The organism is Rhodoferax sp. EU05-FHT12H12 (assembly GCF_058791215.1).
Genome location: NZ_JBYTDI010000004.1, coordinates 113,264 through 169,551, shown reverse-complemented (window position 1 = coordinate 169,551; position 56,288 = coordinate 113,264). Strand labels below are relative to the sequence as shown.

Here is a 56,288-nt window from a genome sequence, read left to right as displayed (position 1 = left end):
GGCAATCGCAGCCGCCATTTCGGCGTACGCAAACGACATGCTGCAGGTCACCCGCAGTTGCCCGCGCAGCGCACCGTCGTGGCGGCTGGTTTCTTCTTCCACGTTGTCCACCAACGCCAGCATCTGCTGGCTGCGGCGCAGGCAGCTCTCGCCGGCGTCGGTCAGGGTCACGCTGCGGGTGGTGCGCTGCAAGAGCCGTGCGCCCAGCCACTGCTCCAGCGCGCCCACATACCGCGTCACCATGGCGCGGGACATGTCCAGCTTGTCGGCCGTGGCACTGAAGCTGCCACTCTGCGCAACCTCCACAAACACCTGCATGGCGGTCAGTCGGTCCATGATTTGCTCAATTTATGAAACAGTTTTGCGCGAATTATCGGGTTTATCTGCTCGATTATTGAAATTAAAGTTCACTCCAACGCTGATGAGACGTCCTCAAAGCGTCCAACAACCTTTAGGAGTTCCCCATGATCCGCACGACCGTACTCGCCGCAACACTGGCCATCACTTTCGGGGCAGCCCACGCCCAACAGCCGCTCACCGTCAAGGTCTACAACGCTGACGGCAACAGCTTCAACGTCAACTCCACCCTGGTCTATGGCCAGAAAGACGCCATCGTCATCGACGCCGGTTTCACCCGTGCGGACGCCTTGCGCATTGCGGCCAACGTGCTCGACAGTGGCAAGCAGCTCACCACCATCTACGTGAGCCAGGCCGACCCCGACTACTACTTCGGTGTGGAAGCCCTGAAAGAAGTGTTCCCCCAAGCCGACGTGGTGACCACACCCGCGGTGCTGGGCAAGCTGGCCCCCAAGCTCGCGGGCAAGGTCGCGTTCTGGGGTCCCAAGATGGGCGCCAACGCTCCCCGCAAGCCCGTGGTGCCCCGCGCCCTGGAAGGCAACACGCTGACGCTGGAAGGCCAAACGATCGAGATCCGCGGCACCCAAGGCCTGCTGGCACACCGCCCCTACGCCTGGATCCCGTCCATCAAGGCGGTGGTGGGCAACATCGGCGTGTTCGGCAATATGCACGTCTGGACCGCGGACACCCAAACCGCCGCCGAGCGCGCCGCCTGGGTGGCCCAGCTGGACGACATGGCCGCCCTGAAGCCCGAGCTGGTGATTCCCGGCCACATGAAGGCGGGCACCAAGGTAGACGCCAGCGCGATTGCCTTTACCAAGGACTACCTGCAGACTTTCGAGAAGAACCTGGCCGCCAACAAAACCAGCGCCACCCTGATCCCCGCCATGAAACAGGCCTACCCTGCCCTGACGGACGGAGCCCTGTCGCTGGACATCGGAGCCAAGGTCAACACCGGCGAGATGAAGTGGTAAGTCCCCTATGACCGCGCTTCACCAAGTTTTGCAAGACCTGCACGCCGGGCGCTGGCACGCCGCGCACGACTTGGTGCAGAAGGACGACTCCATGCTGGCCGCCTGGTTGCACGGCATCCTGCATTTGCAGGAAGGCGATCTGGAAGACGCAGAGAACTGGTACAACCGCGCCGCCCGGCACTTCCGCAGCCGCGGCAGCCTGCAAGAAGAGATTGCCCTGTTTGAGCAGGCGCTTGCAGCTGCCACCCAAAACAACGATTGAAAGCCTCCCATGTCCACCACTGTGACCTATTTGTTCGACCCCCTGTGCGGCTGGTGCTACGGCGCTTCCCCTGCCCTCCAGCAGCTGGCGCAAGACCCATCGGTCGCGCTGACGCTGGCTCCCACCGGCCTGTTTTCTGGCGGCGGGCGCACCATGGATGCTGCGTTTGCCGACTACGCCTGGTCCAACGATGTACGCATTGCCAAGCTCACCGGCCAGCGCTTCACCGAGGCCTACCGTGCCAACGTGCTGGGCAAGCCGGGCAGCGCATTTGATTCGACCACCACCACGCTGGCGCTCTGCGCCGTCGCGCTGACCGAGCCCGCCCGCGAGCTGGAGGCGCTCAAGTTGTTGCAAGAAGCGCGGTATGTGCAGGGCCTGGACACGGCGGATGCGGGTGTGGTGGCGCAGCAGCTACGTACCCTGGGCCTGACCGCAGCGGCCGAGCGCCTGCTGAGCCCCGATGCCGCCTTGCGCGAAGCCCACGCCATGCGCGTGCAGGCCGCGCAGCGCCTGATGCGCCAGCACCACGCGCAAGGCGTGCCAGCGCTGGTGGTGCACGGTGCAACCGGCGACCGGCTGCTGCAGGGCAATGCCCTGTACGGCAGTGTTGAGAATTTGCGGGCGAGCCTGGCGCAGGCCTAAACCACCGCAGCGCCGCGCATCAAGCGGGCTTGGGCGCCACAAAGTCCGCCCGCGCCTGCAAGGCACGCTCGCGCGCATGGCAGCCTTCCAGGTGGTCGTTCACCAAGCCCATGGCCTGCATAAACGCGTACATGGTGGTGGGGCCGACAAAGCTCCAGCCGCGCTTGCGCAGATCCTTTGACAAGGCAATCGACTCGGGTGAGGTGGTGATGCCACTCAGGGTTTGCCGGGTGATCTGGCTGGGGCGGGTCGTGGCCGCGGGCTCGAAGCGCCAAAAGTAGGCGGCCAGCGACCCGAACTCCTTGCGAAGTTCCATCGCTTTTTTTGCGTTGTTGATGGTGGATTCAATCTTGCCGCGGTGGCGCACGATGCCGGCGTCCAGCACCAGGCGCTTCACATCGGCATCGTCAAACGCGGCCACCTTGTCCATGTCAAAACCGGCAAAGGCGGCGCGGAATGATTCACGCTTGTTCAGGATGGTGAGCCAGCTCAGGCCGGCCTGAAAGCCTTCCAGGCAGATCTTCTCGAACAGGCGGGTGTCGCTGTCCACCGGGTAGCCCCACTCGTGGTCGTGGTAGTGCTGGTAGTGGGGCGTGGCACGGCACCACACGCAGCGGGTGACCTGGGTGTCGTCGGCAAACAAGCCGGTGGGCGCAGTGGTGTCGTCAAGCATGGCGGGGCTCCCTGTTCAAAATACAAATACTGTTTTTAAGAACAGTATATGACAGCCCATGGAAGCCCCGTATGCGCCTGCCCAGCTGGGGCTTACATGGATTTGTAGAGGATGTAGTCGGCCTGGTACTGCACGATTTGCTTGGCACCTTCGTTGGCCTGGGCGCACGCGGCCTTGGGCGCAATGCCGCCTACGGTTGCCACGCGCTGGATGTAGGTCACACCTTGCATGGCGCCCATGCCCATGGCGGGGTTGGCCTTCACCAGTTGCAACGGGATGTTGGCGTCGCCATGGGGGGCCACGGCCACTTGCGTGGCGGTGACCTTGGAGCCATCGGTGCTCTCCCAGGTGGCGGGGGGGCCAAAGTAGCGACCAACCACCTTGCCGCTGCGGTCCTTCAGGCCCGCATCCGGCCCCACAAACACCCATTCAAACTGGCCGGCCATGTCTTTCTTGGCACGGCACTGGTAGGTGATGTCGCCCGCAGCGGCGGTTTCCATGGCCACGCGGTGGCCTGCGGGCACCTTGACTGCGGCGGGCAAGCTGTCCTGGCTGAACGGTGTGCGCATGGGCTGGTTGGCGCAGGCTGCCAGGCCGGCAACGAGCACGAGGGACAAGGCGGTACGTGTTTTCATGGTTTTGCTTTCTGAGAGTAAGGATGGGTGTTGGAAGCGGGTGGGGACACGGAGGCCAGGTAGGCCACGACGTCGTCGCGGTCCTGGGCGATGTCCAGGCGGTAGTTCATGTCCTGCCCGGGCACCACGGTTTCGGGGTTGGTGAGCCAGGCCTTGAGCTGGGGCACATCCCATACCTGGGTGGCCGCAGCCATGGCTTCGGAATAAAAATAGTCTTTGGCCTTGCCTGCCGTGCGGCCCACCACGCCGCGCAGGGCGGGCCCCACGCGGTTGGCGTCCAGGCTGTGGCAGGCCACGCAGCGGCTCTCGAACAGCGCCTGCCCGCGCGCCACCGACTGGGCCTGGGCCCCCGCAGAGAGGCCCAGCAGACCCAAGAGCAACACACAGGACCAACGCATACCGATTACGCGCCGAAGGACAAGGCGCCTGCGGGCAGCGGACGGCCCAGCGCGTTTTGCAGCAGCGTGTAGTGCATGGTCTCGTCCGCAGCCAGGCGGCCGGCCACCTTGGCCAGGTCCTTGTTGCCAAACGCGGGGATCACGCCCAGGTAGGCGTTGATGGCGCCCAGCTCCAGGCGCGCGGCCAGGTCCAGCACATCGCCCTGGTTGCGCAGGGTGTCGGCCTTCAGCGCGCGGGCGTAGTCCTCCAGCTTCTTTTCCATCACCGGTGTGCCACCCAGCTTCTGGATGGTGGCGATCAGCGCATCGCGGTGGGCCTTGTGGTCGGCCTGAAAACGCACGGCGACATCGAGCACGGGCTTTTGCAGCAAGCCACTGCCGGCACCCAGTTGGTAGGCGTTGATAGCTTCGTGCTCCAGGCCCAGCGCCACATTGAGGATGCCCACGTCCTTGGATGTGTCACCGGCCATGCCTTGCGCCAGCGCATCTTTGCCAGCCAGCAGGGCTACCGCTACGGCAGACAGCGTGCCGGTGCGGCCCATGAAGGCGCGGCGGGAAGGGAGGGATGAACCAGCAGTGAGGGTGTGAATCAGGGATGTCATGTTCTTGTCCTTAGGGTTGATGAGGGCGCAAATCCAGTGAGGGTCCTGCGGAACGAGAAATGCCGTCCCACGCTCTCAATACGCAGCCCACCCCCACACTGGATTCAGATTGCCCCCGCGCCACGGTCGGGCATTCCCTGGCTGAATCCGGCGGCGCCCGCATTGCGTACCCAGTACAAGCCCTGTTGGCTTGCAACCCTGGTAATTCAGCATGTTTTTGCCCTCTAGCCCCCGTGCAACCAGCGCGAGCAGCTCCTCTTTTCATAGCAAGCTACGCAGCTTTGTGCGCAAGCCGCAGCGCCCCACTGCGGTACCACGCATGCCAGACAATGGCAGCATGACCACCGACAACCACGACGCCCTGCTCATCGTCCTGCTCGACCGCATTGCCCACCAGGACGAGGCTGCGCTGAAAGCCCTGTACGACCAATGCGCCAGCAAACTCTATGGCCTGGCCCTGCGTGTGGTGCCCCAGCGCGAACTGGCCGAAGACGTGCTGCAGGAGGCGTTTTTGACTGTGTGGCGCTCTGCTGCCGACTACCGCGCATCGCTGAGCCCGCCCATGGCCTGGCTGGGCCTGATCGTGCGTAGCCGCGGCCTGGACCTGCTGCGCCGCCGTGCCGCCGAGCGCAGCCACCTGACCGACGAGTTGGACGAGGTGTTGGCCGACACCCTGCCCGGCGACGGCCCTACCCCCATGGACACGGCGCAAGCCAGCGAACAGGCCTGGGCCCTGCACCAGTGCCTGGGCAAGCTGGAGAGCAAACAGCGCGAGGTGGTCAGCCTGGCCTATGTGCGCGACCTGAGCCACAGCGAGCTGGCCCAGCAACTCAGCCTGCCGCTAGGCACCGTCAAAACCTGGATCCGCCGGGGGCTGGACCAACTGCGCCTGTGCATGGCGCGCTTTGCCTAAGGAGCCCGGCATGAACCTGATGCAACACCCCGAACTGCTGGACCGCCTGGCCAGCAGCTACGCCCTGGGCACCCTGCGCGGTGGCGCCCGCCGCCGCTTTGAAGCCCTGGCCCGCGAGCAAGCCCCCGTGCGCGCCGCTGCCCTCATCTGGCAAAGCCGCCTGGCCAGCCTCAACGAACTGCAACCCCAGGCCCAACCCAGCAGCGCGGTGTGGACGCGCATTGACAACCTGGTGCAGGGCGAGAGAACCAGCGCCGCGCAGCAAGCAGTGCGTGCGCATGCTGCTGCGGCTGCGGCAGAACCAGCGGGCCTCACGGGCTGGCTGCGCAGCCTGACCGTGTGGCGCACCGCCACCGCAGCAGGAGCCTTCGCCACCATCGCCGCCGTGTCAGTGGGCATCGGCATGCGCGAGGAACTGGGGGGCGAGATTGCCCGCCTGCAGACGCAACTGCAAAGCGCGCCGCAAATCGAATACGTGGCCGTACTGGCCGACGACAAGTCGGCTGCGTCCATGTTGGTCACCTTTGACCCCAAGGCCAAAAAGCTCACCCTGCAACGCGTGGGCGCCTACCAGGAGGCGGGTGACCGCTCCCTGCAACTCTGGGCCCTGCCCCCTTCCGGTGGGCCCAAGTCCTTGGGCGTGTTGGGCAGCGACAAACTGCTGCGCCTGACCGCGGGCGAGAACGATGTACGCGAAGTGCCCACCCTCGCCATCAGCCTGGAGCCCAAGGGCGGCGTGCCGAGCGAGACGGGGCCGACTGGGCCGGTGCTGTTCAAGGGGGCGTTGATTCAGAAGATGTTGTGAGGGGGTGGCCGGGGTGCAATGCTCCGGCTGAATTTATACGAAATTGGCCTCTAGCGCCCGCGGATATTGCGCGAGCAGCTACTGAATTGATAGCTGTTTTATGCCTATTGTTTCTATCGGGAGGTGTGGGCGCGCAGAGCCGGGGCTATGGCCCCCCGCCTCATACTGTCAAATGCCCAGAAATCGGCGGGAGCCCATAGCCCCAACTCTGCGAGTGCGGTTGATGGATGCCAACAAAGACAATGGGACAAAAAAACTTGCAAAGCCAAACAGCATGAAACACCTCCTCTGGATTGACTGCATCGCCGGTGCGCTTGCCGGTGTCGCCATGTTGTTACTGCTGGACTGGCTGGCCGCGCTGTACGGCATGCCCACAGAGCTCTTGGTGTTTATTGGGGTGGCGAACGTGCTCTACGCGAGCTACTCGTTGTCACTCGCCATCCGCCACACACGCACCCCATTCCTGCTCAACGTATTGATCATCGCCAACGGTGTGTGGGCGTTGGTGTGCGTAGGGCTGGCTGTGCGCTGGGCTGGCACGGCCACGATGTTTGGCATGGCGCATCTGCTGGCCGAGGCGCTGTTTGTGGGCAGGCTGGCCAGCCTGGAGTGGAAGTGGCGCGGGCTGCTTTTGGCACCTGGCCGCTAAACACCACGCACCACTCCTTGCAAGATCAGCTGCGCCGGCGCGGCGCCACGTCCAGCTGAAAGGTCACCTTCCCCGGTGCTGCCAATACATTCACCTGCAGCGGCGTTTTCTCTACCAGCTGTGCGGCGTGCCAGACCTTGATGCTGGCGCTGCCCTCGGGCACATCCTCCAACACCGCCACGCCATCAGCATTCGTCTTCACCGTCCAGGGTGACTCCGCCACGTAGATGGCGCCGCCCATGCGGCTGTGAATGAAGCAACCCAACAGGGCTGCGCCCATGGCGCCGGGTTTGTCCATGGTGAAGACGGCAGCGCTGGCGGGTTTGCCGTCTTGCTTGCCTTCCAGCAAGGCAGATTGCCCGTCTGACGCGCCCACCGCAGCACCAGCAGCACCCACGCGCACGTGGTGGTTCCAGGGGTCGCTGTTGATGAAACGCACGCGGGCGCCAACGGCCACCACGGTGACAGCGGGCACAAACTGCTGTTTCTCCTGGTTCACCACGGCGCTGTTGGGCAGCGGTGTTTTGGGCTGGCCTTTGGCGCTGGGGGTGACGATCACCACGGCATCGGGCGTGGGTTTGCCATCGCGGTCCAGCACCAGCACCTCCAGGGTACCGGCTGCAGCCCCGCTGGCGGCCAGGGCCCAGGCCGCGCAGGTGGCGGCCATGCTCAAAGTTAAACGCATGGTGTGGTGCTCACTTTGCGGTGATGACATCGCGGTGCATGGGCGCCAGGCGCGCCAGCAGCTGGTTTTGCGTGGCAAACGGGATATTGCGCATGTCCATGGCCACCTGCAGCACTTCCACCAGCGCGTTGAACTGCGCCTTGTTGATTTCCATGCCCGCGTGGGCGGACTTCATGTCCGCGCCCTGGTACTTGCAGGGGCCGCCGCTCACCACGCAAAACTGGTCCACCAGCTGCTCTTGCAGGTAGGACGACTTGGTGTCTTTGAACTGCGCACCAATACGCGGGTCGGCCTTGAGGCCCGCCACAAAGACTTCCATCAGTGCTTCGAGGCCGGGCTTGGCGCCCAAGGCTTGGTACAGCGCGTCGTTTTGCATGGGGGCGGTGCTTTGTGCCATGGCGGGGGTGGTAGCCAAGCCCAGGGCGGCAATCGTGAGTGAGATGAGGAGGTGTTTCATGTCAGTTCCTTGCTGTGTTTCAAATCAAAACGCCACTTGGGCCGAGAGGTAGTAGCCGGACTGGCTGCGGTTGGCAGTGACGCCGGGCAACACGCGGCCCAGATCCACATAGGCCAGGGTGATGGAGGTGTGTTTGTTGGGCGCCCAGGCCACGAAGAGGTCTTTCCAGGCGTCTTCCTGCAGGCCTTCGCCCAGGCCGGCAGACTGGCCCAGCGCGCGCAGGTTGTTGGGTTTGGCGCGGTATTCGGCGCCAATGGCCACGTTTCTACTCAGCAGGTAGGCCACCGACACCTCGGGCACCCAGCTGCCTTCATTCGTGCCCGGCGCTTTGCTGCCAAAGCCTACCAGGCCGTTCTGGTTGGCATTGGTGTAGCGCAGCGTGCCGTTCACCAGCAGGCTTTGGCCCAAAAACAGCTTGGTGGCGCTCACGTAAAAGTCGGTGCCCGTGGTCTTGGCACCCAAAAAGTCCAGCACCGGCTTGATGGAGCCCGCATCCACCGACTTCTGCTGCACGCCCACGGCGATTTGCGGCATCCAGCTGTCGCTGTCCAGCACGGCGTCGCCGGCCACTTTCACCTTCACGCCCAGCACGTCCATCTTCACGCGCTGGCCGTTTTGCACCGCAAAGCCCAGGCCGTTCAGCGCGGTGACGGGCGAGGCGTCAAAGTCTTGCCGCGCCAGCGAGATTTCCAGCCGGTCGTTAAAGGCGAAGGCCACGCCCATGGTGTTGAGGCTGTAGTCCTGCGTGGTGGCGCGGCTCACATGGGCGGACACGCCCAGCTCGCCCTCGGTGGCGTTGGTGCCGATCACGGCCCAGGGCGTCAGGCCCCCGCCGGCAGCGCCGTCGATGGAGCTGACGCCCCCGGTGAGCAGGAGTTTGCCGGTGTCGGCACAGGCCAGGCCGCTGCAAAGGCTGGCGGCGCTGACGAGCAATGCGGTGCGAAGGTGGTTCATGGGGCGTCCAATCGATCGAAGTTAGGGGTGGGCACGCAGGCAAACGCGTTGCGGCTTGTTACAGGTACGCAGCCCAAGGCCGACTGGATTCAATTGGTTTCAATTTTTTTCGGCTACCCTCCAAGCTGCTTTTCGGGAGCCCGCGTGAAAACATCAAAAATCATCATCGCCTGCGGCCTGGCCGCGACCTCTTGGGCCGCGCTGGCCCTGCAAATCACCAGCTTGTCGCCCCAAGGCGAAATTGCCCAAGTGCGCCAGGTGGTGGCCAAGTTTGACGAAAGTGCAGTCAACTTTGGCGATCCCAAGGCCGAAGCGCCCCTGTCCTTGAGCTGCAGCGACGCCCAGGTCACCAAGGGCAACGGCCGCTGGGTGAATGACCGGGTGTGGGCGTTTGAGTTTGAGAACGACTTGCCGCCTGGCATCAGCTGCACGGTGCAGGCCAAAGCAGGCTTCCAATCGCCCAAGGGCGCAGTGCTGGCGGGCGCCACCAGCTACAAATTTAATAGCGGCGGTCCGTTTGTGCAAAGCATCCGCCCCTACTCCGGCAACCGCATTGACGAGGAACAGTTCTTCACCCTGCGCCTCAATGGCGCGGCCACGCTGGAGAGCGTGCAGGCCCATGTGTGGTGCGCAGTAGAAGGCCTGGGCGAACGCGTGGCGGTACGCTTGATCAGCGGCAAAGAGCGCGAGGGCCTGCTGCAGGCCCAGGGCATGGAGTCGGAGGCCAAGGCCAACCCGCTCTCCATCGTCACGCTGGCCTGCAACCGCAAGTTGTCGTCGTCGGCCAAGGTGCAAATTGTGTTTGGCAAGGGCGTAACCACGCCTGCGCGCGGCGGCGCGGCTGCGGGCGTGCCCAACAGCGTGGAAAAGCGCTTTAACTTCCAGGTGCGTGAGCCCTTTGCCGCCACCTTCAGTTGCGAACGCGAAAACGCGCAGAGCGCCTGCCTGCCGATTCGCCCCATGACGCTGAACTTCAACGCGCCCGTGCCCGTGAAGCTGCTGCAAGGCATTCGCCTGGTGGGCGGCAAAGAAAGCTTCAAACCCAACCTGGGGGAGAACGAGGACGAGGATGGCGTGGTCAACGGCATCAGCTTTGAGGCACCACTGCCCGAGCAAACCACGTTCACCGTCGAGCTGCCCAAGAACTTCAAAGACGCCTCGGGTCGCACGCTGCGCAATGCGGACAGCTTTCCGCTGAAGACGGCCACCGCCGCCAGGCCGCCGCTGGCCAAGTTTGCGGCGTCACCCTTTGGCATCGTCGAGCGTTTTGCCGAGCCCAATGGCGTAGCCCTACTGCCAGTGACGCTGCGCAATGTGGAGGCCGCACTGAATGTGAAAGGCCTGAACGCCGAACAGGCCAAAACCGCCGCGCCCAAGGCGCCCGCTGGCAAAGTCAGTACCTTCCAGCCCGGCAGTGACGCCGACATCATCGCCTGGTGGCGCAAGGTGCAGCGCTATGACAGCTACAGCGTGTCGCGCAAACAGGCTGCAGCCGATGTGCAGGGCCCGCTGCCCAAGATCGTGAGTGACGCCGACACCCACTATGTGCAAACGCGCATGGTGTCGCTCTTGCAGGGCCGCCCCCAAGTAAAAACGCTGGACCTGCCCAAGCCGGAGAACAAGGACCCGCGCCCGTTTGAGGTGGTGGGCATTCCGCTGCCCCCCGGTTTCCATGTGGTGGAGATTGCCTCGCAAAAGCTGGGCACCAGCCTGCTGGACGAACGCCATGGCGATGGCCGCACGATGTACGTGCGCACCTCGGCACTGGTGACCAACCTGGGCGTGCACTTCAAGCTGGGGCGTGAGAACGCGCTGGCCTGGGTGACCTCCTTGGACAAGGGCATGCCTGTGGCGGGTGCCACCGTGCGCGTGTCTGACTGCAGGGGCAAAGAGCTGGCCACCGGCGTGACCAACGCGCAAGGCGTGGCCAACTTTGAAGGCCTCTCGCCCCAGCCTCCGCGCTGCAGCGGTGACGATGGGTATGGCCAAGCCTATTTTGTGAGCGCACGCGCCACCCAGCCTGCGGGCGACGGCAAGGGCACGGTGCAAGACCTGGCCTTTACTTGGAGCGACTGGAACCGCGGCATTGAGCCCTGGCGCTTTAACGTGCCCACCAGCCGCAACGTGGTGCCAGATGAACGCGCCCACACCATCTTTGACCGCACGCTCTTGCGCGCGGGCGAAACCGTTTCGATGAAGCACCTGCTGCGCACCGAAACATCCAAAGGCTTTGGCCTGCCCGCGCAGCAGCCCGACACCCTGCTGATCACCCACGTGGGCAGTGGCCAGCAGTACGAGCTGGACCTGACGTGGCGCAAAACGGCGACCGGCGGCCTGAGTGCAGAAAACAGCTTCTCGATCCCACCCGCCGCCAAGCTGGGCGTGTACCAGGTGCAGCTGTCGGGCAGCCGGCAAGAGCAGGACTTTTATACCGGCCAGTTCCGCGTGGAGGAGTTTCGCCTGCCGGTGCTGGAAGGCCGCGTAACGCCGGCAGAGAAAAAGGCGCTGGTGAACGTGGACAAGGTGCCCGTGGATGTGCAGATCAACTATGTGTCGGGCGGCGGCGCGGTGAACCTGCCAGTACGCGTGTCCGCCCTGGTGCGCGCCAAGTACCTCAACTTTGCGGATTTCAGCGAGTTCAACTTCTCGGCACCGCGTGGCAACCAACAGGCCAGCAGTGGCGAAGGCGAGGAAGACGCCAACGCCAGTGCGGACAACCGCGTGATTGCCGACAAGCTGCCGCTCACGCTGGACAAAAACGGCACGGGCAAGCTCACACTGGAGCAAGTGCCCAAGAGCCGCCAGCCGCAAGACCTGCTGCTGGAAGCCACCTACTCTGACCCCAATGGCGAGGTGCAAACCATCCGCAGCACACAAACGCTGTGGCCTGCGGCCGTGGTGGCCGGCATCAAGACCGAAGGCTGGGTGTCGAGCAGCCAAAAAATCAAATTCCAAGCCCTGGCGCTGGACCTGACGGGCAAGCCCCAAGCTGGCGTGGCGCTGGAAGTGAAAGCCACCGCCCGCATCACCACCACCACACGCAAGCGCATGGTGGGCGGCTTCTACACCTACGACAACAAAACCAGCACCAAGGAAATGGGTAGCGTCTGCAGCGGCAAGAGCGATTCGCGCGGCCTGCTGCTGTGCGAAACGGCGCTGAACGAAGCCGGCGAAGTGGAACTGGTGGTAACGGCCAAAGACAGCAGTGGCAACAGCATTCAGGCGGCCAGCAGCGTGTATGTCACCAAGCAGGGCGAGCTGTGGTTTGGTGGCGAGAACACCGACCGCATCGACCTGCTGCCCGAAAAGAAGAGCTACCAACCGGGTGATACTGCCAAGTTCCAGGTGCGCATGCCCTTCCGCTTTGCCACCGCACTGGTGGCGGTGGAGCGCGAAGGCATTGTGCAGACCGAAGTGGTGCAGCTCAACGGCCAAGACCCGACCATCAGCCTGAAGATTCAGGAAGGCTGGGGGCCCAATGTGTATGTGAGCGCGCTGGTGCTGCGCGGCCGCCTGCGCGAGGTGCCGTGGTACAGCTTCTTCACCTGGGGCTACAAGGCCCCGCGCGAGTGGTGGACCAGCTTCTGGTACGAGGGGCGCGAATACGTGGCGCCCACCGCACTGGTGGATTTGAGCAAGCCCGCCTTCCGTTTGGGTGTGGCCGAAATCCGCGTGGGCACCAAGGCGCATGAGCTGGCAGTGAGCGTGAAGGCCGACAAGGAAAGTTATGCCGTGCGCAGCCAGGCCAAGGTCACCATCACCGTGAAGCTGCCCAACGGCCAGCCCGCTGCCAACGCCGAGGTGGCCCTGGCCGCCGTGGACCAGGCGCTGCTGGAGCTGATGCCCAACAGCAGCTGGAACCTGCTGGATGCCATGTTGCAGCGCCGAAGCTGGGGCGTGGAAACATCCACCGCGCAAATGGAAATCATTGGCCGGCGCCACTATGGCCGTAAGGCCGTGGCGCCCGGCGGCGGCGGCGGCCACAGCGGTGCACGTGAGCTGCTGGAGACCCTGCTGCTTTGGAACCCCAGCGTGAAGCTGGATGCCAACGGCCAGGCTGTGGTGACCGTGCCGCTGAACGATGCACTCACCACCTTCAAGATCGTGGCCGTGGCCGATGCCTTCACCGGCATGTTTGGCACCGGCAGCACCAGCATCCGCGCCACGCAAGATTTGCAGATCATCAGCGGCCTGCCGCCGCTGGTGCGCGAGGACGACCAGTACCGCGCCCAACTGACCCTGCGCAACACCACCAAGCAGGCCATGAAGGTGCTGGTGACGCCGCGCGCCACGCTGCTGACCCTGGAGCCGCAAACGGTGGACATCCCTGCCGGTGACGCACGCGAAGTGGCCTGGAATGTGACGGCACCTGCGCAGCTGGCGCTCACGCGCAACGAGGCCATCCTGTGGGAGATCGAAGCCAAGGACACGATCAGCGGCGCGCGTGATGCGCTGAAGGCGCGCCAGCGCATCGTGCCCGCCGTGCCACTCACCGTGCAGCAGGCTACTTTGGTTCAAGTGGATGGGCCTTTCACCCTGGACGTGAATGCCCCCGCCGATGCCCTGCCCGGCCGCGGCGGCCTGAAGATGGCGCTGCAACCCAAGCTGGCCGAAGGCCTGCCGGGTGTGAAAGACTGGTTTGCGCTCTACCCCTTTGCCTGCCTGGAACAAAAGACCAGCAAGAGTGTGGGCCTGCGCGACGGCAAGCTGTGGCAGACGGTGGCTACGCAAATCCCGAGCTACCTGGACAGCGACGGCCTGGCCAACTACTTCCCGCCGCGCGATGGCGAGGCCAACCGCGGCAGCGACACGCTGACCGCCTACCTGCTGGCAGCCACGCATGAGGCCTCTGGCATCAACCCGGCGTTTGCGCTCAGCGACGAGATCCGCGCGCCCATGGAGCGCGGCCTGATCGCATTTGTGGAAGGCCGCATCCAGCGCGACTTCTGGAGCCCGCGCAAGGACCTGGACATGCGCAAGCTGGCCGCGATCGAGGCACTGTCGCGCTACGGCAAGGCGCAGGGCCGCATGGTCCACAGCATCACCATTGCGCCCAACCAGTGGCCCACCCATGCGGTGCTTGATTGGCTCAACATCCTCAAGCGCGTGAACGATGTGCCCGAGCGCGACAAGCGCATGGCCGAGGCCAACCAGATCCTGCGCAGCCGCATCAGCTACCAGGGCACCAAGATGATCTTCTCCAGCGAGAAGGACGACTACTGGTGGTGGCTGATGCAAAACGGCGACGTGAACACCGCGCGCCTGATCCTCAGCGTGCTGGACGACCCGGCCTGGAAGGACGACATGGGTCGCCTGGCCAATGGCTTCATCAGCCGCCAGCAAAACGGTGCCTGGCACACCACCACGGCCAACCTGTGGGGTGGCCTGGCGCTAGAGAAATTCAGCGCCAAGTTTGAAGCGGTACCGGTGGCGGGTAGCACCAAGGCCAGCATGAGCACGGGCAGTGCGAGCGTGGACTGGAGCAAAGTGGAGCGCATCAAGACCACCGAGGCATCAGGCGCTGCGCACCAGACCACGTTCTTTGGCGCGCCCGCATCGCCAGGCAACCTGAAGAACAACACCATGTTCCTGCCCTGGGGTAACACTGCGGCCAAAGACACACTGAACGTCACCCACCAGGGCGCAGGCAAGCCCTGGCTCACGCTGCAGTCGGTGGCGGCGGTGCAGCTGAAGGCACCCTTCTTCGCGGGCTACCAGATCAAGAAAACGGTGACCCCCGTGGAGCAGGCCAACAAGAGCCTGCCCGCCGGCAGCTACACGCGTGGTGACGTGCTGCGCATCAGCATCGAGGTGAACGCCAGCGCCGACATGACCTGGGTCGCCATCACCGACCCGGTGCCCGGCGGCGCGACGATTCTGGGCAGTGGCCTGGGCCGCGACAGCGAGATCGCCACGCAGGGCGAGAAGAAGGAAGGCTACGGCTGGGCCGCGTTCGAAGAACGCAGCTTCGAGTCCTTCCGTAGCTACTACGAGTACCTGCCCAAAGGCGTGATGAAGATGGAATACACCATCCGCCTGAACAACGTCGGTGAGTTCTCGCTGCCCCCCTCACGCGTGGAAGCGATGTATGCGCCGGAGATGTTTGGGGAGGCGCCGAATATGAAGGTGAAGGTGGTAGGGGCGAAGTGATGGCATCTATTAATCAGCACATGAATCAATCAAAACCCGAAGAAATTACGATTCTTAATCGGAGAAACCCGTGGGTTTTCTTCATAGCAACTTTTCAAATTGGTGCAGTTGTTTTTGCCGCTGCCGCTCATGCTTTGGCTCTCGGTGCCGGACTGGCGATTTTCATTGCTCTGCTGGTGGGAATCTGGTGGACAAACAGGGTAGAGAAAGTTGTCGTTTCTTTTAGCAACAAAGAGGCGACTTTTTTCTACTCGCACCTAAATCCGTTTCGAAAATCCAAGACCGTATCTCTTAGAGACTTCACACGGGTGTACGCCAGTCCATTTGTCCGATACATGGGATGGTCACTTCATCTCAGCGGCCCCAGTGGGCAGCACCTGCTGCTTGCCAGATTCCCATCTCCGTTTAAAGCGATTCTTCGAGATGAGGAAGTTCTTGATCTATGCGATTTGATATCCCGTGAGTTGAGCGTTTTCAATGGGGGAGACGGAAAAGGCCCCCGATCACCACGCCAGTAAATCGCAAGTGGTGCAGACACTCCCTCACAATCACCATCCCCGCATAAAACTCCGGCGCGGTAGGCAAAACCTCCTGTCCGCTGGGGCAGCCTTGACTGACGATGGCGATGCGGTTGAAGAGGTCTTCCACCTCACCCAGAGTTCTGCAACATTTCATCCGACTTGGCGCCCGGGGGGTATCGCGTTCAGCAGGTGAGAAAAAAACCGTTGAACGCAACAAGTAGACCGAGGAACCACGCGAAAAACATTCCAGCCATGCCAGTGAGCAGAATGAGCGTCTGCGAAAGCCATGTCCGGTTGCGTGAGCGAAGAAAAACGTAGCGCATCAGCATGGAACCCACAACGAACCCCGTAGCGACTACGGCCCAGCCGACGATGAGGACGATGACACTTTTCTCACCGAACTCGGGTGGGCACTGCCTGGTAGCCAATGCGGGCGTTGCGAAGAGGGCAATGAAGATGCCAGTCAGTAGCGAAAGTAAATAGCGCGGAACCGTGGGTCTCATATCGCCGAAAGGAAGTTCAAACAGCTTGTCAGTGCTGAAATGCGTCCACCGCGGCAACGATGGCCTGCACGATGGCATCTTGCTTGGCGTTGTCGGCCACATACTTTTCATCCACCGGATCTACGATGACGCCCACCTCCAACAGCACAGCGGGGACTATGGTTTTTCTCAAAACCAGTAGTTCATCAAATTTGTAAATGCCCAAGTTGGTATCCAGCAGTTCGCGGTTCTCGCCCGCGATGGGCTCTGCGTGGTGCAGCGTGGGCAGTCTACCCAGGGCGTGTATCTCTTGTCCCAATAGTTTGGCAAACCGATAGCTTTGTGAAAACTTGGGGTTGAGCTTGGACACGAAAATGGAGTAGCCGGAAATGGGCTGCTTCGTCTCATAGGCCAACGCGCCATTGACTTCAATTTTGTTCAGATATTTCAGCTGCGCCGAGTCGTGGTGCAGTGCCAAAAACAAATCTGCTTGCTGGGTATTTGCAAGTTCGGCCCGCCCGTCCAAGCTAATTTCTTCGGTGGCTGCGCGCGTGAGCAGCACTTGCACTCCAATGACTTGCAAGGCTGTGGCAAGTTTTTTGCTCAGTGCGTCGTTGTAGGTGACTTCGTGGATACCCCGAGCTCCCAATGCGCCAGGTTGCTTGGGGTTATGGCCTGGATCTATCACGACGACGAATGGCTTGCCTACGGCCTGCAGTACGTCCGTAGATTCACTTGGTTTGGAATAGGCAAAAAAAACGCACAAACACAAAAGTGTCTGTGCGCCACACCTCTTGAAATAACGCAGCAGCATGCACTGCCGCCTAGGTGCTGACGTTACTTATTCCCACGATTTCTTCGAGATGGCAGCATCGTTGCAGTTGCCGGTTTTGCACTCCCGGGCACGGTCACGCAGGTACTCCGTGCGCTCACGGTTGACTTTGTAGTTGCAGCCTACGTCGATCGACCCCGAACTCTCACAAGCCGCATTCCGATATTTAATCCAATCGCGCTGCGTTTCGGTGAGCTGCTGTTTGACATTGTCTTTGAGCGGTTTGCGCAGCTCTGTGTAGACCATGTTCAGCTCATTGTCCGATTCCAAGAACAGCTTGGCAACACAATAGGTTTTGTCGTAGCTGGTTTTGAATTTGTTGCAGCTGTCAGTGATATCGGCATGGGCACCTTGCGCCGATAAGAGCAAACACGCAGCCAATGAGGCTGTTGGCAAAAATTTCATAACTTCTCCGAATGTAGGGAATGAGATTATCAACTACCCCCATCACCCCACCACGCGCGTCAGCCGCTTGGGGCAAGGGCGATACCAGCCCACAGTGACAGTAAATAGCGAAGCACTGTGAGGCGCATGTTGGATGCAAACTTCTATGCCAGCAGCACTTCACCAAACCGCAAATGGTGCAAGCACTCCCGCAGTATCACCATCGCCGCATAAAACTCCGGCGCCGTAGGTAATGCCTCCTGCCCGCTGGGCCGCCCCTGGCTCACCATGGCGATGCGGTTGAAGAGGTCTTCCACCTCATCCAGATTCCATGGCAGCGCGACATCCGGCGCAGCGCCCACACCTTGCAGAATCAACGCTGCGCCTGACCCGCGCAACTGCAATTGCTCTGTGCGCACCAGCTTCGCAGCCAGCGGCATCACCACATCTTCGGTCTGCTCGATGGCGTGTTCGATGTCCAGCGGCGTGGGCGGTGTGTGCCGCATCCACTGGCGGGCCAGCGATGCGGTGCCGAGCCGCAGCTCTTGTTGCAGGACGACGCGGCCGTCGTCGGTGCACAGCACCGTGCTGGTTTCAGCACCAAGCTGCAGTGTGGTCTGTACGGTCATAACGTGTCCTTGTTGCGCAAACCTTCGAGCATGGCCACCAGGCATTGCCGGGTGTCGGCCAGCGCGTCTTGAACGCCTGCTTCATCGTCCGGCAGTGAATCCATGCCGCCATAGAGCGCGCCCAACACGATGCGCGCCAAACGCTCTGCATCGTGCCCAAGAAATATGCCATGCGCCTGGATGGCTGCGATGCTGCCGCGCATGGCGCCAAGGCCCTGCCGCTGGCGGATTTCGCCCCACACCTGCGCGCCCAGCACCGCGGGTGCGTCCACCAGCATCAGGCGGCGCAGCGGTGCATTGGTGCCAGCCTGCAGCACGGTGTCGATGGAGGCCAGAAACGCATCCCAGGCACTGCCGCCGCTGGCGATGACGGCTTGGCGTGCGGCCAGGGCTTGTTGCACCAGCCCCGCATCCACCTGCTCCACCACGGCGGCAAACAGGCCTTTCTTGTCGCCGTAGTGGTGGTACAGCGCGCCCACGGTCACACCGGCATCGGCGCAGATGCTGCCGACCGGCGCTTTCTCGTAGCCCTGCGCGCTAAACCAGCGCAGCGCGGCGCTCTGCAATGCGGCCTGAGTGGCGCTGGCGTTCTCTTTGCGGCCGTCGCGTTTGGTGGGGGTTTCAGCCATGGGTAACGTGGGCGACAAGAGGCTTCTTTACAAACATAACGTGATTATGTATTCTCGGCAGCATTCCATCAACCGAGACTTTCCATGCACATCCTCGCCCTCGTCCTCATCGCACTGGTCTGCCTGATTCACGTGTATATCTTTTTGCTGGAGACAGTGCTGTTCAAGAAACGCGGCGCCAAGGTGTTCGGCATTCCGCAGGCCGAAGTGGCGTCGCGCGCCGTGGCCATGTCCAACCAGGGTTGCTACAACGGCTTTCTGGCAGCCGCCTTGCTGCTGGGCCTGGTCTACCCCGACCCGGCGATTGCCAAAGCCTTTGCCGTGTTTGGCTTGGCTTGCGTGGCTGTGGCGGGTATTTGGGGTGCGGTCACGGTGATGAAGCGCATTCTGTACATCCAGACCGTGCCCGCTGTGTTGGGCTTGGTGGCCGTCTACCTGCTGTGAAGCGCCACGGGCACTAGGCAAGGCCCAAGGACCGCAACCGGGCCTCCAACTCGGCCACGCTGCTCCACGGCAGGATGGGCGAGTTTTTGCGTTCGTCCGGCGGGTTCTGCTCCAGTTGGTCCGACCAACCGCCGCAGCCTGTGAGCGGCAACAGAGGCCGTTTGTGCAGCCAGGCCAGGCACACCTCCGAGATGGTGCCGGCCCGCCCGCCTATGACCAGGCAGGCATCGCCCGCCAGGGCCATCAGCAGATTGCGTGCATCGCCCACCCCCGAGGGGACGACCACGGTGGCGGGCCAATCGGGCGGTGGCATCTCACCCTCGGGAATGATGCTCAGCACCTGCCCGCCCGCCGCCACTGCGCACTCGGCGGCATGGCGGGTGGCTGGGCTGCCGCAACCGCTGACCACCGTGATGCCAAGGCCCGCCATCAGGCGACCGGCTTCGCCTGCGAGTTCATACGCCGCAGAGCCTGGCTCCGCGCTACCCAATACACACACCTGTTTGCGACGATGAGCCTTTTGCATGTGATATCTCCCTGACTGGTTGTACTTACACCAAGCTCGCCAAGGCAGCCGGCGAAAAGTCCGACAACTCGGCCATGCGCCCCTCGCGCACCTTCAGCGCCCAGTCCGGGTCGCTGATCAGCGCGCGGCCCACGGCCACCAGGTCAAAGTCGCCACGGTTGAAGCGGCGCAGCAGTTCGTCCAGCGAGGCGGGTTTGGAGCTCTCGCCACCAAAGGCCGCGATGAACTCGCCGCTCAGGCCCACCGAGCCCACGGTGATGGTGGGGCGGCCCGTGAGTTTCTTGGCCCAGCCCGCAAAGTTCAAATCCGAGCCATCAAACTCGGGCTCCCAGAAGCGGCGCTGCGAGCAATGGAAGATGTCGGCGCCTGCGTCGGCTAACGGTTGCAGCCAGGCGGCCATCTCGTCGGGGTTTTGCGCCATGCGCACGCTGTAGTCCTGCTGCTTCCATTGCGACAGGCGGATGATGACCGGGTAGTCGGGCCCCACCTCCGCGCGCACAGCTTTCAAAATGTCGGCCGCAAAGCGGCCACGCGCCACCAGGTCGCTGCCGCCAAAGCGGTCGTCGCGCTGGTTGGTGCCGTCCCAGAAGAACTGGTCGATCAGGTAACCATGCGCGCCATGCAGCTCGATGCAGTCAAAACCCAGGCGCTTGGCCGCGCCGGCGGCCTTGGCAAAGGCGGCAATGGTGTCGGCAATGTCGGCATCACTCATGGGTGCGCCAAACTGCTTGCCAGGGCGCGACAGGCCGGAGGGTGAATCCACGGGCGGTGGCGCAGTCCAGGTGGTGCGTGCGTTGCGCGCAGCGCCTACGTGCCAGAGCTGCGGCGCCATCACGCCACCGGCGCTGTGCACGGTGTTGATCACGTCTTGCCAGCCGGCCAGCGCGGCATCGCCCCAGAAGTGCGGTACATCGGGGTCATTGGCGGCGGATGGGCGCTGCACCACCGTGCCTTCAGACACGATCAGGCCCACGGCCGAAGCAGCCCGCTTGCGGTAATACTCGGCCACTGCGGGCGTAGGCACCCCACCGGGCGAGAACGAACGTGTCATGGGTGCCATGACAATGCGGTTGGCGAGTTTGAGGCCCTTGAAGGCGAAGGGCTGGAACAGGGGTGCAGCGGAGGACATGGGTTAAAAAGAATCAGCGAGTTGCAAACCGGTTCAGTTTACGGGTACACGCCATGCCCCGCTGTGCGCAAGGTCACCAAGGCTACAGGCACAGAGAAACTCGAATTTTCAACCCGCGCCGCCGCGCAGTTCTCCACACCCCGTGGAGCCTTCAGTCCCTGGACGAGGCCAAGGGTTTGTTGGTGGCCAGGGGAATCCACAGGTGGGCGGTAGTTCCAGAGCCCAATGTGCTGGACAAGGTGACACGGCCTTGGTGCAACTCGGCAACTTCCTTGACCAAGCTCAGGCCCAGCCCGGTCCCGGGTATGTTGCCCGACGCATCCGCCCTGTAGAAGCGCTCAAATGCCCGTTCCAGCTGCTCGGGTGACATGCCTATCCCTTGGTCACTTACCTCGATCACGACAAAGCCGTTGCCCTCGTTGTGCTCAATGCGCGATTGCAGACACACCGTGCCACCATGTGGTGAATATTTGAAGGCATTGCTCAGCAGATTGTTCATTGCGAGCTGCATCTTCTCAGGGTCAATCAACACCAAAACATCCGGCGTGACGCCCACCTGCACCTGGCGCTCCGTGTCGGTACGCATAAGCCCCTTCACACTGTTTTCGACGAGCTCCGTCAATGGATGTGCATCAATCTGCATATCCAGCCCACCACGCGATTCAATGCGCGCCAGATCCAACAGCTCGTTGATCATCTTCACCAGCAAGCCGGACTGGCGATGAATGGTCTGCAACATGTCAGCCTGTCGCTCAGGCGTAAATTTCCGTTTGAGTAGCAACTCTGTAAAGCCAAAGATGCTCACCATGGGGGTACGCAGTTCATGTGCGGCGGCCGCCAGGAATTCACTCTTCATCCGATCCACGGCATCTTCATGCGTGACATCGCGGAAGTACAAAATGGTTTCACTGCGCCCGGCAATATTCCTGCGCGACTGTGCCTGCACAACCCGGGTTTGCGGGCGCGTCAGATGCAATCGCGCTTGCCACGGCTGGTCGTCGGAGGTGTTGGCGCTCAAAGACAATGCCGCCTGATCGTCATCGCAGAGGGCACGCATCATGGTTTCAAAATCATTCATGTGCACAGGCGGAGCGCTTTCGGCCCAACTCCAACCCGTCATTCGCTCGAACGCGGGATTGGCAAACACCATGTAATCGTTGGCATCAAAAAGCACGAATCCATCCGGACTGAGGCTGAAGATTGCATCCAGCTGCGCACGACGCTTCGCGATGGCTTCCTCGGCCAACACCCGCGCAGTCACATCCAAAACAATACCCACGAAGTTGGTGAGCGTTCCCTTGTCTGACCTCACGGGAGAGAGTGACAACTCGACGGTCCGCTTTGTGCCATTCGGCAAGGTCTTGTGCAACGTCACGTTGGCGATGCGCTGCTCAGACATTGCGAGTCGCAATTCTTTGAGCGCCCGCGCATCGGAGTCCATGCTGACCAATTCCTCCATGTTCTTTCCAAGTATCTGGTGCAGCGGGAGTTGCAGCATGGCCTGAAAAGCATCGTTGACATAGACAATGGGCTGATGCTCAAGCTTTGCATTCGTAATAAAAACCGAGTTGTGACTGCAAGCAAGGGCACGCTCGTACAGCTCGGTAAATTCCAGCGCGGCGCGTTCATCAGTTACGTCGCGCATGATGCAGACGTATCGCAAGCCTTCGATGTTTGCCACGGCGCCCAGTGAGATCTCGACGGGGAACAGAGTCCCATCCGCACGCGTCCCGAAAAATTCTTTCCGGACAACGCGATTGACCCCGGAGAGATAGGCACTCGACTGATCGAACATCTCCTCCAAGGCCTGCACGCTGAGCCCCGGCACGCAGCTTTCAACCGACTGGCTCAGCATGCTTTTCTCTGGACGTCCAAAGAAGCTGCTGACGGCGGGATTCAAGGTCGCAATCCTCCCTTGCGAGTCCAGCCCGATGATGGCCTCCGATGCGGTATTGACAATCGCTTGGGTGCGGCCGATGTGCTCTGCAATGCCTCTGCTGGCCTCATTAAGCGCCGTACCGAGTTGTCCGACTTCAATCGTGTTGTGTGAAACCTGAATTTGACTGCCAATGTGCGTGGGCATCTCCTGTGCATAAAGCGACAGTGCCCGAATGGGTTGCAACACACGCGCCGTGATGTATTGGAGGCTGGCGATAACCAGGACCACCAACAACGCAATGCCCAAGCCAGACATGACCCACAGTTGGCGCAATTCAGTGTTTCTTTGGCTGAGGCTGAAATGCACTTGAACCCAGGCGCTGGGGTTCTCATCGTGTATCAAAACAGGGGCCCACGCTTCGTAGTAATTTTCGTACGTAACTCCGGGCACATTTGACGCGCTATTCAAAGGGATCGCCATGCGCGCCTTGCCGCCGACTTCCGATCGAATCTCTTCGTTTTGCTTGAAGGCCACCACCAACTGCCGACCATCCGCCCGGTACACGGCGATCCGGTCGATACCGGGAAGCTCTGCAACTTGCTGCAAATTGGATTCAATGGCGGCCACATCATTGAGAATCACGGCGCTGGCATTGCCGTTGGCCACGAGGTGGGCCATGGATTCAGACCAGTTTTTTGCGTTGGTCCACGTCACCGCTTCCAGCCGGTTGTAAGCAAACGCGGCAAAAACGGAGCCAAGAACCACGATGACGACCGTTGCGCCCGCCATGATGGCTGCACGCAAGCTGTACGGCGGCTCAATCAAGGCTTTAAGTCGCGATACAGCGTCCATAACGTTCACTCCAGGATGACGTACTTGTCGATGTGCAGTTGTTCAAATGGAGCGTAGTCCGTTGCGTAACTGGTAAGGACTGGGTTGGGCATTTGTATCCCTGCCATGTGTGCCTGTGTTTGCGGAGCTGCGGCAAGACCCAGCAGCACTTCCGTAATGGCATTTCTGACAGAGCGAGAAACACGCGGGTGAACCGCCAAGGGGTGCGGAGCCAAAGATGGCGTGGTGTAAATGGTGCGCAATTTCTGCTGCACCTCTGGTGCTTCTTTCTCCAGCGTGGTTTTCACCAAGCCCGCGGCCATGGAGTCGCCGAGGAGGACCTGGCGTAATGTATTGCGATGGTTCTGGGCATAGTGGGCCTCGAACGACAAATGGTGCTTCACATCGAGGACCGACCGGATGTAGAGACTTGCGGCGAACGCATTGGGCGCTGGAAACGATATCCGCTGCCCTTTCAATTGCTCAATCCGCTCGATAGGCCCATCTGCGCTGACCAACAAAACCCCCTCCAAGCCTCGCGCGTCATGCAACAAGGGTTCGTACCGGTGCGCACGGTGCGCCATGACCATGTGGTAGGGGTTCAAGAAGACAAGATCGGCCTTCCCGCTCAGAAACTCGGCTTCAAAACTCGCGATCGATGGATACACCACCAGCTCACAGGGGATGCCACTTTGCCCCAGGGCATCCACTATGGGAGACCAGTACCGGCTCATTTCAATGGCGGTTAGCTGGGGGACCACCGCAAGGCGCAAGGTGCGACGGCCCGTGGTGGGCTGCGGCGTGGCGGCGATGGCCGGCAAGGCCCAATGCGCTGCCAAGCCGATGCCGGCTCCCAGCATGGAACGGCGAATGGAAGAGGGCAGGAGGTGTTTTTTCATGGTTTTGCCAGCAATCTGTCGACGGTATCCAGCAGTTCTATCGGGCTGAATGGTTTCACCAGGTAGGCATCACACCCCACGGCCTCGCCTCTTTCGATGTCCGTTCTTTGGCCCCGGGCCGTCAGCAGGATGACCTTGGTCATGGATTGCAGGGTGGCATCGGTCTTTATTTTTTGGCACACCTGGTACCCGTCCAGTGCCCCAGGCATCATCACATCGAGGAGCACGATGGCGGGGCGCAGGTTCTGCGCAATGCGCCAGGCGTCTTCTCCGTTGTCGGCTTCATGGAGGTCGAAATCCTCGGACTCCATGGTCACAAGCAAAAGACTCCTGATATCGACCTGATCGTCAACAATCAAGGCACTGCGTTTCATGCTGCCTCCTTTTTACGGCGTGACATAAGTTGGGCCAGATCCGCGGCATAGCGCTGCGCCTGGGCAATATCGAGCTGTGCTTGCCCGCGCAAAGGGGCCCCTGTGGGGAACTCCATCATGACCCGCGTCTCGTCATCCCCCATGGCCGCAACACGGATGTTGCCCCCATGCAGCCCCACGATGCGGCTCACCAGCGGCAAGCCCAATCTGCCTTTGGTGTCATTGGCTGGGAGGTGGGGCGATTTCGTGAATACATCACGGGTTTCCACACCCCGCTCCTCTTCAGGAATGGCCCCCAAATTGCGCACCGTGATCAGCACATGTTCTCCAGTCAGTGTGTAGGCGACTTTGACCAACAGCTGTTGCTGGCTGTTGACCTCTCTGCGGGAGTGGGTGATTGCGTTTTCAAAACACTCGAAAAAAGCACGCCGAATGAGATTGGCATTGCCATAGATGGGCGGAAGCACCTGCGAAGGCTCCGTAATTTGAATCAGCACCTTTTTGGCAGTTGCGCGAGGTGTCAGTTCCGCACAGACTGACTGAACAACCTCCGACAGTTCGATACGGTCCGTGGTAATCAGCACCTCGTCGCCGAACACGGCGATCAGGTCAGCCAAACGCCGAAGCCGTTGGTCCAGCGCACCTGCGGCCTCTTCCAATGCAGCAAGCTCAGAACTCTCGGGCAGCGAGCCCAGCAGACCGGAGAGCTTGCGCAAGGGGGGGCCCACTTCATCGCGAAGCAGCGCAATGATGTCCGGCAGGCCGCGCAGTTGGGTCTCCCGGCTGGCCTGTTCCGTAGCATCCTGGATGACAAAGGCAATATCCAATCCGGAAGGGCCCGCCATGAACATGCCGGCAACACGATTCCCATCCGCCAACTCAACGTCAACTTTGTAGGGAAGTTTTACTTTGTTCAGCGCCACATCCCTCACCAGGGACTTGATGACAGGCTTCCCGCTCATGGCGTCTACCGGCTTGCCGGGATGCACCTTGGCAGCCTTGTTCGCATAGCTGATCAATCCATTGACGCCGAAGGTCAGAATCGGCCACGGCATCGCATCGAAAAGCGCGTTTACGGAGGGTTGGTGGTAATTGATAGCCATGATCTGGATATAAATTTGCTGTTTGCTGCATTTAATTTATCACTTTTATCAATAAAGTCAAATATTGATTGAAATGATATTTTTAAAAGCTCATGCACATTCCTTCCCCATCGGGGTCTCCACGGGTGCCCGTGGGGTAATACTTGCGCATGCGTAGCCAACCTATGGCGTGCTACGCGGCATACAGAAACGGGAACGAACACGTTGCAGAAACGACTACTTCGGGGGCGACCGGGCACGCTGATTGCTATATTTTTAGTAGCTGTCTGCGAACAATCCACGGGCAACACAGCCACTTTTAATGAAACAAAAGCGGGCTACCAGCCTTCCGACACCCAGATCCTTTCACGCGAAGGCGAGCTGCTGCACCGCCTGCGCACCGACGCCACGGTGCGGCGTGGCCAGTGGGTAGCGCTGGCCGACATCTCCCCTGCCCTGCGCACAGCGCTGGTGCTGTCGGAGGACAAACGCTTTTACGAACACAGCGGGGTGGACTGGCACGCCGTGTCCGCCGCAGCCTGGGCCAATTTGTGGAACACCAAGACGCGCGGCGCCTCCACCATCACCATGCAGCTGGCCGGTCTGCTGGACGAAGACTTGCGGCGCGGCAGCGGCGGGCGCAGCGTGGTGCAGAAGCTGGGGCAAACCTTCTCGGCCCAGAGCCTGGAGCGTGGCTGGCGCAAGGACCAGATTCTGGAGGCCTACCTGAACCTGGTGCCGTTCCGTGGCGAGCTGGTGGGCATCGATGCGCTGAGCCAGACCCTGTTTGGCAAAGCCGCCCACGGCCTGGACAACCGCGAGGCCGCCGTGGCCGCCGCCCTGGTGCGCGCGCCCAACGCCAAAGAGCCACAGGTGGTGCAGCGCGCCTGCAGTGTGCTCAAAAGCCTGGAGACTGCGGCTGCCAACTGTGCCGCGCTGGATTTGTTTGTGACCGGCGCCCTGCAGCGGCGCGACTACGCCGCCAGCGAAGGTATTGCCCCGCATGTGGCGCGGCAACTCGCATCCGTTCGCCCTGCGCAGGACGGGCCAGGCGCAGCGCGAAGGGCGGCTATCCGCACCACCCTGCGCGCCCCGCTGCAGCGCTTTGCGGTGCAAACGCTGCAAAGCCACCTGCGCGAACTGGCAGGCCGCCATGTGGAAGACGCCGCCCTGCTGGTGCTGGACAACGCCACCGGCGAGGTGCTGGCCTGGGTCGGCTCCAGCGGGCCGCTGAGCAACGCAGCCGATGTGGACGCGGTGACCGCACTGCGCCAGCCCGGCTCCACGCTCAAACCCTTTTTGTATGCGCAAGCCATTGCCGAGCGGCGCATCACTGCGGCCTCGCTGCTGGAAGACTCGGCCACACAGATCCAGACCACGGGCGGTCTCTACATCCCGCAGAACTACGACCGGCATTTCAAAGGCTGGGTGTCGGCGCGCACCGCGCTGGGCGCCTCGCTCAACGTACCGGCGGTGCGCACGCTGGTGATGGTCTCGCCCGATGCCTTCCAGAAGCAACTGGTGCGCCTGGGCCTGCCGCTGGCCGAGAGTGGCGACTTTTACGGCTACAGCCTGGCGCTGGGCAGTGCCGAGGTCTCGCTGCTGAACCTGGCCAACGCCTACCGTGCGCTGGCCAATGGCGGGCGGGCCAGCCCCACCACCCTGCTGCCCGGCAAGCCAGCGCCGGCCCCCCAGGCACTGGACCCGCGTGCAGCCTTCATCGTGGGCGACATCCTGAGTGACCCCATGGCCCGCGCCCGCACCTTTGGCACCGACAGCGTGCTGGCCACGCGTTTCTGGAGCGCGGTCAAAACCGGCACCAGCAAAGACATGCGCGACAACTGGGCCGTGGGCTACAGCCAGCGCTACACCGTGGGCGTGTGGGTAGGCAACGCCAGCGGCGCGCCCATGTGGGACGTCAGCGGCACCACGGGTGCGGCGCCCATCTGGGCCGCGGTGATGAACTTCTTGCATGCCAAGCAAGCCAGCCGTGCGCCCAAGCCCCCCACAGGCCTGGTGCAAAAAACGGTGCAATTTGCCCCTGCCAACAACACCCCCAGCCTGGAGGCGGCGCGCACCGAGTGGTTTGTGGACGGCACGCAGCAAGCTACATTTGCTATGGATTCAGGAGCTGCTCGCGCAATATCCACGAGGGCTGGGGGCCAAAAAGGCTTGAAATCTGGCGCTGCACCCACTGCCCGCATCACCGCCCCCACCCACGGCACCATCATCGCCCTGGACCCCGACATCCCCCCCAAAGCGCAGCGCCTGACGCTGCAAGCCGAGGGCAGCAACCTGCGCTGGCTGGTGGACGGCAAGCCGGTAGCCAAAGGCAACACCGCGCAGTGGCCGATCTGGCCCGGCCGGCATCTCATCCAGATTACCGATGCCAAAGGCCAGGTGCTGGACGAGGTGCGTTTTGAAGTACGCGGGGCCGGTGTCAAAACCCCGCCAACCACCGCCCCCCGCCGTTGAACCACGGAGCCATCCGCCATGCCCCGCCACATCCGCCTGACCCGATCCCTGGCCATCGTGCGCCTGCAGCACCAGCTGGAGCAAGACACCTACCCACGCCTGCAGATGGGCCTCATCGTGGCGCTCACCGGTGCGGCCGGCTGGCTGCTGTCCGTCCTCTTGCTGGCCTTGGGCATGGACCAGATGGCACTGCGTTACCCCGCAGCGCTGGCGGGCGGCTACCTGGTGTTTTTGGGCCTGTTATGGCTGTGGCTGCGTACCCAGGCGCAGGACTACAACCTGCTGCCCGATGTGGTGGACTTGGCGCTGCCCCGCAGTGGCAACTGTGGTGCTGGCGAGGCGCCGCTGCCCAGCGGCGGCGGTGGAGACTTTGTGGGTGGTGGCGCCAGCGGCCACTTTGACGCATCCACGGCCTTGCCTGCCGACGAGCCCGGTGTGTTGTCCTCTGTGGGCGATGCGGTGGGCTCGGTGGGCGATGCCGATGAATTCGCCATTCCGCTGCTGGCCATCGCCTTGGCCATCGGGTTGGCGTTTGCCTCGCTGTATGTGGTGTACCTGGCGCCTGCCTTGTTTGCCGAGTTGCTGTTTGACGGTGTGCTCTCGTACACGCTGTACCGCCGCCTGCGCAATGCCGACAGCAGCCACTGGCTCAGCACCGCGTTTCGCCGCACCGTGTTGCCCTTTGCGCTGACTGCCTTGTTTGTGGCGCTGGTGGGTGCAGGCCTGGCGGCCTATGCACCGGGCGCGCAAACCCTCGGGCAGGCACTGCACGCCGCTGGCTAAGTGGCGGCGTGCATGGCTGCGCAAGGGACTACGATGCACACCTGCACCAGCCCACTTCCACCCCCATGACCGAAACGACTCCCACCGCCACCACCAGCCCTGCCCCAGCACGCACAGGCGTCAGCCCCTGGTGGCGCGCCGGGGCCATCACCCTGGCGGTGTTGCTGGTCACGCTGATCGCTGGCACTGCCAGCATGTTCGAGCAGTTCAAGGCCCAGATTGCCCACCAACAACAGCAATTGGCACAACAGCCCCAAATCCGCACGCTGGCGGTGCTGCTGGACAGCACGCAAAGCCCGGCACTGCTGGTCACCCAGGACCCGTCCAGCGGCGTGTTGCAACTGCAACGCCTGAATGGGGTGAAGGAAGGCCGCGAGGACAGCATGCAACTCTGGGCGCTGCGCCTGGGGCAGGCACCCCAGTCGCTGGGGGTGCTGGCCAGCAAAGCCGGCACCTTGGCACTGCCCGCCCGGGCCGACACCCTGCAGGGCGTGGCACAACTCGCCATCAGTGTGGAAGACAAAGGCGGCGTCCCCGGTGAGCGCGGCCCGCGCCTGCCCTATCTGTTCCAGGGCGCAGTGGTGCACAAGGCGATCTGAGCCCCGGCCATGCCCACCACCGCCTTCGCCCTGTTTGCCACCGCGCTGGGCCACTGCGGCATTGCCTGGGGCCCCCAGGGCCTGACCGGCGTGCAACTGCCCGAGGCCGATGAAGCCACCACGCGCCTGCGCATGCAGGCCCGGTTTCCCCACGCGCCCGAAGCTGCACCGCCACCCGATGTGCAAACCGCCATGGATGCCATCGCGGCCCTGCTGGCCGGTGCGCCCACCGAGCCGCGCGACCTGAGCCACCTGGTGCTGGACATGGAGGGTGTGCCACCTTTTTACCAACGCGTCTACACGCTGGCGCGCAGCATCCCGCCCGGGGAGACGCTGACCTACGGCGAGCTGGCGCACCTGCTGGGCGAGCCCGGTGCGGCACGCGCCGTGGGCCAGGCCCTGGGTGCCAACCCGTTTGCCCCGGTGGTGCCCTGCCACCGCATCCTGGCCGCCCAAAGCGGGGCAGGTGGTTTCTCGGCCCCCGGCGGCATGGACACCAAGCTGCGCATGCTGTTGGCCGAGCGGGCCCGCTTCAACGGACCGGGCTTGTTTGACGAATAAGCCCTGGCAGGCGGGCTGCAAACCGCTATAAATTTAGTAGCTGTTTGCGCATATTCCACGAGGGCTAGAGGCCTATTTTGTTCATAAATGGGGCAGCACAGGGTGCAACCATTGCTTGCACAAAAGCGCAAAGGCTTTACATGCCCGATACCTGCGCGGGGGACCATGCAAGCTCCTTCACTTCCATAGGCACCTTATGAAATCCACCGCCATTGTGTGCACCATCGTCATCGCCAGCATGGGGTTTGGCACCCTGGCGCAGGCCGAAGGCCGTGGTCGACACGGGCCGGACGACGAACGCTGGAGCCAGCAGGACCGGGGACGCCACGACAACGGCCGTGGCCGCAACGACGACCGCGATGATCGCCGGGATGAGCGCTACGACAACCGGCACGATGAGCGCCGTGACAACCGGGGCTACAGCCGCTGGGATGGCCACCCCGGCTACTACGGCGCCCGCGGGCCCGACTTCCGCCGGGGCGGCTACCTGCCCTACGAATACCGCCGCCCTATCTATGTGGTGAACAACTACTACGGCCACCACCTGCCCGCGCCACGCCGCGGCCACCAGTGGGTGCAGGTGGGCGCGGACTATGTGCTGATCGCGATCGCCACCGGTGTCATTGCGCAGATCATTTTGAGCCAGTGATCTGGCGCATCAGGGCGTAGGCCACTCCCGCCAGCACCAACACCCCCACCACCAGCACCAGCCACAGCGCTGCCGTGCGCAGGCTCACACCACTGGGCAGCAGTTTGGCAGCCCAGAGCTGGGGGGCATCGGGCGGGTCGGCCCGCAGCTGCTGCACCGCGGCTGCGGGCAGTTCGGCCAGCTTGGCCGGTGACACCGCCCCCAACACACCGGCCTCCACCGCAGCCGACGGCGTGTTGGTCCGGCCTACGGCCAGCGTGAACGGCCCGGGGCCCGAGGCCAGCAGCGCCAGTTGCAAGGGCGCAAATTCCACCGTGGCATGCAGTCCGCCCGCAGGCAGTGGCTGGCCGTTGCTGGCCTCCACCCGCAACGCGCGCACCGGGGTGGCTGGCAGGGCAAATGCACGGTTGCTGCTGCCCTGGCCCACAGTGTCCAGGCGGTAGACCACGGTGGACGCCAGCGCCCGCCAAGGTTGGGTCGCATCACTGCGGCCCGAAATACGCACCGGCACCAGGGTGTTGTCTTGTGCGGCTTGCAAGTGCAACGCCATCAGCGGTGTGGCAAAAGGCAGCGTCCACACCAGGCTGTTGCCATCGGCCGCGCCCGCCGGCAAGGCGGCGCGCACACGCGGGGGCTGCGTGTGGGGCGTGGCCACCTGGCCAGTCAGCGCGCTGACCTGCACGCCGTCCTGCCCGGCCCAGCCCAGGCGCAGGTAACGACCTTTCACATCGAGTGGCTGCTGCAGTTCCAGCACCATGCTGTTGGGCGCGTCGGCCCCGTCAAAACGGAACAGCGGGCCTTTCACCGGCACGCTCTGCCAGTCCTGCAGGTTGGCACTGCTCTCCAGCTGCAGGTGCACCAGCGTATTGCGTGGCAACTCGGCCTTCAGGCGCAGGGCGGACAACGTGTGCTGCTCGGCCCGGGTGTCAAACAGGGCGGCCTGCAAGGGCTGCGCATCGGCAGGCAGTGCGGCACTGGCCTTGTCATCTGCCTTAGCCGCTGTATTCCAGCGCACCCAGGCGCTGCCGGGAGTGGCACCGTCCGCCGACACGCGCACCTCCACCGCACCGCGTGCGGGCGGCGCACCGGCGGCGGTGGCAAACAAGGGGTAGGCCGGGTAGGCCCGGGTTTGCACGGCCGGGGCGCTGCGCTCCAGGTCAGCCGGGCGCAGCAGTGCATAGGGCACCACGGCACCATCGGCGTTGAACACACGCACATCGTGGCCCGCAGCGTTTTGCATGCGCAGCAAGGCCTCCACCGGCAGCTCGGCCCGCACCAGGCTGGCACCAGCGGGCAGCAGCAGCTGGCCGCGCCAGGCAAATTCGGCGGGCGTGGGCGCGTCGGCGGCCCAGGCCATGTGGATCACGCTGCACAGGGCCAGCAGCGCGCGGGCGATTCGGGGCGTGCTCATACGGCGCTCCCTTCTTCGCCGTCTTGTGCAGACGGCGCGGCAGCGGGTGGAATGGGCGCAAAGTAGCCCACCACCAGCATCATCACGCCCACCGCAATAAAGGCCACGATGCGCTCGGAGCCACCACGGTTGCTCAGGTCCACCAGGAACAGTTTGGCCACCGTCAGCCCCAACAGGGCCGCACCGCCCATCCACACCGGGCGCGCAAGGCGGCGGTGTGCCACCAGCATCAGGCCCAGGGCCAGCAGCGTCCACAAGATGGAATAACCGGCCTGCACCAGGAAGGACTCGAACAGGCGCTCGGCATTCCAGGGCACCCCCGCATACTGGTGCGCCACGCGCAGCCACACGGTGTTCACCGCCACAAAGCCCAGGGCACACAGCAGCAGCGTCCAGCGCCGGTCATGCACCCAGCCGGGCACCGGCAAATCGCCCTGGCGCACACGCGTGAGCCACAAGGCAGCAGCCAGCAGCGCCAGCGCCACCGTCAGGTCGGTGGGGTTGAGCAGCGGCACATAGGGCAAGGGGCGCGCGTTACCGTTGGACGACACCGCCACCAGCAAGGCCCCCAGGCCCACGGCCACCGCCAGCGGCACCGCTGCGTGCCACAGGTAGGCGGTGGCAAAGCGGTCCAGCGGCCAGGCCTGGCGCACACGGCTGCCTGCATCAAAGAGACTGCGGCGGCACAGCGCCAGCAGCACCAGCACGCTGGCCACCAAAAAGATCACGCTGGCCCAGGCGGTACCGCCCAGCTGCGCCTGGCCCACGGCCCAGACCAGCAGGTTGCCCACCAGCAGCGCCAGCAGCCACACGCCCCCCGTGTGCACCATGGGCCACCAGCGCTGGGGCACCAGTGCATCGAGCTTGCGCAGGGTCAGCGCATGCAGCACCAGCGTGAGTGGCCAGACCAGCCAGCCCCAGGCCTGGAACACATGGTCCAGCGCCACCACCCCCTCTAGCGCAAACAGCGCCATGATGGGCAGCGAGAACCAGGCCGGTGTGGCCGCAATGGCCCAGGGCTTGGCCCGCGTGGGCAGGGCCCAGCGGTGCGCCACCCAGGCGCTGGCCACCCAGCCCAGCATTTCCAGGTGCGACTGCAGCGCACTGCTGAGCACTGGCGCCCAGTTGCCATCGGCACCGGGCAAGGCGCGTTCAATGTCGTGCAGCAGCGCAAACTGCCACCACAGAAAGCCGGCCCAGAACAACACGGGCGACAGCCGCTGCTCCAGCTTGGCCAGCAGCCAGCTGGCGCCCGAGCCCGACGCCGCAGGCGCGGCGGCAAAACGTGTCCAGTGCGCCAGGGCCAGCGCGGAGGCGGCCAACAGCACCGCGCCCACGAAGGCCGGGTTGGCAATCGGCCAGGCGCTAGCGTGCATCTGGTCCAGCCCGTGCAGGTAGCTGGCAGCGGCCAGCACCTGCAGCACCAGCCCTGCCAGGCGCGCGAGCCAGCGGCCCTGGCGCTGGCCCATCCAGTACACGGCAGCGCCCTCAGCCGCCCAGACGGCACTGGTCCAGCGTGCATCCAGCGCCAGTGGCACGGCCAGCGTGACAAAGCCCAGCCCCAGCGCCGCAAAACACTCGGCCAGCCACTGGCCCACGGCCTGGTTGGCGCCCTGGCGCTTCACGGCCCACCAGCCCAACCCCAGGTACAAGGCCCCCAGGGCCAAGGCCGAGAAGGCGGTGGCGTATTCGATGTGCTGCACCAGCGCGGCCTGCAGACCAAAGGCCACCAGCGGCGTGCCAAACACCAGCGTGGCGTCCACCGCCTGCTTGGGTGCCAGCGAATGGCGCGTGGCATAGAACAAGCTGGCCAGCAGGTAGATGGCGAAGAAGGCCAGCAAAAATGGTTCGGTGCTGGCAAAGTGCTCGGGCTGGTACTTGAGTGCCCCCCAGGCCGTGGCCACGCCAAAGGTGGCGAAAAAACCCAGCAGGTTCAGCGGGCGCCAGGCGCGCAGCCAGGCCACAGCCACGATGGCCAGGTTCAGCACCAGGTAGTAGCTGAACAGGCCCACATGGTTGCCCTGCCCGGTGGACACGAGGATGGGCGCCGCAAACGCACCGGCAAAGCCGATAAAGGCCATGGGCATGGCGTTTTGCAGCAGCGCAATGGCGGTAGAGAACACACACACCAGCCCCAGCACCGCAAATGCGGCGCCCGCTGGCAAGAACTGGTAGAGCCGAAATGCCGCAAACACCGTGAGGTAGAGCACGCCCACACCGGCGCCCTGCAGCGTCAGCGCATAGGCCAGCTTGTCGGGCTGGCGGGCGGGCAAGTCGCCGCTGGGCCGCCCCAAGGCGACTTCGTCCCCCAGGGGGGCAGCGACCCGCGAAGCGGCGGAGCGTGGGGGCACCATTCTCCAGCCGAACACAAACAGCGCAATGCCAGCCACGCCGATGGCGGCCAGGCGCAACTCGGGTGGCAACAGTGCGTTGTCCATGGCGAACTTGGCCAGAAACGCCAGCCCCACAAACAGCACCAGCACGCCGGCGCGCACGATGGTGTTGCCGCCCAGCAGCCAGCCCTTGGCGTGCGCCACCAGGCGAATCAGCACGTCGGGTGGTTGGGCAACCCACTCCTGGGTGTCGGACAGGTCGGCTTCGCGGTCCGCGCGCGCGCGGGCAGTGGCCGGTGTGCGCAATGGCTGCGGGGCATCCAGAAATTCGTCGGGCTCCTCGGGCGCGGGCTGCGGTGGGGTCGCCGTGGCGGGTACAGAGGTGGCGGGGGTGGCTGGCAGGACCGCAGCAGCGGCAGGCGCACGGGTCGGGTCGGGTGCTGCGGTGCGTGTTGCGGCAGTAGGCTCAAGCACCGCAGTCTTGGCATGCTGCGCCGCAATCTCGCGGCGCACCGCCATGCGCAACGTCAATCCGGCGATAGCCCCCAGGATGACACCGATGAACAGGCCCACCTCCTCGTCGTACTCCACCGTGAGGTAGCCCACGATGGCCCCCCAGATTGCGCCCCATATCACCATGCCGTGACTCCCTGTGCTTGCTGTCTGCCGTTGTGGCGGGCCAGTCTAGCCCAAGACTGGCGCAAATAATTTCAATCGACCGAGGAGGGATTTCACGCACCGTTTGTCTCTGCGCCGCTACCATTTGTGCCATTACAGGAGACCCCATGCCCGTTATTACCAACATCGAAGACCTGCGCGTACTGGCCGAAAAGCGGGTGCCCCGCATGTTTTACGACTACGCCGACTCCGGCTCGTGGACCGAAGGCACCTACCGTGCCAACGAAGACGACTTCCAGAAGATCAAGCTGCGCCAACGCGTGGCGGTGAACATGGAGAACCGGACGACAGCGACCAAGATGATTGGCATTGACGCCAAGATGCCCGTAGCCATCGCCCCGGTGGGCCTGACCGGCATGCAGCATGCCGATGGCGAGATCCATGCCGCACGGGCGGCCGAGAAGTTTGGCATTCCGTTCACGCTATCCACCATGAGCATCTGCTCGATTGAGGACATTGCCGAAAACACCTCTGCACCGTTTTGGTTTCAGCTCTACATGATGCGGGACCGCGCGGCCATGGCCAAGATGATCGAGCGCGCCCGCGCTGCACGCTGCAGTGCCCTGGTGCTGACACTGGACCTGCAAGTGATTGGCCAGCGCCACAAGGACCTGAAAAACGGCCTGACCGCCCCACCCCGCCCGACCTTGGCCAACCTCATCAACCTGGCCACCAAGCCGCGCTGGTGCCTGGGCATGCTGGGTACCAGACGCCACACCTTCCGCAACCTGGTCGGGCATGTGGAGTCGGTCAGCGACATGAAATCGCTGGCCGCCTGGACCAACGAGCAGTTTGACCCCCGCCTGTCGTGGGACGACGTGAAGTGGGTCAAGGAGAAATGGGGCGGCAAGCTGATCCTCAAAGGCATCCAGGATGTGGAAGACGCGCAACTGGCCGTGGCCAGCGGGGCCGATGCGATTGTGGTGAGCAACCACGGTGGCCGCCAGTTGGACGGCGCGCCCAGCAGCATCAGCGCCCTGCCCGCCATCGTGCAGGCCGTGGGCAGCCAGATTGAAGTGTGGATGGACGGTGGTGTGCGCAGCGGGCAAGACGTGCTCAAGGCCTGGGCCCTGGGCGCCAAGGGCACCATGATCGGCCGTGCCATGGTCTACGGCCTGGGTGCGATGGGCGAGGCCGGTGTGACCAAGGCCCTGCAGATCATCCACAAAGAGCTGGACGTGACCATGGCCTTTTGCGGCCACACCAACATCCAGAACGTGGACCAGGGCATCCTGATTCCTGGCACTTACTAGCCAGCGCGGCGGGACGGCTTAGCGGTAGCCTCCCGCCACCAAAATATCAGTCACCCGCCCCAGGATGGCACCCAATGCCTGCTCGGGCGGCACGGCACCGGTGAGGCCCTGGTGTACGGCAGCGCCCAGAGGGCCGGTGTTGATCTCGTCCCACACGCTGATGATGGGGCGCCAGTCGGGGTCGGCATACCGCAGTTGTTCGCGCAGTAGGGCGAATTCCGGGTAACGGCGCAGCAGCTCTGCGTCGCGCAGGGTCGACAGCCGCAAGGGCGCGGCCCCCAATGCGCAGACCGCCTTGTCTTGCGCTTTGGAAGTGAGCCACTGCATCAGCAAGAACGCAGCGTTCGCGCGCTCGGAGGTGCGCGCGATGGCCAGCCCCAACCCTCCGGTCTGCGAAGCCTTGCGTGTACCGCGCGGGTGCAGCGCGTACCCCACTTTGCCATCCACCCGGGACAGGGGGGAGCTGCGCACCGCACCGAAGACGGCGGTGGAATCCAGGTACATGGCGCTGCGCCCGTCCAGAAAGGTGTGCAGCATCTCGTTGTAACCAAAGTTCGCCATGCCCTCGGGGCCGGTGTCGGCAATCTCTTTGAGCAACTGCAGCGCCTGTACGCCCGGCGTCTGTTGGAAGGTGGGCACCCAGTGCGCATCAAACACGCGCCCGCCCAGCGGGCTGAGGTGCAGCAACCAGGCGTGCACGCAGTTGTGCCCCATCTGCCCGCGCGAGGTCAGCGCCGCCATGCCAGACTTGCTGCGCAGCACAGGCAGCAGCTGGCGCAACTGGGCGTAGGTGGTGGGCGGCTGCACCGCGAGCGTGGCAAACACATCGCGCCGGTAGGCCAGCACCGAGGTCTCCGCACCGTAGGGGAGCCCGTACAGGCGGGCACCGGGGCCTGGCAGATAGCCTTTGGGTCCCCCCACCAAACCGATGTTCTGCAGGTAGCCGGGCACCACATCGGCCAGGTCAAAGCCGGGGTCGGCCAGCGCCGGGTTTTGCAGGAACGGAGCCAGCGGGTGAATCAGCTGCTTGCTCACGTACTCGCTCTTCCAGGTGGCCACGTAACTCACCAGGTCAAAGGAGCTGCGGGCCTGCGACAGCTCGGCCAGTTGCCGGTGCTTCATGCGCAGGATGTGCTCGCGCGACAGCTCCACCTGGATGCCGGTTTCCTGCGTGAAACGCGGCAGCAGCTTGACCATGGCGTCGTAATGGGGGTGGTCCGGGATACTGAATGCCACCGTCTGGCCCCGGTATTTGGCATAGCGGTCCGCGGCCCGGCTGCTGGCCAGCGGCAGCGCCGCGCCAAACACGGACACGGTGGCTTGCAGGACCTGGCGACGCCGTGGCCGGTGCTGGGGCGGGGGGAGGAGCAACGACGTCATACAGAAGACTTGGAACAGGAAATCAGCCACCCGATTGTGACACCAGTCGCTTGGTATCCTTGCGCCCCATGAGTGCCACCGCCCCCGCGATACGCCGCATCGCCCACCTCGACATGGACGCGTTTTACGCGTCGGTGGAGCTGCTGCGTTACCCACAGCTCAAGGGGCTGCCCGTGGTGATCGGCGGCGGGCGGCGGGCGCTGGACGATGCGCTGCGCGCGCAGTACGCCGAGCTGCCCTTGCACGAAATTCCCGTCGCCGCCTTTCCGCTGCTGCGCGACTACACCGGGCGCGGCGTCATCACCACCGCCACCTACGCCGCGCGCCAGTTTGGCGTGGGCTCGGCCCTGGGGCTGATGAAGGCGGCCAAGCTGTGCCCACAGGCGATTTTGTTGCCGGTGGATTTTGCACAGTACCGGCATTACTCGCAGCGTTTCAAAGCCATCATCACAGAGATTGCGCCGTTGATGGAGAACCGCGGCGTGGACGAGGTTTACATTGATTTCACCCAGGTGCCCGGTGGCCAGCGCGAGGGGGGGCGCGTGCTGGCGCGGCTGATCCAGAAGGCGATTTTTGACGATACCGGCCTGACCTGTTCGGTGGGCGTGGCGCCCAACAAGCTGCTGGCCAAGATGGCCAGCGAGTTCAACAAGCCCAATGGCATAGCCATCGTCCATGACACGGATGTGGAGACGATGATCTGGCCGCTAGCCTGCCGCAAGATCAATGGCATTGGCCCCAAGGCGGACGCCAAGCTGAAAACCCATGGCATAGAGACCATTGGCCAGTTGGCCGCCAAGGACCTGCAATGGCTGATGGACACCTTCGGCCAGCGCACCGGCGCCTGGATGTTTGACGCCGCACGGGGGCGGGACGAGCGGCCCATCGTGCTGGAGAGCGAGCCGGTCAGCATCAGCCGCGAAACGTCGTTTGAGCGGGACCTGCATGCGGTACGCGACAAGGCCGAGCTGGGTGCCATCTTCACGCGCCTGTGCGAGCAGTTGGCCGACGACCTGCAGCGCAAGGGCTACGTGGGCAAAACGATTGGCATCAAGCTGAAGTACGAAGATTTCACAGCCGTAACGCGCGATATCACCATCGCGCGCCACATTGCCGATGCGAAGGCCATACGCCGCGTGGCCGGCCAGTGCCTCAAGCGCGCACCGCTGCACAAGAAGCTGCGCCTGCTGGGCGTGCGCATGGGCGCCCTGCTGAGTGTCGACGAGGCCCAGGCCTTGGATTTCAAGTCAAATAGGCCTACAACCCTCATGGATACTGCACCAACAGCTATCAATACAGGAGCAGATGATCCCCTGACAGGGCAGCTGTTCTGAGGTGTAGGTGCCCGGATGCGGGACGCCCTCAATAGATGGAATGGAAATCCGTCTCACGCTGCCCGCTGCGGCGTGCGGGCAGATAGATGCGGAACACGGCACCACCGTCCGCGGCGTTTTCGGCGGTGATACGCCCGCCATGCGCGTCCATGATGGTTTTGCAAATGGCCAAGCCCAGCCCCGTGCCACCCGAGCCATCTTGCGTACGGCTGGACTGCACAAAGGCCTCAAAAATGCGGTCCAGCTCTGCAACCGGAATGCCCGCACCATGGTCCCGCACGCTGACGCAGATGCGGTCCTCCCCCGTCAGGTAGGCGCTGAGCTCGATGCCAGTTTGTGTGGGCGCGAATTTGATGGCATTGGCCATCACATTGCGCACGACCTGCGCAAAACGTACGGGGTCCACCTTGGCAATCAGCGGAACGGGGCCAAGCTGTATATCGACGGCCAGGCGCTTGGCGTGAATTTGGGGCGTCAACTCCTGCACCACCGGACCGATCAGTCCGCGAATATCGGTGCGCTCCAGGTTGACAACCCCCAAGGTGCTGGCGATTTTGGAAACGTCCAGCAAATCATTGACCAGGGCCAGCATGCGGGCACCGGCTGCATGGATGTCGGTGAACATGCCCATCAGCCGGGGTTCATCCTTGCCACGCATCATGCCCAGCTCCGAAAAACCCAAAATGGATTGCAGCGGCGTACGCAGTTCGTGGCTGATATTGGCAATGAAATCAGACTTGGTGCGGGACGACTCCTCGGCCGCATGCCGGGCTGCGTCCTTGGCGCGCTCGGCTGCCCGGAATTCGCTCACATCCATCAGGGTACTCAGCAGACCGCCGTTGGCGTGTTGCTCGTCGCCTGGCAAAACCACCTTGGTGATGATGACCTCACGCAGGCTTCCATCGCGATGCCGGAGTGTGGACTCGTAACGCAGGGTGCCCCCGGAGCGCCAGAGTTTTGCATCTTTCTCGGCATGAAACGCGGCATCGGTCGGTGCCATGAACGCACTCGCCGCCTGCCCCATCACCTGGCCACGCAGCAGGCCGGTGAAATCTTCCCAGGCCCGGTTCACCGAGACATAACGGCCATACCGGTCAAAGGTGGCCACCGGCAAAGGGCTGATCTCCAGCAAAAAAGCGACGAAGTCGAGCTGGTGTTGCAAGGCACTTTCGGCGGCCAGCCGCTCGGTGACATCGACCGCACTGCCCGCAAAGCCGATGATGTGCTCCCCCTCCCACAGGGGCACCACTGCAACGTCAAAACGGTGCAGGCTACCGTCGCTGGCACACATGCTGGCGGTCTGCGTGCGTACCGCTGCCGTGGTATCCAGTGCAAACAATTGGGCCACGCCCGCGCGATCGACTTCACACACCCATTCCGTCAACGGGTGGTTTTCTGCCTGCGCGACGCTGCGGCCCGTCACGGCGACCCAGCGTTCGTTCACATAGGTCAGGACCCCCGAGGGGTCGGTGCGGAACAACAGCTCCTGAACGCTTTTCACCAGCACATGCAAATCGTGCTCCTTACGGACCACCTCGGCGCGCGCGCTGCCCAGGGCCTCCAGCCCCCGCTCACGGGCCCGCAGGCTGCGGCGAATCGCCACCGTCATGAGCACCAGAAACAACACAGTGACAACGGCCGCCGTGATGAACCAGCGCACGGATGTGATCCAACGGTCATGCGTGTCTGCCAAGGGCTGCTCAACCACCACCACCAAAGGGCGGGTTTTGGAGAGCCGGTACGACACGACCTGGGTACCAGGCGAAGCACCGTCACCTTCATAGGTAAAGTGTTCTCGAGACGGCAAAAACTTGCGAAACACCGGATGGACAGCAAACACCGTGCCCGGATTGGCCGCACGAGGGCCGCTGCTGACCATGACCACCCCCTGGTAGTTCAAGAGGTACACGCTCTCTTTCTGATCGCCGAGCGTGAGCAGTTGAAAGCTCGACAAAAAATCAGGGTTGATCAGGGCCACCAGGAACAGGGCCTTGCCCTCGGCGTTGCGCAAGCTTCGACTGAAAGGGATGAAGCCGATGTTGGCGGCAGTCGACGGGGCCGCGATGCCGAGGGCACTGAGCCCCCGACCGTGCTGAAACACACCCAGTGCATCCTGCCCCGGCGCGGGCAAGGGGGCCAACCGGTCCAGCGGGACTGTCACGCCTACATCACTCGCAGCGGTACTGGCCACGATCCGGCCCGCCTCATCCAGCACATGCAGGCTGCGCACAAAAGGCAGCGCCGCCAGCGCCTGCGTCAGCAAAGGGTCGGCCAGGTGCGGCTGCGCCATGTCTGGTGCATGCAACTGCCCCCCCACATAGGCCATCACCAGCGATGCGGTCTCCACCGTGCGGGTCGCGTGGTCATCAATGACACGCGCCTCCAGTTCACTGCGGGCCCGGTCAGTCTCCAGCGCTTCCCGGTATTCGTACCACCCCAACCACACCACGGCGGCGATAACCGCCAACGACAGCACCAGCCCAAATGCAGTCGCAAGCGCCGCAAAGCGGCGCAAAGTGTGGGCCGAAAAATCGGGTTGATGCATGCGTGCGGGAAAATCTCAGTCGTTCACCACGATGGGCAACAGGCCGTGGCGCGTGGCGGCGGTACGCAAGCGCCCATCTTTTTTGATACGCGCCACAAACCCGTCAATCACGGCCAACCAAGCCTCGTCGCCCGGCTTGACAGCATACCCGTAAGGCAGGACCGAAAAAGGTGTGGGGGGGGCAATCAGCTTGGCCCAGTCCGCATTGCTGAGCAAGCGGCGGCTGTAGGGAAAATCGGTCATGAAAACATCGATGCGCCCCGCCTCCAACTCACGCTCGCGCGTCTGTGGGGGCTTGATGACCAGCATCTCGGCTTGTGTCAGCTTGGCCTTCATCACCGGCTCCATGAAGGTGCCGCCTTGCACCCCCACCAGCACGCCCGGCTGGTCGATGTCCGACCATTGGCGCACCGTGCGGTTGCTTTTGGTGGTGATGGCGTAGATGTCGCTCTGCATATAGGGCCGCGTGAACTTGAGATGTTGCAGGCGCTGTGGCAGCATGCCTACCGCAAACATGGCGACATCGCAGCGCTCTGCGGTCACATCGTCGACCAGCGTGGCGAACGACGAATCCACATACTGCACCTTGGCCTTGAGGTCTTTCCCCAGTTCGACGGACAAATCGATGTCCACGCCTTCGAGCTGCTGGGTGTTGGGGTTGCGGTGGCTGACGCCGAAGTAATCGGGCCAAATACAGACCCGCACGGTCTCTTTCGCTCTGACACGGTCCAGCACACCGGCCGCCGTGGCAGCACCCGATGCCGCCCACCCGATGACCATGGCACAAACCCAGCCAAGCATCTTGGCCGGCACTGGCAGGGCAGCGTGCCCTTTCGCTCCGTATGTCTTCACCATCTCAAACGACTCCATTCACCAAATCCGAATAACTCAAATGGCTGGCTTTGATACGCTCCCGCAGGGCATTGAGTTCGACCGCATTTGCCATGAATGTATCCACAATCTCCGGGTCGAACGCTTTGCCACGCTGCGCCAGCAGCATGGGCAATGCCACATCGACCGGCAAGGCCGGACGGTAGACACGGTCCATGGTCAGGGCATCAAAAAAATCCACAATCGCCACAATGCGACCTGACAAAGGGATAGCCGATCCTGCAAGTTGCGAGGGATAGCCACTGCCATCCCAGCGCTCGTGGTGTGACAGGGCCAGCTCGGCGGCCAGTTGGAACAAGGGAATGCGTGAACGGCCCAGAATTTCGGCCCCCATGCGGGCGTGTTCATTCATGATGGCCCGTTCCTCCGGGTCAAACGCACCTGGCTTTTTGAGGACCCGGTCCGGAATTCCAATCTTGCCTATGTCGTGCATCGGCGCCGCTTTGCGCAGCATGGCAGCTTTGGCCGGTGATTCCCCCATCAGCAAAGCCAGTGCCTCCGATAAAAATCCAATGCGGATGATGTGCATGCCGGTGTCGTCGTCTTTCAGATCGGCCGCCAGCGACAAGCGGAAAAGCGCCTCGTGGTGCGCATGTGCCACCTCGTTGAGCGCATCGTTGCGCTCACGGTACATCCGCCCAAAATCCCCGACCAGGCGCTCCATCTGCATGGAGGCCTCCGGCGAAAAACTGTTGCCTCCGCCCAGCTCATCCGGCAGGCCTGTCAACGCGTCCATCGTCATGCAACCTCCCACTGCGCATTGATCGTTTCTATCAGGGCCAGCGGGCTGAAGGGCTTGACCAGGTAGGCATCGGCTCCCGCGTGCATGCCGGCTTCAAAGTCCTCACTGCGCCCGCGGGCGGACAACAAGACCACGCGGGGCGCCTTGTATTGGAGCTTGACCATGGAACACACATCCAGGCCATCGAGGCTGCCGGGCATCATCACATCCAGCAGCAGCAAGTCGGGCTCGAACTCTTGGGCGATCGCCAGCGCAGAGTCCCCGTCCACGGCCTCGCGAATCTCGTAGTTGTCAAACTCGAGCGTCATGCGGATCAGGCGCCGGATGTCAGCATGGTCTTCCACAATCAAAATCTTTTTCATAGGCCATTTCCGCGCGCACGGCGGCACCGTTGTTGGTATCAGTTATTATCTATCATATGTATCATTTATATCAAAGACAATTGATATTTATTAAAGTTGATGTTTTTGGTAGACTTAAATGATGCAATTAGACAAGTCCTCTCTTTCCAAGGTCCCCGCAGACGACCACGTCACCACGCTGGAAGCAGCGCGCCTGCTGGGAATGGCGGTACGCTCCGTCCAACTGATGGTGGACCGGGGCGAGCTGGAAGCATGGAAAACACCGGGCGGCCACAGGCGCATCTCCCGCACATCGGTTGAACGCTGGCGCCAGGGCGAACGGGTGAACACCCCCCCCCAAGACCAGGTGCCCACCTTATCGGGCCACCGGACCGGACCGGCCCCAACGCCGGGACGAAGCGCCCCCAGGGTGCTGCTGATCGAGGATTCGGCCCACTTCCAGAACCTGATCAAACTGCTACTGGGTCAACAGTTCCCGCAGGTGGAACTGTTAACGGCCAGCGATGGCATCTCCGGCCTGGCCATGGTCGGGCAATACCAGCCCGATGTGCTGATGGTGGACATCCTGCTCCCCGGCATTGACGGCGCAGCCTTGATTACCAGCCTGCGCGCCATGCCGCAGTTCCAGGCCATGCAAATCATCGTGGTGACCTCACTGGATGCCCAGCAACTGACCCCTTACGCATTTTCCCTGCACGGCATTGCGGTGGTGCACAAGCCGCAGCTGGTGGTCGAGCTGCCCGGCCTGCTCAGCGCGTGCCTGAACAAGCTTCCGGTGCAGTAACCATGCCCGCTCCACAAGCCCGCATCCTTTTGGTCGATGACGACCCGGCTTTGCGGCGGTTTGCGCAAATGGCGTTGGAGGACATGCCGCTGGACCTCATTACGTGCGACCGGGTGAGCACCGCCGTGCAGGTGCTGCAAGAAGGCCCCGTTCAGATCATCGTGACCGACCTCATGATGCCGGGCGAGTCCGGGCTGGGCTTGCTGCAACGCCTGAAGGAGCAGCCCGCCCTGCGTGGGCAGGCGCGCGTGGTGGTGCTCAGCGCAGGCTTGACCCCCGCCAGACGCGAAGAACTGGTGCACATGGACGTTTGGTGCCTTTTGGACAAGCCGGTGTCTGTCGTGCAATTGATGGCTTGTATCAACGAAGGGCTTGCGCCTGCATCCCCTACCAAGCCCCCCGCAACTGCAGCACCGGAGCCTTTGCCTGCAAACGCAGCGCGCGCGCATGCGCAGGCGGCGATTGAGGAATATTTCGCGGGTAATGGCGCCCTGTACCGGGCCTACCGGGCCACCTGCTTGACCCAGTTTGTCCACGATGTGCACAACGGGGATACCGCTGCAGCCGCGCACGACCTGGTCTCTCTGCGGCACTTGGCACATAACGCCAAATCTGTGTTGCGTATGCTGGGTTATCCGGCATTAAGCACCCAGGCGCATTGCCTGGAAGAGGACTGCACAAGGGGCCGCTCCGCTGAAGCGTTGGCAGGTTGGCAGGCGCTACGCACGGCCGTGCTGGCGATCGGCAACCCCTGAGCCCCTACACCACGGTAATCTCGTCTTGATGATTGGCAATATGCAAAGTGTGGGCCAAAGCAAAGTCAGCGCGACTCAGTGCGCCATAGGCGAAGTGCGGCTTGAGCGGCCCGGCATATGCCTGAAAACGCTGCACCGCGCTGCGCAATCGCGCGGCACCGGGCTTCCAATCGTCGACTTGTGGCAAAGCTGGCGCCCCGGGAATAGGTTCTGTCAACCCATGCGACATCTTGCCGCGCAGCCGGAAGACCGCAAACGCGGCGCTTCCCAGCGTGGACTGAAACAGTGCGCTTTTGGGTTCCGGAAACCCATCCATGCTCATGTCCACACTCTGCGCCATGTGCTCCAGAACAGCAGACATCTTCCATGGTGTGGTGCTTTGTACCTGGGTGGCACGTTCCAACCGGTCAAGCCAGCGCATCACGTCGTCCAGCGACTGGACTTTGGGGCTATCGGCCATGGCGGCTCCTGGGATAAGTGCAAAAGGGGCAAGAAGGAAATGACGGCGTTGCATGGAAAAATCATACTGGACCCGCAGCGCCCCCAAACATTTGCAGCATCCGGTAGGGTCGATCCGGGTATTTTTTGCGCGCAATACACGCTTGATTCAAGTCAAATAAACAACACAGCCCTGCGCGGTCCGAGTTGACGTCGGCCCCAAATTTGTTGCTAAATGTTTTTACGGTTGGTCAATACAAGTTTTCCATAAACAAAGGGAGAAGAGCTGATGCGCAACAACCTACCTGTGACCCAACGGGAGTACGAATACCCCGCCGATCACATGCTGGTCTCCATGACGGACACCAAAGGCATCATTACCCACTGCAACCATGCCTTTGTGGAAACCAGCGGGTTCACCTACGAAGAGCTCATTGGCCAGCCCCACAATCTGGTGCGCCACCCGGACATGCCACCCGAGGCCTACAAGGACATGTGGCAAACCATCGGCCGCGGCAAGCCTTGGACGGCGCTGGTCAAAAACCGCCGCAAAAACGGCGACCACTACTGGGTGCAGGCCAACGTCACCCCGGTCCTGGAAAACGGCAAACCCAAAGGCTATATGTCGGTGCGCATCAAGCCCAGCCGCCAGGACGTGCAGGCGGCCGAGGCGCTGTACGCACAATTGCGCGCCGATAGCCAGGCTGGCAAAAGCCTGATGTATTTGCGCAGCGGCGAGGTGCGTTACAAGGGCCCGCGCGGCTGGCTGGGTGCCCTCACCCGCACCACCCTGACCACCCGCCTGGCACTGGCCCTGCTGGGCATGACCCTGCTGGGCATGATTCCGCAATTTTTGGGCCTGCAGGGCTGGGGAGCTGTGGCCGCGCAGCTGGTGTCCCTGCTCATCGGTGCGGGCTGCGTGCTGGCTTGGTTTCAACTGCGCTTTGCCACCGCCATTGGTACAGCAGAGGCGTTTGCCGATGACCTGGCGGGTTGCAACCTCACCACCACGGTCGACGGCCAATACCCTCCCCCTCTGGGCACCTTGATTCGCGCGCTGCGGCAGATCCAGGTCAACCTGCGCGCCGTGGTGGGGGATGTGCGAGGCGAGATTGCAATCTTCACCCGCTCGGCTGCCGAAATTGCCGAAGGCGGTATGGACTTGTCCGCGCGCACCGAAGCCCAGGCCAGCAGCCTGGAGGAAACCGCCGCATCGATGGAAGAGATCTCCAGCACCATCAAACAAACCGCGGATACCGCCGCACGCGTGACCAACCAGAGCACCAAGAGCACCGAAGTAGCCACCCAAGGTGGCAATGCGGTGCACCAGGTGAGCCAGGCCATGCAGGCCATAGATGCGTCCTCGGGAAAGATGCGCGACATCATTGGCGTCATCGAAGGCATCGCCTTCCAGACCAACATCCTCGCGCTCAACGCTGCCGTCGAAGCCGCTCGGGCGGGTGAACAAGGCCGCGGCTTCGCAGTGGTGGCATCCGAAGTGCGTGCCCTGGCGCAGCGCAGCGCCGTGGCGGCCAAGGAGATCCGTGAATTGATTGCACAGTCGTCCGAGCAGATCTCTTCGGGCTACCACCAAATGACGGGGGCCGGACAAACCATTGACGAAGTGGTGCGATCGGTGAAAGAAGTCGGCGACCTGATTCAACTGATCGGCAGTGCCACCAAAGAGCAGTCTATTGGCATCGCCCAGGTGAACGAGGCCGTCACCCAGTTGGACACAGTAACGCAGCAAAACGCAGCGTTGGTTGAAGAGTCGGCGGCCTCAGCTGCGGCGCTGAATGCCAGTGCGGCCACCTTGGCCCGTTCGGTGCAAGTGTTCAAGCTTCCTTGACCACGGGGTCAACACGGCTACAGTGTTGACCATGCCCGCGCCGTCGATCAGCCCCATCCCGCCGGACGACCTGCAGCGACTGCTGGACGCGGTGCCGGTCCCCCTGTTCGTGAAGAACGCACAGGGCGAGGTGCTATTTTTGAACCAGGCTTGGCGCAACACCCTGGCGCTGGGTGACGCCCCCTTGGCCCCCCGTGCAGACGCCGCGTTTTTTACACCCGCACAGATGGCGCATTTTGCTGTCCAAGACCGCGTCGCCTTCACCCAGGGCCAGCCCCTCAGCAGCGAAGACCTGGTGTGGCAGGCCGACGCGGTACACCGCCGCCGCATGCACACGACGCTGGCCCCGGTGTTCGATGCCGCGGGCGCGCCACAGTACCTGGTGGGCACCACCCTGGACATCACCGAGCAACGGCACCTGGAGCAGCAGGCACGGTCCGAACTCAAGCTGCTGGAGATGCTGGTCAGCCAGGCCACGCTGAGTGACATCATGCACAGCTTCATCCAGGACTTTGAGGCCACCTTTCCGGACGTGCAATGCTCGGTCTTGCTGCTGGACGAGGACGGCATACACCTGCGCCACGGTGCCGCCCCCAGCCTGCCTGCAGCCTACTGTGCCGCGCTGGACGGCGTCGCCATCGGCCCGAGGGTGGGGTCCTGCGGCACTGCCGCCTTCACAGGAAAGGACGTGCTGGTGGCCGACATCGCCAAGGATGCCCTGTGGGACGACTTTCGCGAGCTCGCACTGGGCTACGGGCTCAAGGCATGCTGGTCCATCCCCATCCGATCGTCGCAAGGTCACACCCTGGGCACCTTTGGCAATTACTACCACCATGTGCGCGCGCCATCGGAGGCCGAGCTGCAAGCCATCCAGCGCAGCGCCTACCTGCTGGGCCTGGCCATCGAACGGGCCCGCCATGCACAAAAACTGGAGGCCCACCGACGCGCACTGGAAGACGGTGGCCGCTACCGCCAAGCCATCCTGGACAGCATGGTGGATGGTCTGCTCACCGTGAATCCGCTGGGCGAGATCCTGACCCACAACAATGCCGCAGGCGCCATGCTGGACCTGCCAACCGCGCCTGGACCGCTCAAACGCCTCTCCGATTGGCTGGCCAGCCCCACAGACATCCCGGCGCTGCTGGCCGAAGTGGACGCACTGGATCACAGTGGCAAAACCCTGGAGACCCGGGCGCAGCGGCACGGCAGCACCAGCTTTCCGGTCAGCCTGTCGTTCTCCAAAATACCCCATGCCTCACAGAAGAGCTATGTGGTGCTGCTGCGTGACATCACCCAGCAGCGCCAGGACGAAGAAGAAATCCGCCGCCTGGCGTTTTACGACCCGCTGACCGGGCTGCCCAACCGTCGCCTGCTGCTGGACCGGGTGCGCCATGCCATGGGCAACGCCGCGCGGCTGCAGCAGCATGGCGCACTCATGTTCCTGGACCTGGACCACTTCAAACTGCTCAACGACACCCTGGGCCACGACGTGGGCGACGAGTTGCTGCAACAGGTGGCCGCGCGCCTGTGCAGCTGTGTGCGCGAAGGCGACAGTGTGGCCCGCCTGGGTGGCGACGAGTTTGTGGTCTTGCTCGAAGGCCTGAGCCACCAGGTCGGCGAAGCCGCCACCCATGCCGAAGCGGTGGCACACAAGATTCTGGACACCCTGTCGCAACCCTATAGCTTGCGCCAGCACAGCTACAGCAGCACCCCCAGCATTGGCATCGTGGTGTTCATGCAAGACCACGAGAGCATGGACGACCTGCTGAAGAAAGCCGATGTGGCCATGTACCAGGCCAAGGCCGCAGGGCGCAACACGGCGCGCTTTTTTGACCCCGTGATGCAGGCCGCCGTGGCCACCCACGCCGAGTTGTCCAAAGAAATACGGTTGGGCCTGCAGCGCGAGGAGTTTGTCTTGCACTACCAGGTGCAGGTGGACCAGAAGGGGCGTAGCCTGGGGGCAGAAGCCCTGGTGCGCTGGCAGCACCCCACGCGGGGCTTGGTGGCACCGGGGCAGTTCATCGGGCTGGCCGAAGAAACCGGCATGATTTTGCCGCTGGGCCAGTGGGTGCTGGAGACGGCCTGCGCCCAGTTGACGGCCTGGAGCCAGCAGCCCGCCACCGCCCACTGGACTCTGGCGGTCAATGTGAGCGCCTCGCAACTGGCACAGACCGAATTTGTCTCCAACGTGGACACGGCGCTGCGCCACTCTGGCGCACCGGCTACGCAACTCAAACTGGAAATCACCGAGAGCATGCTGGTCAATGACATGGAAGACCTCATCCACAAGATGGCGTCCATCCAGGCTTTGGGCGTGGGCTTCTCGCTGGACGACTTCGGTACCGGCTATTCCTCGTTGTCCTACCTCAAGCGCTTGCCGCTGTCGCAGCTCAAAATCGACCAGTCCTTCGTGCGCGATGTCCTGACTGACCCAAACGACGCGGTGATTGCCCGCACCGTGGTGGCACTGGGCCACAGCCTGGGCCTGAACGTGATTGCCGAGGGCGTCGAGTCCGCGGCCCAGCGCGATGCCCTGGCGGACATGGGCTGCGACGCCTTCCAGGGGTATTTTTTTGGCCGCCCGGAATCAGCGCATGACTTGGCTGCGCGCGGGTGCCCAGACCCGCTAGACTTGGCGCCAGGAAGATAGCCGGGCTGCACACGCGCCGCAGAAGCGCACGCCCGCCCGCCCCGACCCAGGCGCGAAAGGTCGTCATGAACACACACACTGCAGCAAGCTTGTGCACCCTGGCCCTTTTACTGGGCCTGGGGGGCATGTCACGCGCCTGGGCAGAGGCCTCGACCGCAACACAGAAGCTGCGCATCGTGGGCGGCCTGGCAGGCCTGAACCAATACACCCGCAACGAAGAGCCGTTCTGGACCAAGGAACTGCAACGCCTGAGCCAGGGCCGCTACACCGCCGAAATCGCACCGTTTGACCGCGCAGGCGTACCGGGCTCAGAGATGCTGCGCCTCATCCAACTGGGGGTGGTGCCCTTCGGCACGGCCTTGCTGAGCAATATCTCGGCCCAGTATCCCGAGTACGCAGCCCCCGACCTGGCGGGCCTGAACCCCGATATGGCCACCCTGAAAAAGACGCTGGCTGCGTTTCGGCCTTACCTCGAAAAATCACTGCGCGAGCGCCACGGTGTGGAAGTGCTGGCGGTCTACGTCTACCCAGCGCAAGTGCTGTTTTGCAAACGTTCGCTGGCCTCGCTGGCCGACCTGCAGGGTCGGCGCGTGCGCGTGTCCTCGGCCACGCAGGCCGACTTCATGGGCGCGCTGGGAGCCATTCCGGTGTTGGTGGGTTTTGCCCAAATCCTGCCCAATATGGCCTCCGGCAACACCGAGTGCGCCATCACCGGCACCATGTCGGGCAACCTGCTGGGCCTGCACGAGGTGACCACCCATGTGCACACCCTGCCCTTGACCTGGGGCCTGGCCGTGTTCGGCGCCAACGCAGCCGCTTGGGCAACCCTGCCCGGCGACCTGCGGGCGCTGCTGTCGCACGAAATCCCCAAGCTGGAGATCGCTATCTGGAATGAGAGTGAACGCGAAACCGCCGAAGGGCTGGCCTGCAACCGCGGCCAGCCCCAATGCACCACCACGCGCAAAGGCAACATGACCGAGGTGGCACGCAGCCCCGAGGATGAACGCCGGCGCAAGGAAATTTTTGGGGACACGGTGCTGCCGCGCTGGCTGCAGCGCTGCAACCAGCGTTGCAAAGAACTCTGGGACCAAACCATCGGGCGGGCCCACGGCATCGTGGCCCCAGCGCCCAAGTGATGCGGCTGGCATCGTTCCGCGCTACCCGTGCCGTTGTCGGTTCGGTGCTGCTATTTGTCGTAGCCGTCCTGTTGGTGGCCACCCTGATGGTGCGCGACGGCTACCGCACCGCGGTGGCCAACAGTGAAGGCCAGGCCCTGCGTTTTGTGGCGGGTGCCGAGGCCGCCGTGAACCGCAACCTGCTGGGCGTGGACGTGCTGCTGGCCAGCGTGGACAGCCTGCTGGGCTTGGCCAACTTGCAGCGCGACTGGATTGACGGCACGCTGGCCAGCCGGCTGATCCAGGGTGCGCTGCGGCAAAACCTGCTGGTACGCCACGTGGCCCTGCTGGACGACAAGGGGCAGATGCTGGCCTCCTCCGATGCGCGGGGTGCTGAGCTGGTGCTGGCCACCCCGCCAAACTTTGTGGCACGGGCCCTGGAGCAGGTGGTGGCCGGCTTGTCCATCAGCGTGCCCGTGGTCAACTTCAGCAGCTCGGAGCAGGTGATGTATTTCGCGCGCCCCATCCGTCTGGCCGATGGCTCCAAGGTGCTGGCGATTGCGGAGGTCCAGGTCTCCCTGCTGTCCAGCATCCTGGTGCAGGGGGTAGACATTGAAGGGCTGGAGACCACACTGGAGCGCGGTGACGGCCAGTTGCTGGCCAGCGCACCGGCCATGGACTCCCTCTCGGGCACCCTGCTCAAGCCGCCTCTGGGGGGGCGCAACCCGCTGGACGGCGCGACCCAGATGCCCGCCCGCCTGAGCGGTGTGGATGCCTTGGTGGTGCAACGCAAGATGCTGTACCACGACATCCTGATTACGGCCAGCATTCCCATGGACACGGTGCTGGGTGAATGGCGGCGCGAGAGCTGGCTGGTGGCGGGCGTCAGCACAGTCTTTGTCCTGATGCTGCTGGGGGCCGGCGCCGTGGCACTGCGCTACCTGGCGCAGATGGCGCAGGCGCAGCGCTCCATCTCGCAAGCCAAGTCCACCCTGGACCAGGCGCTGGAGTCCATGGAAAGCGGCTTCCTGCTGCTGGACGCGCAGCACTGCGTACTGAGCTGGAATCGGCGCTACCTGGAAATTTACCCCTGGCAGCGCGAACATATTGCCGTGGGCATCCCGTTTGAGACCATGCTCACAGCCACCTCCCGCATCACACTGCCCCAGGCCGACGCAGAAGCGCAGCGTCAGTGGGTGCAGGACCGCATGGCCCTGCTGCACAAGCGCGTGCACAGCCACGAGCGCCACCTGCCCAATGGCCATGTGATCGAGATCACCGAACGCACCACGCCCGACGGCGGTGTGGTCATCGTCTACCAGGATGTGACCCACATCCGCCGCGCCAGCGCCGAGATCGAACAACTCGCCTTCTTTGACCCCTTGACCGGTCTGCCCAACCGCCGCCTGCTGAGCGACCGCCTGCAACAAGCAGTGATGGCCAGCGCCCGCAGCGGCCGCAAAGGGGCGCTGCTGTTCATGGACCTGGACCATTTCAAAACCCTGAACGACACGCTGGGCCACGACGTGGGCGACCTGCTGCTGCAACAGGTGGCCCAGCGCGTGAGCGCCTGTGTGCGCGAGGCCGACACAGTGGCCCGCTTGGGCGGAGACGAGTTTGTGGTGATGCTGCAGGACCTGAGCCCCCACGCCATGGAGGCTGCGTCGCAAACCAAGATCGTGGGCGACAGCATTCTGGCCGCGCTGAACGAGCCGTTTTCCCTGAATGGGGTGGTCTACCGCAGCACCAGCAGCGTGGGCGCAACCCTGTTTGGCGACGCACTGCAATCCAGCTCCGAGCTGCTCAAGCAGGCCGACATTGCCATGTACCAGGTGAAAAGTTCGGGCCGCAACGCGCTGTGCTTCTTCGATCCGCAAATGCTGGCCGCCATCGAGGCGCGGGCGGAGCTGGAGCGCGATCTGCGCCAGTCACTGGCGGTGGGCGAGTTTGCGCTGTACTACCAGCTCCAGGTGTCGGACGAGAGCCTGCCCATGGGTGTGGAGGCTCTGGTGCGCTGGAAGCACCCCACACGCGGTCTGGTGTCGCCGCTGGTTTTCATCGGCCTGGCGGAAGAGACCGGACTCATCGTGCCACTGGGGGAATGGGTGCTGCGCACCGCCTGCACCCAGCTGGCCGAGTGGGCCCGACAGCCCGACCGTGCAGACCTGCAAATGGCGGTGAACGTGAGCGCGCTGCAGTTCCGCCAAGACAGTTTTGTCGACCTGGTGCGCACCACCCTGCAAGAGACCGGCGCCAACCCCGAAAGGCTCAAGCTGGAGCTGACCGAGAGCCTGGTGCTGGACGACGTGCAAGGGACCATTGCCAAGATGCGGGAGCTCAAGGCGCTGGGCCTGCGCTTCTCGATGGATGACTTTGGCACCGGCCAATCCTCACTGACCTACCTGACCAAGCTGCCGCTGGACCAACTCAAGATCGACCAGTCTTTCATCCGCAACCTGGGAGAACAGGCTGCCGACGCAGTGATGGTGCAAACCATTCTGGGCATGGCCGAGACCCTGGACCTGGAAGTGATTGCCGAGGGCGTGGAGACCGAGGAGCAATATTACTTTTTGGTCGCCCACGGCTGCCACCTGTTCCAGGGTTACCTGTTTGCCACGCCACTGCCCATCGAGGAGCTGGAGGCCCTGCTAAATAGCAAGCAAATCGCTGCCTAGCCCCCGCCAAACATGCGCGAGCAGCTCCTAAATTTATAGCAAACTTACTGGCGCGCGGTGCGCGTATTGCTTGGCAGGGCCCGCGGGTGGCTGGTGCGGAAGGGGTTGATGTCCAGCCCGCCGCGGCGCGTGTAGCGCGCATAGACCGTCAGTTTGCTCGGTTTGCAGCGCGTCCAGATGTCCATGAAAATGCGCTCCACACACTGCTCGTGGAACTCGTTGTGGTTGCGAAAACTCACCAGGTACTGCAACAAGCCCTCTTGCCGGATCGGCAGACCCGAGTAGCTGATCTGCACACTGCCCCAGTCGGGCTGGCCCGTCACCAGGCAGTTGCTTTTGAGCAGGTTGCTCACCAGCACCTCGTCCACCGCGCCTTCATCGGGCACCGTGGTCAGCAGCTCAGGGGCGGGCTGGTAGTGGGTGCACTCCACGTCCAGGCGGTCCAGGTTCAGGCCGTCCAGCTCATGCACGGGTTCGCGGTCAAACAGCGTGGCGTCGACCAGCCTCACACCAATGGCGCTTTGCACCACACCGCCGCGCCACACGGCTTCGGAAACATCCGTGCGCAGCCGTTGCAGCACTTCGGCCGCGTCGGCAAAGCGGGTGTTGTTGAAGCTGTTGAGGTAAAGCTTGAAGGACTTGCTCTCCACGATGTTGGGTGACTCGCAGGGGATGGTGAAGTGCACCAGCGCCACCTGCGGCTTGCCGCGCGTATTGAGCCAGCTCAGCTCAAACGCAGTCCACATGTCGGCGCCAAAAAATGGCGCAGCACCGGTGATGCCAATCTCGGCCCGCTTGCCCGCGCGGGGGATGGGGAACAGCAGGCTGGCGTCGTACTGGTCCACATAGGCCGAGGTCTTGCCGAGTTGGGATTGTTCAGGGGTATTCATGCGGAGGCTTTCAAATGGGGAATCAGCGCGGCCAGGATCTGGCGCACCGGCTCGGGCGGCAGGTCGTGGCCCATGCCATCAATGGTGACCAGCTTGGCACCGGGAATGCGGCGTGCCGTGTCTTCGCCACAGGCCAGCGGCACCAGCGGGTCGGCCGTGCCGTGGATCACCAGCGTGGGCGCGGTGATGCGGCCCAAGAGCGCGGCGCGCGTGATGTCGGCCACCACGGCCAGCATCTGGCGCGCCGTGCCCACGGGGTGGAAGGCGCGCTGCACGCCCTCGGTCACGCGGGCACGCATTTCGGCTTCGGGCACGGGGTAGGCGGGACTGCCAATGGCCTTGAACAAGCGCATGGTGTGCTCCACCACAGCCGCAGTGCTGCTGCCGGCCGGGCGGCTCAGCAGCACGCGCACCACCTCGGGCGCCGCCTGCGGCAGACCACGCGCACCGCTGGTGCTCATGATGCTGGTCAGGCTCAGTGTGCGCGCAGGGGCTGCCAGCACCACGCGCTGCGCAATCATGCCGCCCATGCTCACGCCCACCACATGGGCTTTCTCAACCTTCAAGGCATCCAGCACACCGATCGCATCAGCCGCCATGTCGCCCAGCGTGTAAGGCGCGGCAGGCACCAGGCCCAGCTTGTACTTGAGGCTGGCCCACAGCAGGTTGGGTTTGCCCAGCACATCGAAGTGGCTAGAGAGGCCCACATCGCGGTTGTCAAAACGCAGCACCCGGTAGCCCGCATCTTCCAAGGCACGCACCATCTCGGGCGGCCAGGCAATCAGCTGCATGCCCAGGCCCATGATCAGCAGCACCACGGGTTTGCCGGCGAACGACGCATCCGTCTGGGCGCTGTCTTCGACTTCGATATCGATTCCGTTTGCTCTTATTTTCATAGCTGCTCGCGCAATATCTACGAGGGCTTAGCCCTGTTTTCGTCTAAAAACCAGGCGCTCGGAGGTGGACTGGTCCGCAGCAAAAGCGTAGCCGTCCACGTCAAAGCCACGCAGTTGTTCCGGCGTCATCAGGCGGTGTTCGATGGCGTAGCGCGCCATCAGGCCGCGCGCCTTTTTGGCGAAAAAGCTGATGACCTTGTACTGGCCGTCCTTGCACTCCTGGAACACACACTCCACCACGCGGCCTTTCAGGGCCTTGGTGTCCACCGACTTGAAATACTCGTTGGAGGCCAGGTTGATGACCACGGGTGACGCATCCTTGCGCAAGCGGGTGTTCAAGTAGTCGGCAATCTGCCGGCCCCAGAAGTGGTAGAGGTTGCTGCCGTGCGGGCCCTTGAGCGTGGTGCCCATCTCCAGCCGGTAAGGCTGCATCAGGTCCA

51 protein-coding genes (2 of these 51 running past the window's edge) are annotated in these 56,288 nt (G+C 63.3%); 22 read left to right on the top strand and 29 right to left on the bottom strand.

Annotated features, from left to right (window positions below):
• A protein-coding gene (locus AC3WS7_RS13010) for a LysR family transcriptional regulator (RefSeq protein ID WP_492656662.1) crosses the window boundary here: on the bottom strand, positions 1-336 show its start. The gene continues 567 nt to the left of window position 1, outside the view; the window shows 336 of its 903 coding nt (coding positions 1-336); the start codon lies at positions 334-336; its stop codon lies beyond the left edge, outside the window.
• A 128-nt stretch (positions 337-464) separates the two neighbouring features.
• Here AC3WS7_RS13010 and AC3WS7_RS13005 point away from each other — a divergent pair, with 128 nt between their 5' ends.
• Genes AC3WS7_RS13005 through AC3WS7_RS12995 form a run of 3 tightly spaced genes read left to right on the top strand, consistent with a single transcriptional unit; the run spans position 465 to position 2,238 of the window.
• Positions 465-1,331, top strand: a complete 867-nt coding sequence (locus AC3WS7_RS13005; RefSeq protein ID WP_296468529.1) for an MBL fold metallo-hydrolase — start codon at positions 465-467, stop codon at positions 1,329-1,331.
• Between the two features lie 7 nt (positions 1,332-1,338).
• Entirely contained in the window at positions 1,339-1,593 is a 255-nt protein-coding gene (locus tag AC3WS7_RS13000; RefSeq protein ID WP_296468527.1) for a hypothetical protein, read from the top strand.
• Positions 1,594-1,602: 9 nt separating this feature from the next.
• Positions 1,603-2,238: a DsbA family protein gene (locus AC3WS7_RS12995; protein ID WP_492656661.1), complete on the top strand. Its 636-nt coding sequence runs from the start codon at positions 1,603-1,605 to the stop codon at positions 2,236-2,238.
• Positions 2,239-2,257: 19 nt separating this feature from the next.
• Here AC3WS7_RS12995 and AC3WS7_RS12990 read toward each other — a convergent pair whose 3' ends face one another.
• From AC3WS7_RS12990 to AC3WS7_RS12975, 4 genes are all read right to left on the bottom strand, one after another.
• Positions 2,258-2,911 (bottom strand): DNA-3-methyladenine glycosylase I, encoded by a 654-nt coding sequence (locus tag AC3WS7_RS12990; RefSeq protein WP_492656660.1) that lies wholly within the window; start codon positions 2,909-2,911, stop codon positions 2,258-2,260.
• A 92-nt stretch (positions 2,912-3,003) separates the two neighbouring features.
• The gene (locus tag AC3WS7_RS12985; protein ID WP_492656659.1) at positions 3,004-3,546 is read right to left on the bottom strand and encodes a DUF3455 domain-containing protein; all 543 of its coding nucleotides are present in this window, start codon (positions 3,544-3,546) and stop codon (positions 3,004-3,006) included.
• A complete protein-coding gene (locus AC3WS7_RS12980; protein WP_492656658.1) occupies positions 3,543-3,944 on the bottom strand; it encodes a c-type cytochrome in 402 nt (133 codons plus the stop codon). Before AC3WS7_RS12980 ends, AC3WS7_RS12985 begins: the two co-directional genes overlap by 4 nt.
• 5 nt (positions 3,945-3,949) lie before the next feature.
• Complete coding sequence (locus AC3WS7_RS12975) at positions 3,950-4,546, bottom strand: ferritin-like domain-containing protein (protein ID WP_492656657.1); 597 nt, start codon at positions 4,544-4,546, stop codon at positions 3,950-3,952.
• A 319-nt stretch (positions 4,547-4,865) separates the two neighbouring features.
• Here AC3WS7_RS12975 and AC3WS7_RS12970 point away from each other — a divergent pair, with 319 nt between their 5' ends.
• The 3 genes from AC3WS7_RS12970 (at position 4,866) to AC3WS7_RS12960 (ending at position 6,913) form a co-directional block, all read left to right on the top strand.
• Positions 4,866-5,459 (top strand): RNA polymerase sigma factor, encoded by a 594-nt coding sequence (locus AC3WS7_RS12970; protein ID WP_492656656.1) that lies wholly within the window; start codon positions 4,866-4,868, stop codon positions 5,457-5,459.
• 10 nt (positions 5,460-5,469) lie between these two features.
• Positions 5,470-6,264: an anti-sigma factor gene (locus tag AC3WS7_RS12965; protein ID WP_492656655.1), complete on the top strand. Its 795-nt coding sequence runs from the start codon at positions 5,470-5,472 to the stop codon at positions 6,262-6,264.
• 274 nt (positions 6,265-6,538) lie between these two features.
• Entirely contained in the window at positions 6,539-6,913 is a 375-nt protein-coding gene (locus tag AC3WS7_RS12960; RefSeq protein ID WP_492656654.1) for a hypothetical protein, read from the top strand.
• 25 nt (positions 6,914-6,938) lie between these two features.
• On the opposite strand, the gene AC3WS7_RS12955 is transcribed toward AC3WS7_RS12960, so the two are convergent.
• Genes AC3WS7_RS12955 through AC3WS7_RS12945 form a run of 3 tightly spaced genes read right to left on the bottom strand, consistent with a single transcriptional unit; the run spans position 6,939 to position 9,009 of the window.
• Positions 6,939-7,598 carry a cupredoxin domain-containing protein gene (locus tag AC3WS7_RS12955; protein WP_492656653.1) on the bottom strand — a complete coding sequence of 220 codons (660 nt, stop codon included), beginning with the start codon at positions 7,596-7,598 and terminating at the stop codon, positions 6,939-6,941.
• A gap of 10 nt (positions 7,599-7,608) precedes the next feature.
• Positions 7,609-8,055, bottom strand: a complete 447-nt coding sequence (locus AC3WS7_RS12950; protein ID WP_492656652.1) for a group I truncated hemoglobin — start codon at positions 8,053-8,055, stop codon at positions 7,609-7,611.
• Between the two features lie 24 nt (positions 8,056-8,079).
• The gene (locus AC3WS7_RS12945) at positions 8,080-9,009 is read right to left on the bottom strand and encodes a DUF3034 family protein (RefSeq protein WP_492656651.1); all 930 of its coding nucleotides are present in this window, start codon (positions 9,007-9,009) and stop codon (positions 8,080-8,082) included.
• Between the two features lie 144 nt (positions 9,010-9,153).
• On the opposite strand from AC3WS7_RS12945, the gene AC3WS7_RS12940 reads away from it, so the two are divergent.
• On the top strand, positions 9,154-15,159 hold the full coding sequence (locus tag AC3WS7_RS12940; RefSeq protein WP_492656650.1) for an alpha-2-macroglobulin family protein: 6,006 nt from the start codon (positions 9,154-9,156) through the stop codon (positions 15,157-15,159).
• Positions 15,160-15,179: 20 nt separating this feature from the next.
• On the top strand, positions 15,180-15,677 hold the full coding sequence (locus AC3WS7_RS12935) for a hypothetical protein (RefSeq protein ID WP_492656649.1): 498 nt from the start codon (positions 15,180-15,182) through the stop codon (positions 15,675-15,677).
• A 534-nt stretch (positions 15,678-16,211) separates the two neighbouring features.
• Here AC3WS7_RS12935 and AC3WS7_RS12930 read toward each other — a convergent pair.
• The 4 genes from AC3WS7_RS12930 to AC3WS7_RS12915 form a co-directional block, all read right to left on the bottom strand.
• Positions 16,212-16,976, bottom strand: coding sequence for an N-acetylmuramoyl-L-alanine amidase family protein (locus AC3WS7_RS12930; protein ID WP_296468502.1), 765 nt, complete (start codon positions 16,974-16,976; stop codon positions 16,212-16,214).
• Positions 16,977-17,003: 27 nt separating this feature from the next.
• Positions 17,004-17,399 (bottom strand): lysozyme inhibitor LprI family protein, encoded by a 396-nt coding sequence (locus tag AC3WS7_RS12925; RefSeq protein WP_296468499.1) that lies wholly within the window; start codon positions 17,397-17,399, stop codon positions 17,004-17,006.
• A 143-nt stretch (positions 17,400-17,542) separates the two neighbouring features.
• Positions 17,543-18,007: a hypothetical protein gene (locus tag AC3WS7_RS12920; RefSeq protein ID WP_492656648.1), complete on the bottom strand. Its 465-nt coding sequence runs from the start codon at positions 18,005-18,007 to the stop codon at positions 17,543-17,545.
• Complete coding sequence (locus AC3WS7_RS12915) at positions 18,004-18,636, bottom strand: TetR/AcrR family transcriptional regulator (protein WP_492656647.1); 633 nt, start codon at positions 18,634-18,636, stop codon at positions 18,004-18,006. The genes AC3WS7_RS12920 and AC3WS7_RS12915 overlap by 4 nt, the downstream gene beginning before the upstream one ends.
• A gap of 84 nt (positions 18,637-18,720) precedes the next feature.
• Between AC3WS7_RS12915 and AC3WS7_RS12910 the strand changes: the two genes are divergently transcribed.
• Positions 18,721-19,080 carry a DUF1304 domain-containing protein gene (locus AC3WS7_RS12910; protein ID WP_492656646.1) on the top strand — a complete coding sequence of 120 codons (360 nt, stop codon included), beginning with the start codon at positions 18,721-18,723 and terminating at the stop codon, positions 19,078-19,080.
• A 13-nt stretch (positions 19,081-19,093) separates the two neighbouring features.
• Here the strand turns inward: AC3WS7_RS12910 and AC3WS7_RS12905 are convergent, their stop codons facing one another.
• From AC3WS7_RS12905 to AC3WS7_RS12880, 6 genes are all read right to left on the bottom strand, one after another.
• On the bottom strand, positions 19,094-19,606 hold the full coding sequence (locus AC3WS7_RS12905; RefSeq protein ID WP_296468492.1) for an SLOG cluster 4 domain-containing protein: 513 nt from the start codon (positions 19,604-19,606) through the stop codon (positions 19,094-19,096).
• A gap of 25 nt (positions 19,607-19,631) precedes the next feature.
• The gene (locus AC3WS7_RS12900; protein ID WP_492656645.1) at positions 19,632-20,735 is read right to left on the bottom strand and encodes an NADH:flavin oxidoreductase; all 1,104 of its coding nucleotides are present in this window, start codon (positions 20,733-20,735) and stop codon (positions 19,632-19,634) included.
• Between the two features lie 151 nt (positions 20,736-20,886).
• Positions 20,887-23,466 carry a PAS domain S-box protein gene (locus AC3WS7_RS12895; RefSeq protein ID WP_492656644.1) on the bottom strand — a complete coding sequence of 860 codons (2,580 nt, stop codon included), beginning with the start codon at positions 23,464-23,466 and terminating at the stop codon, positions 20,887-20,889.
• 5 nt (positions 23,467-23,471) lie between these two features.
• The gene (locus AC3WS7_RS12890) at positions 23,472-24,344 is read right to left on the bottom strand and encodes a phosphate/phosphite/phosphonate ABC transporter substrate-binding protein (protein WP_492656643.1); all 873 of its coding nucleotides are present in this window, start codon (positions 24,342-24,344) and stop codon (positions 23,472-23,474) included.
• Positions 24,341-24,718 carry a response regulator transcription factor gene (locus tag AC3WS7_RS12885; RefSeq protein WP_296468485.1) on the bottom strand — a complete coding sequence of 126 codons (378 nt, stop codon included), beginning with the start codon at positions 24,716-24,718 and terminating at the stop codon, positions 24,341-24,343. Before AC3WS7_RS12885 ends, AC3WS7_RS12890 begins: the two co-directional genes overlap by 4 nt.
• Positions 24,715-25,821 (bottom strand): sensor histidine kinase, encoded by a 1,107-nt coding sequence (locus AC3WS7_RS12880; RefSeq protein WP_492656642.1) that lies wholly within the window; start codon positions 25,819-25,821, stop codon positions 24,715-24,717. The genes AC3WS7_RS12885 and AC3WS7_RS12880 overlap by 4 nt, the downstream gene beginning before the upstream one ends.
• Positions 25,822-26,025: 204 nt before the next feature.
• Between AC3WS7_RS12880 and pbpC the strand changes: the two genes are divergently transcribed.
• From pbpC to AC3WS7_RS12855, 5 genes are all read left to right on the top strand, one after another.
• The gene (pbpC, locus tag AC3WS7_RS12875) at positions 26,026-28,275 is read left to right on the top strand and encodes a penicillin-binding protein 1C (RefSeq protein WP_492656641.1); all 2,250 of its coding nucleotides are present in this window, start codon (positions 26,026-26,028) and stop codon (positions 28,273-28,275) included.
• An 18-nt stretch (positions 28,276-28,293) separates the two neighbouring features.
• Positions 28,294-29,058, top strand: coding sequence for a hypothetical protein (locus tag AC3WS7_RS12870; RefSeq protein WP_296468480.1), 765 nt, complete (start codon positions 28,294-28,296; stop codon positions 29,056-29,058).
• A 65-nt stretch (positions 29,059-29,123) separates the two neighbouring features.
• Positions 29,124-29,657: an anti-sigma factor domain-containing protein gene (locus AC3WS7_RS12865; protein ID WP_492656640.1), complete on the top strand. Its 534-nt coding sequence runs from the start codon at positions 29,124-29,126 to the stop codon at positions 29,655-29,657.
• Positions 29,658-29,666: 9 nt separating this feature from the next.
• Positions 29,667-30,218, top strand: a complete 552-nt coding sequence (locus tag AC3WS7_RS12860; protein WP_296468475.1) for a methylated-DNA--[protein]-cysteine S-methyltransferase — start codon at positions 29,667-29,669, stop codon at positions 30,216-30,218.
• A 196-nt stretch (positions 30,219-30,414) separates the two neighbouring features.
• Complete coding sequence (locus AC3WS7_RS12855; RefSeq protein WP_296468473.1) at positions 30,415-30,867, top strand: RcnB family protein; 453 nt, start codon at positions 30,415-30,417, stop codon at positions 30,865-30,867.
• Here AC3WS7_RS12855 and AC3WS7_RS12850 read toward each other — a convergent pair.
• Both AC3WS7_RS12850 and AC3WS7_RS12845 read right to left on the bottom strand, forming a co-directional pair.
• Positions 30,851-32,278, bottom strand: a complete 1,428-nt coding sequence (locus AC3WS7_RS12850; RefSeq protein WP_492656639.1) for a DUF3999 family protein — start codon at positions 32,276-32,278, stop codon at positions 30,851-30,853. The genes AC3WS7_RS12855 and AC3WS7_RS12850 overlap by 17 nt on opposite strands.
• The gene (locus AC3WS7_RS12845; protein ID WP_492656638.1) at positions 32,275-35,250 is read right to left on the bottom strand and encodes a DUF2339 domain-containing protein; all 2,976 of its coding nucleotides are present in this window, start codon (positions 35,248-35,250) and stop codon (positions 32,275-32,277) included. Before AC3WS7_RS12845 ends, AC3WS7_RS12850 begins: the two co-directional genes overlap by 4 nt.
• Before the next feature lie 146 nt (positions 35,251-35,396).
• On the opposite strand from AC3WS7_RS12845, the gene AC3WS7_RS12840 reads away from it, so the two are divergent.
• Positions 35,397-36,542: an alpha-hydroxy acid oxidase gene (locus tag AC3WS7_RS12840; protein ID WP_492656637.1), complete on the top strand. Its 1,146-nt coding sequence runs from the start codon at positions 35,397-35,399 to the stop codon at positions 36,540-36,542.
• Between the two features lie 18 nt (positions 36,543-36,560).
• On the opposite strand, the gene AC3WS7_RS12835 is transcribed toward AC3WS7_RS12840, so the two are convergent.
• A complete protein-coding gene (locus tag AC3WS7_RS12835; RefSeq protein WP_492656636.1) occupies positions 36,561-37,922 on the bottom strand; it encodes an ABC transporter substrate-binding protein in 1,362 nt (453 codons plus the stop codon).
• Positions 37,923-37,990: 68 nt separating this feature from the next.
• On the opposite strand from AC3WS7_RS12835, the gene dinB reads away from it, so the two are divergent.
• A complete protein-coding gene (gene dinB / locus AC3WS7_RS12830) occupies positions 37,991-39,256 on the top strand; it encodes a DNA polymerase IV (RefSeq protein ID WP_492656635.1) in 1,266 nt (421 codons plus the stop codon).
• Between the two features lie 28 nt (positions 39,257-39,284).
• On the opposite strand, the gene AC3WS7_RS12825 is transcribed toward dinB, so the two are convergent.
• The 4 genes from AC3WS7_RS12825 to AC3WS7_RS12810 all read right to left on the bottom strand — a co-directional run bounded on the left by AC3WS7_RS12825 (position 39,285) and on the right by AC3WS7_RS12810 (position 43,796).
• Complete coding sequence (locus AC3WS7_RS12825; protein WP_492656634.1) at positions 39,285-41,801, bottom strand: ATP-binding protein; 2,517 nt, start codon at positions 41,799-41,801, stop codon at positions 39,285-39,287.
• Between the two features lie 15 nt (positions 41,802-41,816).
• Positions 41,817-42,581 (bottom strand): ABC transporter substrate-binding protein, encoded by a 765-nt coding sequence (locus tag AC3WS7_RS12820; protein ID WP_492656633.1) that lies wholly within the window; start codon positions 42,579-42,581, stop codon positions 41,817-41,819.
• Between the two features lie 76 nt (positions 42,582-42,657).
• Positions 42,658-43,428 (bottom strand): HD-GYP domain-containing protein, encoded by a 771-nt coding sequence (locus AC3WS7_RS12815; protein ID WP_492656842.1) that lies wholly within the window; start codon positions 43,426-43,428, stop codon positions 42,658-42,660.
• Between the two features lie 2 nt (positions 43,429-43,430).
• A complete protein-coding gene (locus AC3WS7_RS12810) occupies positions 43,431-43,796 on the bottom strand; it encodes a response regulator transcription factor (protein WP_296468457.1) in 366 nt (121 codons plus the stop codon).
• A gap of 121 nt (positions 43,797-43,917) precedes the next feature.
• Here AC3WS7_RS12810 and AC3WS7_RS12805 point away from each other — a divergent pair, with 121 nt between their 5' ends.
• Positions 43,918-44,580: a response regulator gene (locus AC3WS7_RS12805; protein ID WP_492656841.1), complete on the top strand. Its 663-nt coding sequence runs from the start codon at positions 43,918-43,920 to the stop codon at positions 44,578-44,580.
• Positions 44,581-44,582: 2 nt separating this feature from the next.
• Entirely contained in the window at positions 44,583-45,335 is a 753-nt protein-coding gene (locus AC3WS7_RS12800) for an Hpt domain-containing response regulator (RefSeq protein WP_492656632.1), read from the top strand.
• A gap of 4 nt (positions 45,336-45,339) precedes the next feature.
• Here the strand turns inward: AC3WS7_RS12800 and AC3WS7_RS12795 are convergent, their stop codons facing one another.
• Positions 45,340-45,795 carry a DUF1569 domain-containing protein gene (locus tag AC3WS7_RS12795; RefSeq protein WP_296468454.1) on the bottom strand — a complete coding sequence of 152 codons (456 nt, stop codon included), beginning with the start codon at positions 45,793-45,795 and terminating at the stop codon, positions 45,340-45,342.
• A 267-nt stretch (positions 45,796-46,062) separates the two neighbouring features.
• Between AC3WS7_RS12795 and AC3WS7_RS12790 the strand changes: the two genes are divergently transcribed.
• From AC3WS7_RS12790 to AC3WS7_RS12775, 4 genes are all read left to right on the top strand, one after another.
• The gene (locus tag AC3WS7_RS12790; RefSeq protein ID WP_492656631.1) at positions 46,063-47,622 is read left to right on the top strand and encodes a methyl-accepting chemotaxis protein; all 1,560 of its coding nucleotides are present in this window, start codon (positions 46,063-46,065) and stop codon (positions 47,620-47,622) included.
• 31 nt (positions 47,623-47,653) lie between these two features.
• On the top strand, positions 47,654-50,272 hold the full coding sequence (locus AC3WS7_RS12785; protein ID WP_492656630.1) for a sensor domain-containing protein: 2,619 nt from the start codon (positions 47,654-47,656) through the stop codon (positions 50,270-50,272).
• Positions 50,273-50,337: 65 nt separating this feature from the next.
• Entirely contained in the window at positions 50,338-51,408 is a 1,071-nt protein-coding gene (locus tag AC3WS7_RS12780; protein WP_492656629.1) for a TRAP transporter substrate-binding protein, read from the top strand.
• Complete coding sequence (locus AC3WS7_RS12775) at positions 51,408-54,062, top strand: bifunctional diguanylate cyclase/phosphodiesterase (protein WP_492656628.1); 2,655 nt, start codon at positions 51,408-51,410, stop codon at positions 54,060-54,062. Before AC3WS7_RS12780 ends, AC3WS7_RS12775 begins: the two co-directional genes overlap by 1 nt.
• Positions 54,063-54,106: 44 nt before the next feature.
• On the opposite strand, the gene queF is transcribed toward AC3WS7_RS12775, so the two are convergent.
• The 3 genes in view from queF to yaaA are tightly spaced (at most 27 nt apart) and all read right to left on the bottom strand, a layout consistent with a single transcriptional unit that may run on beyond the window.
• A complete protein-coding gene (gene queF, locus AC3WS7_RS12770) occupies positions 54,107-54,952 on the bottom strand; it encodes an NADPH-dependent 7-cyano-7-deazaguanine reductase QueF (protein WP_492656627.1) in 846 nt (281 codons plus the stop codon).
• Positions 54,949-55,848: an alpha/beta fold hydrolase gene (locus AC3WS7_RS12765; protein WP_492656626.1), complete on the bottom strand. Its 900-nt coding sequence runs from the start codon at positions 55,846-55,848 to the stop codon at positions 54,949-54,951. Before AC3WS7_RS12765 ends, queF begins: the two co-directional genes overlap by 4 nt.
• 27 nt (positions 55,849-55,875) lie before the next feature.
• A protein-coding gene (gene yaaA / locus AC3WS7_RS12760; protein WP_492656625.1) for a peroxide stress protein YaaA crosses the window boundary here: on the bottom strand, positions 55,876-56,288 show its 3' portion. The gene runs 361 nt beyond the window's last position; 413 of the gene's 774 nt are visible here — the last part of the coding sequence; its start codon lies off the right edge, out of view; the stop codon is at positions 55,876-55,878.

Bases quoted from the DNA above. Each gene is read 5' to 3' on its own strand.
- AC3WS7_RS12990 (WP_492656660.1), bottom strand. From the start codon at position 2,911: ATGCTTGACGACACCACTGCGCCCACCGGCTTGTTTGCCGACGACACC.
- AC3WS7_RS12775 (WP_492656628.1), top strand. From the start codon at position 51,408: ATGCGGCTGGCATCGTTCCGCGCTACCCGTGCCGTTGTCGGTTCGGTG.
- queF (WP_492656627.1), bottom strand. From the start codon at position 54,952: ATGAATACCCCTGAACAATCCCAACTCGGCAAGACCTCGGCCTATGTG.
- AC3WS7_RS12785 (WP_492656630.1), top strand. From the start codon at position 47,654: ATGCCCGCGCCGTCGATCAGCCCCATCCCGCCGGACGACCTGCAGCGA.
- AC3WS7_RS12815 (WP_492656842.1), bottom strand. From the start codon at position 43,428: ATGGACGCGTTGACAGGCCTGCCGGATGAGCTGGGCGGAGGCAACAGT.
- AC3WS7_RS12925 (WP_296468499.1), bottom strand. From the start codon at position 17,399: ATGAAATTTTTGCCAACAGCCTCATTGGCTGCGTGTTTGCTCTTATCG.
- AC3WS7_RS12860 (WP_296468475.1), top strand. From the start codon at position 29,667: ATGCCCACCACCGCCTTCGCCCTGTTTGCCACCGCGCTGGGCCACTGC.
- AC3WS7_RS12905 (WP_296468492.1), bottom strand. From the start codon at position 19,606: ATGCAAAAGGCTCATCGTCGCAAACAGGTGTGTGTATTGGGTAGCGCG.
- AC3WS7_RS12960 (WP_492656654.1), top strand. From the start codon at position 6,539: ATGAAACACCTCCTCTGGATTGACTGCATCGCCGGTGCGCTTGCCGGT.
- AC3WS7_RS12790 (WP_492656631.1), top strand. From the start codon at position 46,063: ATGCGCAACAACCTACCTGTGACCCAACGGGAGTACGAATACCCCGCC.
- AC3WS7_RS12820 (WP_492656633.1), bottom strand. From the start codon at position 42,581: ATGGTCATCGGGTGGGCGGCATCGGGTGCTGCCACGGCGGCCGGTGTG.
- AC3WS7_RS12910 (WP_492656646.1), top strand. From the start codon at position 18,721: ATGCACATCCTCGCCCTCGTCCTCATCGCACTGGTCTGCCTGATTCAC.
- AC3WS7_RS12985 (WP_492656659.1), bottom strand. From the start codon at position 3,546: ATGAAAACACGTACCGCCTTGTCCCTCGTGCTCGTTGCCGGCCTGGCA.
- AC3WS7_RS12895 (WP_492656644.1), bottom strand. From the start codon at position 23,466: ATGGACGCTGTATCGCGACTTAAAGCCTTGATTGAGCCGCCGTACAGC.
- AC3WS7_RS12970 (WP_492656656.1), top strand. From the start codon at position 4,866: ATGCCAGACAATGGCAGCATGACCACCGACAACCACGACGCCCTGCTC.
- AC3WS7_RS12855 (WP_296468473.1), top strand. From the start codon at position 30,415: ATGAAATCCACCGCCATTGTGTGCACCATCGTCATCGCCAGCATGGGG.
- AC3WS7_RS12800 (WP_492656632.1), top strand. From the start codon at position 44,583: ATGCCCGCTCCACAAGCCCGCATCCTTTTGGTCGATGACGACCCGGCT.
- AC3WS7_RS12980 (WP_492656658.1), bottom strand. From the start codon at position 3,944: ATGCGTTGGTCCTGTGTGTTGCTCTTGGGTCTGCTGGGCCTCTCTGCG.
- AC3WS7_RS12900 (WP_492656645.1), bottom strand. From the start codon at position 20,735: ATGTCCTCCGCTGCACCCCTGTTCCAGCCCTTCGCCTTCAAGGGCCTC.
- AC3WS7_RS12945 (WP_492656651.1), bottom strand. From the start codon at position 9,009: ATGAACCACCTTCGCACCGCATTGCTCGTCAGCGCCGCCAGCCTTTGC.
- AC3WS7_RS12870 (WP_296468480.1), top strand. From the start codon at position 28,294: ATGCCCCGCCACATCCGCCTGACCCGATCCCTGGCCATCGTGCGCCTG.
- AC3WS7_RS12865 (WP_492656640.1), top strand. From the start codon at position 29,124: ATGACCGAAACGACTCCCACCGCCACCACCAGCCCTGCCCCAGCACGC.
- AC3WS7_RS12995 (WP_492656661.1), top strand. From the start codon at position 1,603: ATGTCCACCACTGTGACCTATTTGTTCGACCCCCTGTGCGGCTGGTGC.
- dinB (WP_492656635.1), top strand. From the start codon at position 37,991: ATGAGTGCCACCGCCCCCGCGATACGCCGCATCGCCCACCTCGACATG.
- AC3WS7_RS12935 (WP_492656649.1), top strand. From the start codon at position 15,180: ATGAATCAATCAAAACCCGAAGAAATTACGATTCTTAATCGGAGAAAC.
- AC3WS7_RS12840 (WP_492656637.1), top strand. From the start codon at position 35,397: ATGCCCGTTATTACCAACATCGAAGACCTGCGCGTACTGGCCGAAAAG.
- AC3WS7_RS12930 (WP_296468502.1), bottom strand. From the start codon at position 16,976: ATGCTGCTGCGTTATTTCAAGAGGTGTGGCGCACAGACACTTTTGTGT.
- AC3WS7_RS12920 (WP_492656648.1), bottom strand. From the start codon at position 18,007: ATGACCGTACAGACCACACTGCAGCTTGGTGCTGAAACCAGCACGGTG.
- AC3WS7_RS12795 (WP_296468454.1), bottom strand. From the start codon at position 45,795: ATGGCCGATAGCCCCAAAGTCCAGTCGCTGGACGACGTGATGCGCTGG.
- AC3WS7_RS12850 (WP_492656639.1), bottom strand. From the start codon at position 32,278: ATGAGCACGCCCCGAATCGCCCGCGCGCTGCTGGCCCTGTGCAGCGTG.
- AC3WS7_RS12885 (WP_296468485.1), bottom strand. From the start codon at position 24,718: ATGAAACGCAGTGCCTTGATTGTTGACGATCAGGTCGATATCAGGAGT.
- AC3WS7_RS12780 (WP_492656629.1), top strand. From the start codon at position 50,338: ATGAACACACACACTGCAGCAAGCTTGTGCACCCTGGCCCTTTTACTG.
- AC3WS7_RS12975 (WP_492656657.1), bottom strand. From the start codon at position 4,546: ATGACATCCCTGATTCACACCCTCACTGCTGGTTCATCCCTCCCTTCC.
- AC3WS7_RS12810 (WP_296468457.1), bottom strand. From the start codon at position 43,796: ATGAAAAAGATTTTGATTGTGGAAGACCATGCTGACATCCGGCGCCTG.
- AC3WS7_RS13005 (WP_296468529.1), top strand. From the start codon at position 465: ATGATCCGCACGACCGTACTCGCCGCAACACTGGCCATCACTTTCGGG.
- AC3WS7_RS12965 (WP_492656655.1), top strand. From the start codon at position 5,470: ATGAACCTGATGCAACACCCCGAACTGCTGGACCGCCTGGCCAGCAGC.
- AC3WS7_RS12915 (WP_492656647.1), bottom strand. From the start codon at position 18,636: ATGGCTGAAACCCCCACCAAACGCGACGGCCGCAAAGAGAACGCCAGC.
- AC3WS7_RS12765 (WP_492656626.1), bottom strand. From the start codon at position 55,848: ATGAAAATAAGAGCAAACGGAATCGATATCGAAGTCGAAGACAGCGCC.
- AC3WS7_RS12950 (WP_492656652.1), bottom strand. From the start codon at position 8,055: ATGAAACACCTCCTCATCTCACTCACGATTGCCGCCCTGGGCTTGGCT.
- AC3WS7_RS12890 (WP_492656643.1), bottom strand. From the start codon at position 24,344: ATGAAAAAACACCTCCTGCCCTCTTCCATTCGCCGTTCCATGCTGGGA.
- AC3WS7_RS12845 (WP_492656638.1), bottom strand. From the start codon at position 35,250: ATGGTGATATGGGGCGCAATCTGGGGGGCCATCGTGGGCTACCTCACG.
- AC3WS7_RS13000 (WP_296468527.1), top strand. From the start codon at position 1,339: ATGACCGCGCTTCACCAAGTTTTGCAAGACCTGCACGCCGGGCGCTGG.
- AC3WS7_RS12880 (WP_492656642.1), bottom strand. From the start codon at position 25,821: ATGGCTATCAATTACCACCAACCCTCCGTAAACGCGCTTTTCGATGCG.
- AC3WS7_RS12825 (WP_492656634.1), bottom strand. From the start codon at position 41,801: ATGCATCAACCCGATTTTTCGGCCCACACTTTGCGCCGCTTTGCGGCG.
- AC3WS7_RS12835 (WP_492656636.1), bottom strand. From the start codon at position 37,922: ATGACGTCGTTGCTCCTCCCCCCGCCCCAGCACCGGCCACGGCGTCGC.
- AC3WS7_RS12955 (WP_492656653.1), bottom strand. From the start codon at position 7,598: ATGCGTTTAACTTTGAGCATGGCCGCCACCTGCGCGGCCTGGGCCCTG.
- AC3WS7_RS12805 (WP_492656841.1), top strand. From the start codon at position 43,918: ATGCAATTAGACAAGTCCTCTCTTTCCAAGGTCCCCGCAGACGACCAC.